The organism is Streptomyces spirodelae, from assembly GCF_017676385.1.
In the GTDB taxonomy this organism is placed as follows: domain Bacteria; phylum Actinomycetota; class Actinomycetes; order Streptomycetales; family Streptomycetaceae; genus Streptomyces; species Streptomyces spirodelae.
Genome location: NZ_JAFFZN010000012.1, coordinates 56,610 through 114,280 on the forward strand (window position 1 = coordinate 56,610; position 57,671 = coordinate 114,280).

Genomic DNA, 57,671 nt, shown 5'->3' on the forward strand with positions numbered 1-57,671 from the left:
CGTACGAGGATCGCCGTATGGTGCGGTCTCGGTGTGCTGGCGCTGGGCGGGGTCGGCTGGGCGCTCGAACCCACGGTCCAGGACAAAATGATCACGGCCGACGCCTGCGACGGCGCGCTGCCCGACGGCAGCCTGGACACGCTGCGCGCCACGTCCGGCGACTCCGACAGGCACCTCGGCGAGTCCGAGTCCGAGACCGACAACGACCTGGGGCGCTACTCCTGCGAGGTGACCGACGAGGAGGGCCACCGCGTCCTCGAAGTCCGCGTCTACAGCCGCCGCGACGACATCGACCGCCTGCTGGTGCGGGAGTTCCAGGACAACGGAAGCCACCCGTGGGCCGCGCTGCCCGGCGGGCTGCCGGGCTTCGAGTCCCGGATGGCGGGTGTGACGCTGATGCCCGAGTGCCCAGGGTTGGGCAAGGACGCGGCAGGCCGCCCCGGCCGGCTCCTGGTGGACGTGCTGGCCGGACACCTCTCCCAGCCGCACCAGTTGGTACGGGCCGGTGCGGCGGTCGCCGGCAAGGCGGCCGAGAAGCTCGGCTGCGACGCGGACCCGCTGCCCGTCCCGCCGAAGGAGATCGAGAAGAAGGCCCCCCGGGGGCTGCCGCCCTCCCGCGCGGCCGGTACGGCCTGCGCGGCGCTCGCCCGCGGTCCCTTCCGTGGTGCGGGCTGGACAGTGGACCTCAGAATCCCGGAGAAGGGCGCCGCCCCGCTGACCAGTTGCGTGGTGCGGCCGTCGGGAACCGACGAGGACGGGGAACCGCACGAACCGGTGGTCCGGCTCTACGGCCTGTACGGGGAAGGGGCGCAGCGGGTGATGTACGGCCGGGCCGGTCGAGTCGGCGCGCGCTCGGAGAGTTCGCGGGTTCAGCCGTGGCTCACCGACAGCAGCGCCTGGGCCATGGCGCGGTGCGGCGGCCGGCCTGCGGGCTTCCAGCTCCAGGTCAGCCGCCCGGACAAGGACTCCGGCGAGTCGGAGGGTGAGGTGCTGGACAGCAAGGAGCTGGACCGGGACGCGATGCGCGCGATGCTCGCCTCCTTCGCCGAGAAGGAGAGCGCCGCACGCGGTTGCACGGCGCTGCGGCTCCCCGCCGCGGACTGACCGGGACCGACCCGGCCGCGGGCTACAGCAGGTTGAGGGCGTTGGCGTACCGCGTGTCCATCTCGGTACGGAGCCCTTCGACCGTTCCCGCGGGTATGTGGCGCTTCCGCGCCCACGTGTCGAACACCGTGAAGAGCTGGACCCTGCCGTCCATCAGCCGTTCGACGGCCCTCTTTCCGCTGCCTGCCGAGGCGTCGGGCCGGCGCTGTGCGAGCGTGGCGTCCGAGGGCCGGGTGCGTACCCGGTGGTCGGCAGGGTGGTAGAGGCCCCGGGTGTGCTTGAGCACAGCGCGGTCGAAGGCCGCCAGTGAGGGCGCGAGCGCGAACCCGTCCTTGACGGCGGCCGTGCGGGCGCCCATGAGCTCGGCGACGAAGGTGGCGCTGCGTTCGAGCTCCGTCTCGGTGGACATCACGCCCTCCTTCGGCTTTTCCCCGGGCTCCTGCGCGTTGTCGGTCAGCCGCTCCAGGTACCAGGCGAAGCGGGCGCGTTCGGCGTCGTACAGCGTGGCGAACGCGCGCGGTGAGGCGGCCACCCGGCGCAGCACCTTCTCCGTCTTGCGGGGCTCGGGGAAGACGGCATGGATGTCGTGCCCGGAGGGGAAGGGCGTGGCCCAGTTGCCGCTGCCGTCCCCGTACTCGGCTTCCTCGTCGGTCGCCGTGGGGTGCTCCCAGTCCGACGGCGCCCCGCCCAGCACCGACCTGCTGGTGTCCTGGATGTACGAGGCGAACATCTGGGCCAGATAAGGGCTCAGGCCCAGCGGGAAGTCCGGCTGGTACTGGTCGCGGCCCCTGCCGAGCACATCCACGACGGCGTACGCGACGAGAGCCTGGCGCTCGGTGTGCGGACGGGCGGGCTCGGCCTGGTCCTCGGCGGTGCGGCCGGTCGTCGCGGCGACCAGTACGCGGCCCGCGAGCCGGGTGCCCTCGGGGCCCTCGCACAGCGGGGCGCCGGTGACGCCCAGCAGCCGCCTGACAGGTTCGGTGCCGGCGTGGGTGACAACCTTCCCCGGATCGAGGGCTTTTGCGGCGCGTTCCGGGTCGCGCGCCAGTGCGCGCGCGGTGGCGGGCGCCTGCCGGCACTCGGTCGAGTCGTCACCGTCCGGCACCAGCAGGGGGACGAGAACGGCGAGCAGTGCGAGAGCGAGGACCCCGCTCAGCACCACCAGAAGCTGGGTGCGCCGCGCGGCGCCACGTATCCGGCCGAGGAAAGACACCGGCTGAGAGTACCCGCTCGCCCTGTCACTTGCTCCGGGCGCGGGGTCCCGGCTCGCCGTCCACTGGATATCCGCGTTGTTGCGTATCCGCTCTCGAATGTAGTACTTCTTATACATGAGCGAGCACGTACACAACAGGCTGGCGGTCGTCCGGGCAGAGCGGAAGGTCTCCCGACAGGCGCTGGCCGAAGCGGTGGGCGCGCACTACCAGACGATCGGCTACATCGAGCGCGGGCAGTACAACCCGAGTCTCGATCTGGCGCTGCGCATCGCGGCCTACTTCCGGCTGCCCGTGGAGGCCCTGTTCTCCCTGGAGCCGTTCCGCCCGCTCACCGACGAGGTGTACGGCACGGGAGGCGCCGGCACCGCACGCACCACGGGGAGGACCACCACATGACCACCAGCACCAGCACCAGCGCCGGCCCCGGCCCCGAGCCCCTCGCGCCCGCCACCCGCTACGACAGGTGGCTGTTCAAGACGATGAACGACGCGCGCACCAAGCGGTACCACGCGACCCGCGCGGCGCGGCGCCGCATCGTGCTGGCGCACATGGCCACCACCGCCGTAGGGCTGGCGGCCATGGTGGGCGCCTTTGTACGGGCCTCCCCCTGGCTGCTGGCGGCGCTGCCGGTGGCGCTCCTGGCCTGGGTCCCGCTCACCGGCTTCCTCAACTCCATGACCCGGGGGCTGCTGGAACTGCGGGTCCGGGTGCTGGATGAGCGGCAGGTGGCCGAGCGCGGCGAGGTGCACGCGCGGGCCCACCGCGCCGTTTCCTGGGTACTGACCGCTGCGCTGCTCGGTTTCTACGTCGCCTGGCTCGCGGGCGCCTCCGTGGCGGACCTGGCCGTTCCGCTCGCCGCCGCCGGGCTGCTCGTCTGGGCGCTGCACCGTCTGCTGCCGCTGTGGATCGCGGCCCTGCGGGTGCGGGACGAGCCGGAGGACGACGAGGTGGAGGCGCTGCCCGCAACCTGATCCGACCTCAGATGGCTGGAATGCACCTCCGTCAGGCGGAAGTGACTGTTCGTATCGCGTAAGCGGTGCGCTGTTCGAGGGGACTCCGGAAGCTGTGTGCGCGTGGCTTCCGGAGTCCTTCTTGTGCCGGTGCTAACCAGAAATCATGCGATCCGATAGTCATATTGTTTCGCGCAGGACTCTGCTGTGCGTCGGTCTCGGTGTCGGTACGGCGACGGTCACGGGCGTCGGCGTGGGTTTCCTCACCCACCAGGGCACCGCCGGCGGCGCGGACCCCGGACTCCCGCACGGGGCCGGTGACGCTCCGGCACCTGCGGCGGGAGGAGCGGCACCCGGGGCGCCCAAGGCAAAAAGGGCGCCCGAGTTGCGCCGAGCGACCCCCGACAGCTACCGGCTGCGCCCTCTCGCGGGCGAGACGTCCATGGGCGAGCCGGCCGCACACCCACCGGTGCGCACCCACGCCGAGAGCCGGCTGTCCTCGCTGCACGGCCGCCACGTCGTGGCCCTGACCTTCGACGACGGACCACATCCCGAACACACGCCCAGACTCCTCGAAGTGCTGCGCCGCCACGGGGTGCAGGCCACGTTCTTCGTCGTCGGCCAGAACGCCGCCGCCTTCCCCGAGCTGCTGCACGCCATCGCCGCCGACGGCCATGTGGTGGGGAACCACTCCTACACCCACCGGCAACTGCCCCGGCTGCCCTCCACCGAAATCCGCAGCGAACTGAGCCGCACCAGCGAACTGATCGACCGCGTCGTCGGAACCCCGCCCCGCTGGTGCCGCGCCCCCTACGGCGACTGGCACCCGCCCTCCCTGAAGATCTGCTCGGAGCTGGGCATGGAGCCCATGAACTGGTCCGTGGACACCCAGGACTGGGCCCGCCCCGGCACGGCCCGCATCGTGCGTGCCGTCCTTGAGAACACCACACCCGGCGCCATCATCCTCCAGCACGACGGCGGCGGCCTCCGCGACCAGACCGTCGCCGCGGTCGACCGCTACCTCCCGCTGCTACAGGAACGCGGCTTCACCTGCGTACGACCCTCCGTATGAAGGGGGTCAGTCGCCCAGCCAGGCTCTGCGCCCCAGCTGGTCCGTCCGATCGCCTGCCGCTGCCCCGCCGCCGTCAGCCGCCGTGTCCTTCTCGACTCGTCGCACACCCGGACAACCGTTGTGCGCCTGCTGGGGCGGAGAGGCTTAAGGGACAGGGGGAGTTGGGGGGGACGAGTGCCGGTCAGGTGGCTGCCGACGGAGTGGTGGCGGCGAGTGCGTTCCGGGCGGCGCGGAAGGCGTGGAGGCCGGTGCCGGGTGGGGTTGCTGGTGCTGCCGCCGCTTGCGCGGCTGCCGAGGTGGTGCGGCATGCGGGGCACCGTTCCTCGTCGCCGACGGGAGTGAACAACAAGGGCTGGACGTGCGGACCCGCGCACTCCCGCATACGTGAGACGCGCGGCGATGACGGGGCGGCTTTGTTCGGTTGCGTGGCGATGGGCTCGGGCAGCGCGTGCTCCAGCCGCCAGCGGAGAGCCCCGAGCGGGGAGCGGGCCTGCTCCAGCCCTGCTGTGAGCGCCGTGCGGATTTCCTCGGTGCCGATTCCGCACTCCAGCCAGCGCGCCGCGAGGGGCGCCCAGCGGCGTGCCTTGCGGGCGGGCATCGCGAGGTAGGGCGCGGAGTGGGAGAGGGAGAGCAGCAGCGCCTCGGCGCGGGCGTGAGCGCGTGCATCGGTTTCGGCGTCGAGTTGGGGTGCGGCTTCGGCCTTGGTGGGAGGGTGGGAGGTGTTCCCTACGGGTGTTTTACGGGGTTGAGGGGCGACGGGCCGACGGGTCGGTGCACCGGCGGCCGGTACGGCGGCTGCCGGTTGGGCGGCGGGCTGGACAGCGGCGCGGGCTTCGTCGGGTGACAGGGGGATGTTGGCGACGAGCTGGACGGTCTGCCACCGCCCGTGCTCGTTCTGGCGGCGCCACTCGAACAGGTAGCGCTCGGCGCGCAGTTGCCGCTTGGCGTGCTGGAAGGCGACCTTGCCGATCCCGGCGCGCTCTGCTGTCTTCCACAGCGGTTCGTCCGTGCCCTCGGGGAGGGAGAGCTGCCAGGCCAGAAGCCGTACGGCGTTCGCGGACAGGCGGGGGTGGCGGATGATGTCGTTCGGCAACTGGGAGAAGAAGCGCGTGGGCGCGCTAACATGCCTGTGCATCCCAGGGTCCCTCCAAGACCTTGGTGGTGAAGGCCCTCGATCGGTGCTGACGACACCGTCGGGGGCCGCCTCATATGCGGCACATGAGGCGAACTGACACGCGGCAGAGTACACCGACTGTCGATAGTTGGCGACGGACGGTTACGGGGCGTAAGACCCTGCGCAGGGCTGCTAGTTGGGGCGGTTGGGTGTTGAGTAGCCACGCATCCAGCACCGCCAGGGCCGGGTGACCAGTTCCCGGTAGGTGTGGTGGGACGGGTTGCGTCCGGAGTGGCGCAGCGCCCAGGCGTGTCCCTCGGTGTAGTCGAGGCTGGCGGCGGACTGCTCCTCGCAGACGGCGCACTGCATCGCGTACGTGATCGGCTCGGCGTCGGGCTCCTGGTCGGGCACGAACACCCAGTTCTCGAACCGGATGACGGAACGGGGTCGACGGGCGCCGCTCACGGGAGCCTGCTCTGCCAGTTGAGATCGGTCACCCGTGCGCGCAGCTCCTCACTGACCCGCGCGGGACGGATCGCGTTGGGCGGCACGTCCCACTCGCAACCAGGTTGTCGTCGACCTTCTTGATGTTCGCGCCGTAGGTCTTCACGAAATCGGGCTGCTGCCGCAGGCGGTCGCGTGCGTCGTTGCAGACGCAGCCGAAGGTGCCTGTGTAGTTCTGGTAGTGCAGGAGTCGCCACAGCTCGAAGCAGGGGTGCGAGTAGGCGATCCCGATCTTCTCCCGCTTGGCATACGCCACGGCTTTCTTGATGTCTTTGTGCTGGTCGCGATCGAAGAGGCACCACACCTGGGGCCAGCGGATGTCGTCTTCGGTGAGCTTGGCCTTCCGTGCTTCTCGCCGCACGCGGTGGGCGAGTGCAACCGCGTCCTCGACCAACGGAAGCGGCTTGCGCTCCTTCGGCGTGCGGAACTCGCACTTCACGGGGAGGTCCGGGTGCTTGCGGACACCATGCTCCAGGACGATCTGTGCGTATTCGTCCTCCGTCACCTCGCCCTCGGCGAAGACGTAGACCTCCCGGTGCCGCTTGGCGCCCTGCTGCTTCCGCTTCCGATGTGCGTTGTCCCCGCCCCGCTGCCTGGCCATCAGGAGTTTCCGGCCTCCATCGCGTCTCGCTCCCTCGCGTCCTGGATGTCCTCCGTCAGCCGCAGGCTGCGCCCGATCTTCCCCGCCGGCAGCCGGGGCACCCCGCCGAACGCCCCGGCAAGGTAGGAGTCGCTGAGGTCTTCCTCCTCGCCCGGGTCGATGTCCGCCAGCGGATACAACTCGGTGCTGCCGTCCCGGTCCTTCTCCGTCAGCCAGATCTGCCCCGGGTCCAGCAGCCGACCGCCTCGGGGAAGGCTCAGCAGGGAAGCGTCGTGCGAGGTGAAGAGAAGCTGTGCCCCGTTGGTGTTGACAGAGGGGGTCTGGAAGAGGCGGACGACCTCGGCCGCGAACTTCGAATGCAGGCTCGAGTCCAACTCGTCGACGAGCAGCACCGCGCCCCGGTCCAGAGCCAGCAGTATCGGCCCGAGCAGCGCGAACCAGGAGCGGGTGCCGAAGGACTCACGATCCCAGTCGATGGCGACCGGTTCGCCGCTGCTGCTGGTGTGGAGGAGGCTGATTTTCGGCTGCTCGCCCGGTTTCCGTTCGACCCGCGCCTCGCTGATGCCCAGGTCGGCGACGCGGAGCAGTTCCTCGATGCGCTCGCGGTCCTCGTCATTCAGCAACCGCTCGGCGGTGTAGGTTTCGCGATGTTTCTTTTCGGTCTCCGGGGTGACGTCCCACAGGTTCTGCTGGAACCAGCGGTGGATCGGCGTGAGCTGAGGGTGGTTGTCATTGGCGGCGCGGGTGAGGAGGAGGGCGTTGGGGCGGGTGGTTTCGGCCAGTCGGGACCGGTCGCGTAGTCGTCCGCCCGGGAAGTCGTACACCTGGTCGCGCGAGGCATCACGGTCGTACCAGACCTGGCGTCGGCCCTTGGGGTAGGCGTGCAGCCACTCCGACTCCACACGGCGGTCGCCGAGTTCGAAGCCGTATGTCCAGCGGACCCGGGTTTCGGGCAGGACGAAGTCCACCTCGAAAAAGGTGCTGTCAGCGCCGGATTTGGGATCGAGGGCGAACGGCTCGCGCGGGATGCGCTCGTGGGCCGTCCAGCCCGCGTACGAGGTGAGGACGGCCTTTTTCATCTCGCGCAGAGCGACGATGACGTTGGACTTGCCGGAGGCGTTGGCACCGAAGAGGCCGAGCACGGGGAAGACGGCCAGATGCTTGCCGTCGGACAGTGAGAGCTCGCGGGTCATTCCGCTGGGCTCGTCGGGCGGTGGGACGAAGGACAGCTCCTGCTCGTCACGCAGCGACCGGAAATTGGCCACGCGGAACTTCAGCAGCATGGGCCCTCCTCTCCGCGCACAGACTAACGGCGCGATCAAGGTCCCGCGAGGCGAACGCCGTCATCCGGGGCCCCTGGCTCGGCCGGACGCTCCGCAAAGTTACCGAAGGGCTCACACCAGTCGGCGCGCCGTCGCCCAGCGGGTCAGTTCGTGGCGGTTGGACAGTTGGAGCTTGCGCAGCACCGCCGAGACGTGGGACTCCACCGTCTTGACGGAGATGAACAGCTGCTTGGCCACTTCCTTGTAGGCGTAGCCGCGCGCGATCAGGCGCAGGACCTCGCGTTCGCGCTGGGTGAGGCGGTCCATGTCCTCGTCGACCGGCGGGGCGTCCGTGGAGGCGAAGGCGTCCAGGACGAAGCCGGCCAGCCGCGGGGAGAAGACCGCGTCGCCGTCCGAGACCCGGAAGATGGCGCCGACCAGGTCGTCGCCGGTGATGGTCTTGGTGACATAGCCCCGCGCGCCGCCCCGGATGACGCCGATGACGTCCTCGGCGGCGTCCGAGACGGACAGTGCCAGGAACCGCACCGGCTGCTCGGCGTCGCCCATCAGCGGGGCGCTGCGGCGCAGCACCTCCACGCCGCCGCCGCCCGGGAGGTGGACGTCCAGCAGTACGACATCGGGGCGGGTCGCCTCGATGACCGTCATGGCTTGGTCGACGTCGCCGGCCTCGCCGACCACGTCCACGCCCGTCTCGTCCGTACGGCCGATCTCCGCCTGTACGCCCGCGCGGAACATACGGTGGTCGTCCACCAGGACCACCCGGACCCGGCGGCGGCCATCGGTGGCGTCACCGCCCTGGGGGGTGACGCCGCTCTGCGGGCCGCTGCCGCCGTCGCCCTGCTGCTCGTTCCCCGTCGCCTCGTTGGTCACGACTCCGCCGCCCTCTCCATCTCCAGCTCGACCTCTGTGCCCTCGCCCGGTGCGGTGCGCAGCCGCGCCGTGCCGCCGTTGCGCCGCATCCGGCCGATGATGGACTCCCGTACGCCCATCCTGTCCTCCGGCACGGCGTCCGGGTCGAAGCCCGGACCGCGGTCCCGTACGGAGATGAAGACGGTACGCCCCTCCACCTCGGCGAAGACCTGCACGGCACCGCCCTCGCCACCGTACTTGGCGGCGTTGACCATCGCCTCGCGCGCGGCCTGAAGCTGGGCGCCCAGCGCCTCGTCGAGCGGACAGTCGCCCACGCAGACCACCTCGACGGGCACCCCGTGGTGGTCCTCGACCTCGGCGGCAGCGGCCCTGACGCCCTCGGCGAGGGTCTTGGGCTCGTCCTCCTCCTCGGCCGCCTTCCCCGCGGCGTCGGCGGGCTTGTACAGCCAGGCGCGCAGCTCCCGCTCCTGGGCACGGGCCAGCCGGGCCACCTCGCGGGGCTTCTCGGCGTTGCGCTGGATCAGGGTGAGGGTGTGCAGCACCGAGTCGTGGACGTGCGCGGCCACTTCGGCCCGCTCCTGCGCGCGAATGCGCATCAGCCGTTCCTCGGACAGGTCCTGCATCATCCGTACGAGATAGGGGCCCGCCATCAGCGCGATGCCGACCAGCACCGCGAGCGCGGCCTGGAGCACCGAGCCCAGATGGCTGACCGAGCCCTGTACGACGACGATGCCCGTCACGCCGACCGCGACCAGCGCGACCCCCGCCGCGCTGCGGGCTATCGGCAGCAGCCGGGTACGGCGGCTGACCTCCGCCCAGTGGGCGCGGCGCGAGTTGTCCGCCTGCCGCCACACCAGCGCTACACCGACGCCGATCAGGACGACGGGCCACAGATAGGTGTTGGCGGCGCCGAACTGGAGGTTGTCCGCCGTGATGAAGATGGCGACGACCAGCGCGAGGACGGCGATGATCTGGCCCTTGTCGGGCTTGCGGAGGAACCGGCGGCGCAGTCCGTCCCGGTCCGTGACCACCTCCGTCAGCCCGGCAGCGCCGGTCCGGTGCCCGGCACCCACCCCGCCCGTACCGAGCGGCACCACGAACCAGAACGCCGCGTACAGCAGCACCCCCAGGCCGTTGGCCAGGCTGAGCGCGATGAGGACGATCCGCACCCAGGAGACGGGCAGCCCCAGGTGCCCCGCGAGCCCGCGCGCCACGCCGCCGAGCATCCGGCCCTCCGCGCTGCGGTACAGCTTGCGCAGAGGCGGTTCTTCCAGGGGCTCCGAGGAGCCGGGACGGGGTCCGGTTCCGTGCGGGGCCGACTCGGGGGCGGGCGAGGCGGGCGCTGTCATGCTCCGATCGTCACACGGCTCAGGCCGCCGGACATCAGGGTTCGGCCCTGAGCCACCCCCGAAGCGGCCTCCGGGCCGCGCGCCGGATCTCAGGGATCGCTCGGGGTAGGCCCCCGATGCCTCGCCGTGCCAGGGGCGCGACCATAGGGGCCATGAGCGAGGAGGAGCAGCACGCGGCGGAGCCCGGCCACGGCCATGGCCGCGATCCCGGTCCCGGTCCCGGCCGCGGTCCCGGCGGCCCGGGCGCGGAAGGCGGCAGCGGTCAGGCTTCCTCCTGGGGCGCGCACAACGCGGTGCCCGGACCCCAGCGGGGCCGGCTGCGGCGGAGCCGCAAGCACAAGGTCGCAGGCGGTGTGTGCGGCGGCCTGGGGCGGTACTTCGACCTCGATCCCGTGCTCTTCCGGGTGCCGCTGGTGGTGCTGTCCGTCGTCGGGGGACTGGGGCTCATCTTCTACGGGTTCGCCTGGCTGCTCATCCCCGCCGAGGGGGAGACACAGAACGAGGGGCGGCTGCTGCTGTCTGGCCGGGTGGAGGGCAGCGCTCTTTCGGCGATCCTGATCGCGCTCGTCGGCTGCGGCCTCTTCCTCGCCTCGCTCGGCAGCCGCAGCGTGCCCTTCTCGGTGGTGCTGATCGGCGCGGTGGCGGGCGCGGCCTACTGGTCGCAGCACCGGCGCCAGGTCGAGGCCGCCGGTGCCGAGGGCGCGCAGATCGACCCGGCGACGGCGCACGCGGTCGCGGACGCGCCCCCCGAGGCGCAGGCGCCGCCCGTTCCGGTACCCGCCTCCTGGTGGCGTGAGCCGCTCACCAAGGACGCCGGGGCCACCAAGGGCAGCGGCGGCCCCGCCTGGGGGCGGCCAGGAGCCGCGACCGGCTACCTGTGGGGCCCCGAGGACGCCCTCCCGTACGCGGCGCCGCCCAGCGCCCACGAGCGCCCCGGAGGGTACGGCCCGCCCAGGGTCCCCGTTCCCGCCGGAGCGCCGGGCGGAGGTCCGCCGGCCCGCGGCGGCGCCGGAGGTTCGCTGGGCGGTCTCACCTTCCTGCTGGCGCTGCTGGCCGGCGGCGTCACCACGGCCGTCTCCTGGAACATCAACCCGCTGGCCACCACCCTCACTCTCGCCCTGGCGGGCATGCTCGCCGTCTTCGGCCTCGGGCTCGCGCTCAGCGCGTTCGTCGGCCGTACGGGGCCGGGCACCATCGTCTGCATCGTTCTGACGGCCGGGCTGCTGGCGGGCGCCGCAGCGCTGCCGAAGGACATCACGACGCACTTCCGCGACACCCGCTGGGTGCCCGCCTCGGTCGGCGAGGTCAAGCCGCGCTACGCGCTCGGCTCCGGCTCCGGAGAACTCGACCTGCGCGGGACGGGACTGAAGGCGGGCCAGACGCTGCGTACCGAGACCCGGGTGGGCGCGGGCGAGATGAAGGTGGTCGTACCCGAGGGCGCGCTGGTCAAGGTGAGCGCCGACGTCGACATGGGGGACATGCGGTTCCCCAAGGCACTGGACGGCGACGGGGAGGTTGTCTTCGACCAGGCCAGCGGACTGGGGACGAAGCGGAAGCTGACCCTGCGGCCGTTCAGCGGCAAGAAGGCGAAGGGCACCGTCGTGGTGAAGCTCAGCGTGGGTGCCGGCCGCACCGAGATCGTACGGGAGCTGCCCTCGGGCGAGCGGTCCGACAATCAGTCGCTGCCGGGCGACGGACCGACGCCGACGCCGAGCCCGACCCCGACCCGGCCTCCGAGTCCGAGTACGGCACCGAGTACGGCACCGTCCACGGAGGAGGGAGGGACCCGATGAGGCACCGTTTCGAACCCTCCAGGCTGCTGCTCGGACTCGCCATGACCGCGGTCGCGGTGGTCTACCTGCTGGACGCTGCGGGCGAGGCGGAGGTTCCGTTCTGGGTGCTGCTGGTGGTGGTACCGGTCTCGCTGGTGCTGGCCGGACTGACGGCACTGGCGACGTTCCTGGTCCGGCGCTCGGTCGCCCGGCGGCGCGAGTTGCGGGGGTGAGGGCGCCGTAACGGTGCCCCCACAGCCGGCCGGTGACGTGCGCACTGTCAGCCGAAGATCTGCTGGCCTCTGCGGCGTTTGCGTACCGCCAGCAGCGCGTCCAGCGAGAACATCGGCGCTCCTGCCATCACCAGAGGAAGCCACGCCATCAGATACGGCAGGTCGTTGCCGTAGTAGTACGGATCGCTGGACCAGCTCACCGTCAGCCACAGACAGAAGGAGAGCAGCGCGCCACCGGCCGCCGCCAGCCGGGCCCACAGTCCGCACAGCGTGCCGAGCCCCACGGCGATCTCGCCGACCGCGATGGCCGCGCCGAACCCCTGCGGGCTCTGCTGCGCCAGTTCGACCATCCATGTGGCCCCTGCCCCGTCATGCACGGCGGCCAGCGTCCCGGCGAAGGAACCCGGCCCTTTCGCGGTGAGGAAGCCCGGGTCGGTGAGCTTGTCGATGCCCGCGTAGAGGAAGGTGATCCCGAGGAAGAGCCGCAGCGGGAGCAGCGCGTAGCGGGACGCCGTACCGCGTATCCCGACGGGTGCCCCGGCGACCGGCCCGGGATAGGCGCTGACGGCTTTGGGTCCGTCGTCGGCACGACCACCCGCCGGCCCTGTCACAGACATCCGTCGCTCCCGCCTTCCGCAAATGCGTTCGGTGTGCGGAGGCGATTCTTCCCCCAGGTCCCACCCGGCTGGCAAGTGCCCATCGGCCCCGTCGGAAACGCCGGTTCCGGCACTGGTATCACGGGCCTGCTCGGTGCTCGGGGAGCCGGACACGTCGGGCGCACGGGCACGTAGGGCGCGCGGGCAGGCACGGCGTGCGGGCAGGTCGCGCGCGGGTGGGCAGGGCGCGCGGGCGCGCGTTCGGACCCTCCCTATTCGACCACGTCGATGGGGTAGCGGTTGGTCTCCACACCCGCGGCGGTGACCACTTGGACCTCCACCCGGCCCGGCTCGACCTCCACCGGCACCGGAACCGTCAGAGCGGTGTCCGAGGGGCTGGTGAAGCCGCCGGGTACGGGGATGAGGGGAGCGTGCACATGGACGGCGCCGATCCGGACGACCATCCGGGCCAGCCGGTCGGGCGCGGTGGCGCCGGGAGGGACGAAACCGGCGCCGCGGATCTCGATGTCGTCGCCGGTACGGATCGGGGAGTGCAGGTCGCCCATCTCGCGCGCACGGACCACCGACAGCACCACGGGGCGGCCGCCCTCGGCGTACTTACCTGCCAGATACGTCGCCGCCGAGACGACGACCAGCAGAGCCAGTCCCCAGGGCAGGTCGGGCAACTGGTCGGGCTGCCGGGCCAGCCGGACCGCGGCGAAGACCACCGCGACCGCGCTGATGAGCACGTACTGCACGTCAGAGAACGCGCCACGGCCCGCGTCGTCCGTCAGCAGATCGGCGGCGTGCGGACGGTCGGCACGCACCTTCTGCAGCCGCCTGCCCTGCACCCGTACGGCGACCGTACGGCGCACCACGACGGCCACCGCACAGGTCAGCGCGAGTACCGTCACCACGCCCGCGCCGCGCGACAGATCCAGCCCCGCCAGCAGCGCCCGGCGCTCGTCGGGACCGGGCGCCGTCGCCAGCTCAACGGCCAGGACCAGTACGGAGAAGACCGACAACAGCACCCACCCGGCGGCCACCGTACGGGAGGTGGACAATCTGTTGTCCTCCCCGATGACGGGTGCCAGGACGCCACCGCGCGCCCGGTGCAGCCAGGCCGCGAGCGACAGCAGTGAGCCCGAGACGAAAGCCGCCACCAGTCCGGCTGTCCGCCCGCTCGACCAGCCGCCGGCGAGTGCGCACAGCAACTGCACCAGCAGCAGCACGCCGACAGCGGCCCATACGGCGAGCAGGGTGCGCCGCCAGAGCCGCGCGACCCACACCTCGCCCTCTTCACGGCTGCGGTCGGCCACAGCCCGCGCAGCCTGGGTCAGCTCATCGGAGACCCACTGGCGCGAGGCACCCGCGGAGTGCGCCAGTCCCACGGGGACACCCTGGCCGGTGGCCAGTTCGTCCCTGCGCCGCACGAACGCGGCCAGCGCCTTGCGGTACCCCTCTCGGGCACTGTTGGGACAGTTCTCGCACTGGCACGGCGACTTGGCGCCGCTGTCGGCGGGAGGGGAGTCACTGCCGATGGGGCGGCCGGTGGGAGAGGGCGGTGTGGGGGAGGGGGAGGACGTCGAGGGTGTGGAGGGCGCGGGGGGCGCGGGGGGTGCGGCGGACGCGCCGGACCGTGCGCCGGGGACTCGGCCCGCGCCCGTGCCGGGGGAGGTGCCTGTGTCGGGGGAGGGGCCCGTTCCGGGAGTGGCGCTCTTCCCAGGGGTGGTGCTCTTGCCGGGAGAGGTGCTCTTCCCAGGGGTGGCACCGGGGGAGGGGATTCTCCCCCGTGCCGAGGGCCTTCCGGGGGCGGTGGACTGCTCCGCGCCGGGGCGCGTCCCCGGGGCAGCGCTCTCACGGGGGGCGGCACCCTTCCCGCCTGCGGCGCCCCGCTTCGGGGCGGCGCCCGGGCCCGAGGTGGTGCCCTGGCCTGCGGGGGAGCCCTCCCCCCCGGCGGAACTCTTCCGGGGGGAGGTGCCCTGGCCCGGCGGGGTGCCCTGTCGAGAGGGGGTGCCCTTCCCCGGTTCGGGGCCCGTGCCGGACGTGCGGCGCGTGCCCTGCGTGCCGTCCGGCCCGTCCTCGTCGCCCGGGCCCCTTGAGCCGTCCTGAGCCGCATCCACGGCCACTGCGCAACCCCGCCTCTCAACTTCCATGGGATGGAAGGGGATTGTGCCTTACGTGAGCAGGTATCAGCTCGACAGGGCGGACTCGTCCCGGGTGATCCTGAGGGAGGGAGGTTGATGTGCGGGCCATGTCGTAGCTGAGCAGCGCCGTACGGCTGTGGAGGAAGGGGGCAACGCTCCGCCGCGCGCTGGGCACTTGTGAGTGAACGGCGAATGCGACTCGGTTGACGCGTCGGTGCCGCGCAAGGGTGCCGCTCTCACGCCGGGCGGACAGCCCCGGCGAAGGGCATCTGGTCGATGGGCGCGACCCGCACAGCGGTGCCGGGCCGGGGAGCGTGGATCATGCGACCGCCTCCGATGTACAGGCCGACGTGGCTGACGCTGTCATAGAAGAAGACGAGGTCGCCCGGAGCGAGGTTGCCACGTGAGACGCGTTTGCCCGCGTGGATCTGGCTGTAGGTGGTGCGCGGTAGTGAGACGCCGGCCGCCTTCCAGGCAGCCTGGGTCAGCCCGGAACAGTCGTACCCGGTAGGACCCGTACCGCCCCACACGTACGGCTTGCCCAGTGCGCTGCGGGCGAAGGCGACCGCACGGGCGGACCGCCCGGTCGCCGGCTGCCCGGCGGCGGGCGCGGCGGGGCCTGTGTTGTGGTCCGCGTGCTTCTGTGACGTATGGCTCCGTGCCGCCTGACCGCGCCGGGGGGCAGCCTCTCGCGCGGTGGCGCGGTCCCGCTCCCCGTTGCGCGACGTGGGGTGGTGTCCGTCGAGGACGGCGGCGCGCTGCTTCGGCGTCAGCCTGTTGAGCAGGTGCTGCGCACGGCCGAGCTTGCTCTGGACAGCGCGCTTGTGGCGGCTTGCCCTCTCCGCCGACTTTTCGAGCTCTGCGGAGACGTCCGCCGCCTCCTTGCGCACCTGTGCGAGCTGTCGGGTCCGTGCGGCGGTACGTTTCACCGCTGCCGCCTGAAGGTCCCCGGCGCGTTCGACAGTGGCGGCGCGGTCCAGGTAGTCCGCAGGGCTGGAGGAGAGTGCGAGCCGTACGGCGGGATCGACGCCACTGCCGTCGCGGTACTGCGCCGCCGCGTAGGACCCGAGTGCGTCCCGGGAGGCGTTGAGCTTCTCCTGGCGGCGTGCCGCCTCGTCGTGGAGCGTCTCCAGCTCGCGCCGGGCCGCCCGCGTTTTCTCCCGGGCGCCGTTGTACGCCTCGGTGGCACGCTCGGCGTCCCGGTGCAGCCGGTCGACCTCGGCTTCCACGGCCGCCGTCCGGTCCGCACTCCTGTCCGCACTCCTGTCCGCTCTCTCGTTCGCTGCCCTGTCCGCCGTTTCCGGTTGCGGGCGAGGCTGTGCGTGGCCGGAGCCCTGGAAGGAGGTGACGCCCGCCGTGCCCGCCAGTACGAGGGTGAAGGCGGCGCGGGCGAAAGGGACGGCGAGAGGGTAGGGCTTGGGCTTGCGGTGCGAGGCCATGGTCGGCCGTCACTCCCTTACTTGCGCTTGCTGATCGGTGCTTGCTGGTCCGATGCGTGCTGATCTGTTGGTGATCTCTACGAGCGCGGTGTTGTGCACATCACACCTGTCCCGGCGGCCGGGGTGGCCGCGCCGACCGGCAGGGCGCGGCCACCTGGCGAGGACGCTAGGCGAAGCGGTGACGGCCGGACGCGGGAATGATCACAAGTGAGCCTTTTCGGCGCGAAGCTGCCCGGGTCGGCGCGCCTGACCGCGCAACGCGGGGGGCATATGCGCGAGCACTGACCGGTACCGCGAGAGCCACCGCCGAGAAGCCGGGGGTGTGCTAAAGGCCCCGAAAAAGCCCGGATACGCTCGCGCTCATGGACGTTCTCATCAATGCTTTCGTCGGCCTGCACATCATCGGGATAGCCGCGCTGCTGGGCGGTTTCCTCACGCAGATGAAGGCGATCGGCAAGGGCGAGGCCCACATCAGTCCCAGCATGCTGCACGGGGCGCTGACCATGCTGGTCACCGGCGTGGCACTGGTCGGGCTCAACCAAGCCGACGACAGCACGGTGAACAACGTCAAGATCGGTCTGAAGCTGGCGCTGCTCGTGGTCGTCCTCGGTATCACCTATGTGAAGCGGGACGAGGAACGGCTGAGCGCCCCCCTCTTCGGCACCGTGGGACTGCTGACGACGGCGAACATCTTCATCGCCGTGCTCTGGGTCTGACCCAGGCTCCCCGCGCTCTCGCCGGTCCGCCGTTCCCCGGAGCCCGCTCCGGCGGACGGCCGGTTTTCCACAGGGCCTCCGGGTGTCGGTGCGGCGGCCTAGACTCGTACGACGATGAGCAGCCTCTTCGACGACAGCTTCCTGGCGGACCTCGACGGTATGGCACCCGAGGCGGACGCGCCCCCGCCGCCCGACCCCGAGGGCTCCGCAGACCCGGGCCCCACGGAGGAGATCCCGGACGACCTGTTTGCGGGCACCTTCGCGGGCGGTGCCGCGGGCACCGGCGGGCGTGACGCGTATCACCGCGACGGCGCCCCCCGCTCCGTCATCGACCCCGCCGCGCTGCTGGAGGGGATGAACGAGCAACAGCGGGACGCCGTCCTGCATGCGGGCTCCCCGCTGCTCATCGTCGCCGGCGCCGGCTCCGGCAAGACGCGGGTGCTCACCCACCGCATCGCCTATCTGCTGGGCGCCCGCAGCGTGCACCCTGGGCAGATCCTCGCCATCACCTTCACCAACAAGGCGGCGGGCGAGATGAAGGAGCGCGTCGCTGAGCTGGTGGGGCCCCGCGCGCAGTCGATGTGGGTCTCCACCTTCCACAGCGCGTGCGTACGCATTCTGCGCCGCGAGAGCAAGAAGCTGGGCTTCACCTCGTCGTTCTCGATCTACGACGCCGCCGACTCCAAGCGCCTGATGGCCCTGGTCTGCCGCGACCTCGACCTGGACCCCAAGCGCTTCCCGCCCAAGTCGTTCAGCGCCAAGGTCTCCAACCTCAAGAACGAGCTCATCGACGAGGAGGACTTCGCGGGGCAGGCGAGCGATGGGTTCGAGAAGACCCTCGCCGAGGCGTACACGATGTACCAGGCGCGGCTGCGCGAGGCCAACGCGCTGGACTTCGACGACCTGATCATGACGACGGTCCATCTGCTCCAGGCGTTCCCCGACGTTGCCGAGCACTACCGCCGCCGCTTCCGGCACGTCCTCGTCGACGAGTACCAGGACACCAACCACGCGCAGTACCAGCTGGTGCGCGAGCTGGTGGGCCCCGCCGAGGACCAGGCCGAGCTGTGCGTCGTCGGCGACGCCGATCAGTCGATCTACGCCTTCCGCGGTGCCACCATCCGCAACATCCTCCAATTCGAGGAGGACTACCCGAACGCGACCACCATCCTGCTGGAGCAGAACTACCGCTCGACGCAGACGATCCTGTCCGCCGCCAACGCCGTCATCGAGCGCAACGCCGACCGGCGTCCCAAGAACCTGTGGACCCAGGCGGGCTCGGGTCCCAGGATCACCGGCTATGTCGCCGACACCGAGCACGACGAGGCGCAGTTCGTCGCCGACGAGATCGACCGCCTCAGCGACGGCGAGCACGCGAAGGGTGAGCTCCAGAAAGGCGAGCACCAGAAGGGTGAGCACCAGAAGGGCGAGGGGGACGAGGGCAGAGTCCGCCCTGGCGACATCGCCGTCTTCTACCGCACCAACGCCCAGTCCCGTGTCTTCGAAGAGGTCTTCATCCGCGTCGGCCTGCCGTACAAGGTCGTCGGCGGGGTGCGCTTCTACGAGCGCCGCGAGGTCCGCGACATCCTGGCCTATCTGCGGGTGCTGGCCAATCCGGAGGACGCGGTGCCGCTTCGCCGTATCCTGAACGTGCCCAAGCGGGGCATCGGCGATCGCGCCGAGGCCATGATCGAGGCGCTCGCCCTCCGCGAGAAGATCACCTTCCCGCAGGCGCTCGCCCGCGTGGATGAGGCGTACGGCATGGCCGCGCGCTCCCTCAACGCCGTCAAGCGGTTCAATGCGCTGATGGAGGAGCTGCGCACCGTCGTGGAGTCCGGCGCGGGGCCCGCCACGGTGCTGGAGGCGGTGCTGGAGCAGACCGGCTATCTGGCCGAGCTGCAGGCATCCACCGACCCGCAGGACGAGACGCGGATCGAGAACCTCCAGGAACTCGCCGCCGTCGCACTGGAGTTCGAGCAGGAGCGCGGCGAGGCCGAGTCTCCCGGCACCCTCGCCGATTTCCTCGAACAGGTCGCCCTGGTCGCCGACTCCGACCAGATCCCCGAGGAGGGCGAGGACGAGGGCGTCGTCACGCTCATGACCCTGCACACCGCCAAGGGCCTCGAGTTCCCCGTGGTCTTCCTGACGGGCATGGAGGACGGCGTCTTCCCGCACATGCGCGCCCTGGGCCAGACCAAGGAGCTGGAGGAGGAGCGACGGCTCGCCTACGTCGGCATCACCCGAGCCCGGGAACGGCTCTACCTCACCCGTGCCGGGATGCGCAGCGCCTGGGGCCAGCCCTCCTACAACCCGCCCTCCCGCTTCCTGGAGGAGATTCCGGCCGAGTACATCGACTGGAAGCGGACGGGCAGCGGTGGCGGCGCCATGGGCGGTGCGGGCTCGTCCGGCACCGGAATCGGTGCGTCCCTCTCCTCGTCCGCGAGCGCCTCGGCCCGGCGCGGGGGGCCGTCGGGCTTCGCGACGCGCCGCGCGGGCGACCGGCCGGTCGTCTCCCTCCAGGTCGGTGACCGCGTCACCCACGACAGCTTCGGGCTCGGCACGGTGCAGGCGGTCAAGGGCAGTGGCGACAACGCCGAGGCGACGATCGACTTCGGCGGCGAGAAGCCCAAGCGGCTGCTGCTGCGCTATGCGCCCGTGGAGAAGCTGTGAGACGGCCGTCCATCCGGTCGGCCGTCCCGCTGTTGTGAGCTTCGGCTGAGCCCCAGCCCCAGCCCCAGCTGAGGCTCAGCTTCAGCTGGGGCTGGGCCTCAGCCGAGGGCGACTCTCAGCTGATGTTGAGGCCCTTGCTCTGCAGCCACGGGATCGGGTTCACGGCCGAGCCGCCGCCCGGGTGCACCTCGAAGTGCAGGTGCGGCCCCGTGGAGTTGCCGGAGTTGCCGGAGTAGGCGATCACATCGCCCGCCTTGACCTCGCCCGAGCGGATCTTGTTGCTGCTCAGGTGGCAGTACCAGGTCTGGGTCCCGTCCTTCGCCGTCACAACGGCCATGTTCCCGTACGACACATCGTGCTTCGTGGTCACCGTGCCGTCGGTGGCCGCCATGACCGGGGTGCCGTAGCTGACGGGGAAGTCGATCCCGGTATGGACCGACATCCAGTTGACGCCGGCCTGGCCGTAGCGCGCGCTGAGAGTGTGGTCCTTGACCGGGATCACGAACTTGGGGCGCATGGCCTCCTTGCGCGCCGCCTCCTTGGCCTTGCGCTCCTTCTCGGCCTGCTGGCGCTGCTTGAGGTCGATGCGCTCCTGGGTGCGGCTGGCGCGGTCGGCGAAGTCGTCGGCGTCGGCGGAGAGGCTCTGGAGCTGGGTGTCCAGCTTGCTGTTGACGCTCGACGGCTTGACGGGCGCGGCGTCGGGGGCGGCGACGGTGGTGGTGTCCTTGTCCTTGCCGTCGTCACCCATCACACTCGCCGCGGCCGCTCCCGCGACGCCCATGACGGCGACGGACGGAACCGCCACGGTCATCAGGGCCCGGCGACGGGGGCGGGGTTTGGGGGAGCGGCGGCGTCCGCGTCCATGCGGGCCGCCGACGGTGCCGAGGGCGGCGGGTGCGCCGGGTTCGTCGGGACCGTCCCACTCACTGTCCGGTGCGGAGACCTCGTGGGGCGCGGGGAGGTCGTGGGGCGCGGGCGCCCCGGCGAAGTCGGCAGCTGCGGGGTCGAAGCCGTGCTCGTCCTGCGTAAGGACGGAGAAGTCCCACTGGGCGGTGGCGTCCTGGTCCTGACCGTGCTCTGGATGCTGGCCGTGCCCGCCCGGATCGCTGTAGCCGTCGTGGCCCTCGTAGCTCTCGTGTCCCTCGTAACCGCCCTGGCTGTCGTAGACACCCTGGCTGTCGTAGGTGCCCTGACCTTCGTAGGCGTGGTCTTCATACGGGGCATAGCCGCCGGAGTCGGGCCGACTGCCGTGCTGCGGGTCGTAACCGTCGTAGGGGGATGCGGCCTGCGCGTGCGCGTCATAGGCGGCGTGTTCGTATGCGCCGTAGCCGTCCTGACGGGCGTAGCCGTCCTGGCTCTCGTAGCCGTACGCCGCGCCCTGGCCGTCCGTCGTCCAGCCGGCCGTCTCCGTCCCGGCTGTCTCCCAGCCGCCGGTGCCCCAGGTGGTCGAGTCCCAGCCGCCGGCCTCCTGCACACCGAACGTCCACTGGCCGGTGCCGTCGTCCGCCGTGGGGAGTCCGGGCCCGTTCTGCGCGGGGATGTGCGGGGCGGCCGCCATGGCGTCGGGCACGTAACTCCCGGTGCCCCAAGCGGTGGTGGCCTCCCAGGACGCAGTCGGGTAGCTGCCGGTGTCGGTGCCGGGGAGCGTCCCGAAGAGGGGATCGTCGTCGCCGTAGGTGGTGTACGGACCATCGGCGTAGGAGCCGCCGGAGGTGTCGTAGGCGCCGATGGGGTACCCGTCGTACGAGCCGGCCTGGTAGGCGTCCTCGCTGTAAGCGCCGTACGCCGACTGCCCGTGGTCCGCGTGGTAGGAGCCGTACGAGAAGCCGGAACCGGGGTCGTCGGGACCGGGGACTCCCGACGGATGACGGTCGTTCACCACCAACTTCTCTTTCGCCTAGGCGACAGGGGCGGAGCAGTGCGGTGACTGTACCCGGCGGTATGCGATGGCGACAATCTTCGGGAGGTTTTAGCGGCGCAGGAAAAGGGCAATCGGCCGCCTTTCGGCGGACTACGGACTGGTAGCAGAGGTTGAGTTCGAAATTAGTTCGAAAGAGTGAGCTTCTCGGACGGAGCTGTCCGCCGTACCGGTGTCCGGCGTGACGCAGCCGGGCTACAAGTGCCGTTCGTCCCCAACTCCGTGCGGACCGGGGCAGAAACGCCGCAGTCCACCGGCAGCGCCATATACGCCGGAACCTCACTCATCCCCATCGGAAACGCACAGGTCGGAACGGTCGCGCGGGTCTGTTCCGCTGTTTCGGGAGGGAAGATCGAGCACCGGAGAAGAAGATCAGGGTTTCTGAGTGGCCGGGGGCGAGGCGGCGGAGCGGGAGCCCTTCCGCTGGGCGGTCCCGCCCTCCCCGCCTCCGACCGTGGCGCGGATGGGCGCGTCCGGCGCGCGGTGGTGTGCGGTGGGGGCGCGTACGGGCGGGCGCCGGGCGCGCACATGAGGCCGGGGCCGCGTGTCGGCGCCAGGGCGCCCCGGGCGAGGGCGGCCCCGCGTGTGATTTCCCCCTCGGTTACCAACACGGAACGGGACGCGTGCGGGATGCTGGCGATAACGTGCGTTCACACCCCGTGGCCCGTCCCGGCCCAGTGGTCGTCCTAGAGGGAGGCAGTGATGGATGTGACCGGTCCGATCCGCGTGGTGGTCGCCAAGCCGGGCCTCGACGGCCATGACCGAGGTGCCAAGGTCATCGCCCGCGCCCTGCGCGACGCCGGCATGGAGGTCATCTACACCGGTCTGCACCAGACCCCGGAGCAGGTCGTGGACACCGCCATCCAGGAGGACGCGCACGCAATCGGCCTCTCCATCCTCTCCGGCGCGCACAACACTCTCTTCGCCCGAGTGCTGGAGCTGCTGCGCGAGCGGGACGCCGCCGACATCAAGGTCTTCGGCGGCGGGATCATCCCTGAGGCGGACATCCCTCTGCTCAAGGAGCAGGGCGTGGCCGAGATCTTCACACCCGGCGCCAGCACCGGCGAGGTCGTCGAGTGGATCCGTACCCATGTGGGCCCGGTGGCGGCCTGAGCCGCCATCCTCCTACGGCCGCCTCCTGCCGCTGTCTTCCCGCACTCTCGTCGTCCCGTGTGGCCGCCTCGCCCGTCGGGTGCGCCGCCGCTGTCGTCCCCTCGGCTCGCGTCACACCTGTCCCGCCTGGGGTTCCCCCTCTCTCCGCTCGCCCCGTAGTTCCGCCAGCATCGAGGAGCGCAGCCGCAAGGTGGCGACCAGCCGCTGGAACGACTCCGCCCAGTAGGCCCCGGCGCCCGGCGACTCCCCCTCCTTCTCGTCGGGCACAGCAGCCAGCGGCGCGAGCCGCTCCGCGTCGGACGGGTCCAGACAGCGCTCGGCGAGCCCCATCACCCCGCTGAAGCTCCACGGGTAGCTGCCCGCGTCCCGTGCGATCTCCAGCGCGTCCACCACAGCCCGCCCCAGCGGCAGCGACCACGGCACGCCGCACACCCCGAGGATGCGGAACGCCTCCGACAGCCCGTGCGCGGCTATGAAGCGCGCGGCCCACTCGCCGCGCTCCTCCTCGGGCAACACCGACAGCAGCTTGGCCGGGTCGCCCGGGCCCTCGGAGAACGGCTCGGTGGGCTCCCCGATGAGGGCGCGCGCCCACTCCACGTCCCGCTGGCGCACGGCCGCACCGCACCACGCCGCGTGCAGATCCTCCCGCCAGCCGTCGGCGACCGGCAGCGCCACGATCCGGGCCGGAGGGAGCCCGTCGAACTGCTCGCTCCACACCCGCAGTGGCGTCGACTCCACCAACTGGACCAGCCACCAAGCCCGTTCCCCGCGCCCCGAGGGCGGCCTGGGCACGACACCGTCGCGCTGCATATCGGCATCGCACTCGTGCGGCGCCTCCACCACGATGATGCCCCGACCGCCCATCCGGTCCGGCCCCACACAAGCACGGGCACGCTTCGCCATCCGGGCGGCCAGCGCCGAGCCTGGCAGCGCCGCCAGCAGCTCGGCCGCGGTCGCCCGTACGGTGCGGCTGCGGTCGGTCAGCGCCCGCTCCAGGAACGGCTCGTCGGCGGGGCCCAGGCCCAGACGCAGCGAGTCCAGGAACATCAGCCTGTCCTCGGCCCGCTCGGTCTGCCAAGTGGAGGACAGCAGCGCCAGCGCCGCCTGCGGGTCCCGCTGCCGCTGGGCCGTCAGCAGCGCCACCCGCTCGGCGAACAACCCCTCCTGCCACAGCTGTTCGGCCTCCTCGGGACGCTCGCCCGGCACCTGTCGGCGGACGCCGTCCCGCAGCGCGAACTTCCAGTCGGTGTTGTACCGCGCCAGCCACAGCGCCCGCGGACCGGCGAACGCCAGCGTCTCGGCCCGCAGGTCGGTACGGGCCCGCGCCGCGTCCAGCAGAGCGGGCAGCAGCGCGGCGGGCGCCCGATAGCCCTGGGAGTTCGCCTCCGCGAGCCACTGCGGCAGCAGCTCTCCCAGGTCCGGACCCGAACCTCGGCGCCCGGCCGCGGCGCCCGACGGACTCGCCCCGCCCAGCGCCCGGTCCGCCAGCAGCGTCGCCAGTCGCCGCTCGGCCGCCGCGGGCAGCGGCTTCCGCCCGTCCTCCGGCGCGGGCTCTGGCCGCTGCCGGGGGACGGCGGGCCGGGCACCGGCGCGCCGTCGGACCGTCTCGGCCGCCGCCGCGTCCAGCAGCGCCGTCACGCTCCCGCCCGGTGGACGCCGCCGCTCGGCTCCCAACAGCGCGGCTGCCACCAACTCCCCCCACGCCCCGCCCTCTCCGGCCCGGCCGCCCCCACCGGTCGCTGCCACCGGTGGCTCGCCGCCGGGTATGCGCTGCTCTGCAACCGTCTCAGCCGTCACATCCGCCCCTTTCAATGCCACCCCGCCGATTCGCCCTCGGTTCGGACCGCCGCTGTCACAGCGGGACGGCCTTGCCCTCGCTCCAAGCCGTGTACGGGCTGAAGCCGCGATGGCCGCATTCGCCGAAGACCGTGACCGGACCGTCTCCGGAGATCGCCAGCAGCCTCCACAGCGCGGCCGTGCCGGTGCCCGGCGCCACCGGAAGGGCGGTCTCCTCGTCCGCTGCCGCGAGCTGCCACCCCTCCCCGCTGCCTCCTCCCGGCCGGCTCGCAGGGCTGCCCCCGGTTCCGCCGCCGGCGCGGCCCCCCACGCCGCGCTGCGGCCCCGCACTGCCGCCGGACGGGCCGGAGTCGGACGGCGGGACGGGTATCACGTCCCGCAGCACGCATGGCCACCCCTCCAGCCACGGGTCGTCGCGGAGCGCCCCCGCATAGACGTCCAGGGCCTGCGGAATGGTGTTGCCCGGCGGCCGGAAACCGGGCAGCGGAGCGCCGTGCCGTTCCCCGAGGGTCGCCCGCAGCGGGCTGGCGCCCGGGTAGTAGGCCAGCTCCGCGTCCAGCGCCGCGCCCACCGGCAGTGCCAGTTCCGGAGGGCGGCCGCCCGCGCCGAACGAGAGCAGCAGCGCCGGACGCCCCGTGGCACGGCCGTGCAGCCAGATGCGGCGGGCCGTCAGACGCCCCTCGTCGGTGTCCGACTGGGCCAGCACCAGCCACTCGTCGCGTATCAACGCCTGCTCGTCCGCAAGCAGTTCTGCTGCTTCCACCGTCAGGCCCACCCGCGATCTGACCGTCTCGGCGAGCGGGGGCGGAAGTTCGTCGGCCCGCGTCCAGCCGCGCGCCAGCAGATGGAGCAGCGCACACTCCTCCAGCAGCCGTTCCGGCCAGCCTGCTCCCGAGCCGGGGACGGCGCCCAGCTCGCGTATCCGGTTGGCCAGCCCGGGGGCCTGCGCGTCGACCATGCGAGCCGCCATCTCCTCCCAGGGTGCGTACCCCGACTGCTCCGCACCCGCGAGACCGCCGCGCAGCAGGTCGGCCAGCCGCTGCTCCAACTCCTCGGCACCCGCCGTGATCCGTGCCGCACGCTGCTCGGCGCGGCGGCGCGCTGCCTCGGCCCTCGACCGGGCATCCCCCTCCTCACCCTCCGCCGCCTCGGCTCCGGCCGCCCCCTCTCCGCCGTCCCGCGCCCCCGTCTCGCCGGCTGCGCGGCCCGAGCTCCTACCGCCCCCGGAAGCGGCTTCTCCGCCCGGCTTCTTGCCCGGCTTCTTCTCCGCGCGCTGCCTGCGGCCGCTCAGCCAGCCCTCCGCCCACTCCGGAGGCTCGCCCTGCTCGGCCACGGCCGCCTCGTCACCGGCCCACAGGAGAAGCAGGCCGAGAGCGTGTTTGCACGGGAACTTTCGGCTCGGGCACGAGCACTTGTAACCGATCCCCTGGCCCCCGTCGAGGTCCACCACCGTCTGGTACGGCTTGCTCCCGCTGCCCTTGCACAGCCCCCAGACCGCGCCGCCGCCCGTCCCCGCCTCCGTCCAGGGGCCGGGTGCCGACAGCTTGCTCCCCGCGCGACGTGACGCCACGTCAGGCGCCAGCGCCATTACCTGCTCCGCTGTCCAGCGGACCGCCTGTCCACCCATGTCGAAAACGGTAGGCGGCGCCACTGACAACCGGCCCTCAACTGCCCATCCGTGCAGGTCAGGGCGATTGTCAGTGGCGGCGTGCAGAGTAGTTCACGGATCGGCCGAGGCGCTGCGGCGCGGGGGTTCCTTCCCTGGCCATCCCCTTGTCTTTTTCCGTACGAGAGAGCCCTGCGTTGAGGGGGAGTTGTGACCGAGAGCCATGTCGCAGACCCGGCCGCCGAGTCCGCCGCCCAGCCGGCGCCAGGCACGGCCGCCGCGGCCGCTCCTGCAACCGCGCTGCGGCCGCACGCCGAGGACGCCTTCGCCGACGAGCTGGCGGCCCTCACCGAGGCCGACGACCGGCCGCGCCCCGCGCGCTGGCGGCTGTCCCCATGGGCGGTTGCGACGTATCTGCTCGGCGGCGAGCTGCCCGGGGGCAAGGTCATCACGCCCAAGTACGTAGGTCCGCGCCGCATCATCGAGGTCGCGGTCAGCACACTGGCCACCGACCGTGCCCTGCTGCTGCTCGGTGTCCCCGGCACGGCCAAGACCTGGGTCTCGGAGCACCTGGCCGCGGCCGTCAGCGGGGATTCGACGCTGCTCGTGCAGGGCACAGCGGGCACAGCGGAGGAGGCGATCCGCTACGGATGGAACTACGCGCAGCTGCTGGCGCAGGGGCCCAGCCGTGCGGCGCTGGTGCCGAGCCCGGTGATGCGCGCGATGGCCGAGGGCATGACGGCCCGGGTCGAGGAACTGACCCGTATCCCGGCCGATGTGCAGGACACGCTGATCACCGTGCTGTCCGAGAAGACCCTCCCGATTCCCGAGCTGGGCGAGGAGGTCCAGGCGGTCAGCGGCTTCAACTTGATCGCGACGGCCAACGACCGGGACCGCGGGGTCAACGAGCTGTCCAGCGCGCTGCGCCGCCGCTTCAACACCGTGGTGCTCCCGCTGCCCGAGACGGCGGAGGCCGAGGTGGAGATCGTGGCCCGCCGGGTGGGCCAGCTCGGCAAGTCCCTCGATCTGCCGCCGGCGCCCGAGGGGTTCGACGAGATCCGCCGGGTGGTCACCGTCTTCCGCGAGCTGCGCGAAGGCGTCACCGACGACGGCCGTACGAAGCTGAAGTCACCCTCCGGCACGCTGTCGACGGCCGAGGCCATCTCCGTCGTCACCGGCGGCCTCGCACTGGCCGCACACTTCGGCGACGGGGTGCTGCGCGCCGGGGATGTGGCGGCGGGCATCCTCGGCGCCGTCGTCCGCGACCCGTCCTCGGACCAGGTGGTGTGGCAGGAGTACCTCGAGGCGGTCGTAAGGGAGCGCGAGGGCTGGAAGGACTTCTACCGCGCCTGCCGAGAGGTGTCCGCATGACGGCTGTCCGAGAGGGCGCGGCAGGCCAGCCGGCGGAAGGGGGTGCCGGGGCCCCACACGTCCGGGAGCGTGCGGCAGGTCCGCTGCTGCTGGGGGTGCGGCACCACGGCCCCGGCTCGGCGCGCGCGGTCGCCGCCGTGCTGGAGGCGTACGAGCCGCGTGTCGTACTGATCGAGGGCCCGCCCGAGGGCGACGCGGTGGCCGAGCTGGCCCGGAGCGAGGAGATGGTGCCGCCGGTGGCGCTGCTGGCGCACGCCGTCAACGAGCCGGGGAAGGCCGCGTTCTGGCCGCTTGCCGAGTTCTCCCCCGAGTGGGTGGCGCTCCGCTGGGCGGTGCGGCGCGGCGTCCCGGTCCGCTTCATCGACCTGCCCGCCACACACACGCTCGCCCTGAGCGACGCGGACGAGCCGGCGTCCGGAGGCGGGGAGGAAAAGCCGGGGGGAGAGGGGGAGGAGACGGTCCCCGGCGGCACCGACGGGGGTGGTGCTGCCGGGGACGCCGATCCAGCCTCCACACACCGGAAGCAAGGGAGCGGGGACGGCGTGCGGCTCGACCCGCTCGCGGCGCTCGCGGAGGCCGCCGGATACGACGATCCGGAGCGCTGGTGGGAGGACGCCGTCGAACACCGGGGCGGTGGCCGGGGCGAGGGCCCGGTGGCCCGCCCCGCCGACCCCTACGAACCGTTCGCGGCACTCGGTGAGGCCATGGCCGAGCTGCGGGCCGTGCACGGGGAGGGCGGCCATGAGCGGGACCTCGTCCGGGAGGCCCATATGCGGCTGCGGCTGCGCGAGGCACGAAAGGAGTTCGGGGACGCGGCGACGGCCGTGGTCTGCGGTGCCTGGCACGTCCCGGCGCTCACCGAGGCGACGACGGTGACAGCGGACCGGCAGGCGCTCAAGGGGCTCCCCAGGGTGAAGACGGAGGTCACCTGGGTCCCCTGGACGCACCGGCGCCTGGCCCGCCGGTCCGGCTACGGCGCCGGAATAGCCTCCCCCGGGTGGTACGGACACCTCTTCGCAGCGCCGGACCGGCCCGTGGAGCGGTGGATGACGAAGGTGGCCGGTCTGCTGCGGGCGCAGGACCACTCCGTCTCCTCGGCACACCTCATCGAAGCGGTCCGGCTGTCCGAGACGCTGGCCGCGATGCGCGGCCGCCCTCTGGCGGGGCTGACCGAGACGACCGACGCCATACGGGCCGTGCTGTGCGAGGGCTCCGATGTGCCGCTGGAGCTGATCCAAGACCAGCTGGTGGTCGGTGACGTGCTGGGGGAGGTGCCCGAGGGGGCTCCCGCGGTCCCGCTCCAGCGCGACCTGGCACGGCAGCAGCGCGCCGTGCGGCTGAAGCCGGCCGCCGCGGAGCGCGAGCTGGATCTGGACCTGCGCAAGGAGACGGACGCGGCGCGCAGCCGCCTGCTGCACCGGCTCCGGTTGCTGGGCATCGGCTGGGGCGAGCCGGCCGGCTCCCGGAGCGGCAGTACCGGCACCTTCCGCGAGAGCTGGCGGCTGCGCTGGGAGCCGGAGCTGTCCGTACGGGTGGCCGAGGCCGGCATCTGGGGCACGACCGTCCATGAGGCAGCCACCGCCAAGGCCCGTGCCCAGGCGACGGAGCAAGGCGGTGGCACCCTCGCCGAGGTGACGGCGCTGGCCGAGCTGTGCCTGCTGGCCCACCTGCCGGAGGCGCTCCCCGTGGTGATGCGGGTGCTGGCCGACCGGGCTGCACTGGAATCGGACGTCGGACACCTGGCGCAGGCCCTGCCCGCGCTGGTGCGCACGCTGCGCTACGGCGATGTGCGGGGCACCGACGCGGGGGCCCTGGCCGAGGTCGCCGGAGGGATGGCCGAGCGGGTCTGCGTCGGACTCCCGCCCGCCTGTGCGGGGCTGGACAACGAGGGCGCCCGCGGGATGCGGCGCCATCTGGACGCGGCACACCAGGCGGTGAACCTGCTCGCACGGGACGACAGGGACGCCCGGGACGACAAGGACGACCAGGCCCACCGGGCCGACAGGGGCGACGGGGACGCCTCCGGCACCGGTGCGGAGGGGCCGCGGCCGGAGCCGGAGGGGCGGCCGTCGGGAGGGCTGTCGAGCAGATGGCGAGGGGTGCTGCGCACACTCGCCGGACGGGACCGGATACCCGGCCTGCTGCGCGGCCGCTGCGCCCGACTGCTGCTGGATGACGGCCAGTTGACGGACGACGAGGCCGAGCGGCTGATGAGCCTCGTACTGTCGCCCGGTACGCCGCCGGGGGAGGCCGCAGCGTGGATCGAGGGCTTCCTCGCGGGTGGCGGGATGCTGCTGGTGCACGACGAACGGCTGCTCGCGCTCGTCGACCGCTGGCTGACGGAGGTCCCCGGCGAGGCGTTCACCGATGTGCTTCCGCTGCTGCGGCGGACGTTCGCGGAGTACGAGGCCGGGGTGCGGCGGACCCTGGGGGAACTGGTGCGGCGCGGTCCCGTGGGCGACGGCGACCGGGGGAGCGGCGCCGGGGACGGGGCGCCCGGATTCGGGGCCGGACTCGACAGGGCACGGGCCGACGCCGTGCTGGAGACGGTGCGTCTGCTGCTCGGCGGGGCGCGGCGAGACGAGAGCGAGGGGGTGCGCGTATGACGGCCCAGGACATGGAAACGGAGGCCGTGGGCACGGAGACCACCGGGGCCGGGGTGGCGGAGGCGGAGCGGCTGCGCCGCTGGCGGCTGGTACTGGGCGGCGGTGCGGCGGATGGTACCGGCTGCGTGCTGGGCGCCGCCGACAGCGGGATGGACCGCACCCTGGAGGCTCTCTACGGGGGCGGCGGGCCCGGCGGCAGGGGCACCGGCGGAGCCCAGGGCGGTGGCGGCAGCAGTGGTGCCGGCGGCGGGCTCGGGGCCTCGGCGCCGCACGTCTCGCGCTGGCTGGGTGACATCCGCACCTACTTCCCCAGCTCCGTCGTGCAGGTGATGCAGCGGGACGCGATCGACCGGCTCGGGCTCTCCACGCTGCTGCTGGAGCCGGAGATGCTGGAGGCGGTCGAGCCGGATGTGCACCTGGTGGGCACCCTGCTCTCGCTCAACAAGGCGATGCCGGAGACCAGCAGGGAGACGGCGCGGGCCGTGGTGCGCAAGGTGGTCGCCGAACTGGAGAAGCGGCTGGCCTCCAGGACCCGCTCGACCCTCACCGGCGCGCTCGACCGCTCCGCGAAGGTCAACCGGCCCCGGCACCGGGACATCGACTGGGACCGGACCATCCGCGCCAACCTCAAGAACTATCTGCCCGAGCACGGCACGATCGTTCCCGAGCGGCTGATCGGATACGGGCGGGCAGCGCAGGCGGTCAAGAAGGACGTCATCCTGTGCATCGACCAGTCCGGCTCGATGGCGTCCTCCGTGGTCTACGCCTCCGTCTTCGGCGCTGTGCTGGCCTCCATGCGCACGCTCGACACCCGGCTCGTCGTCTTCGACACCAGCGTGGTGGATCTGACGGACGACCTGGACGACCCCGTGGACGTGCTCTTCGGCACCCAGCTCGGCGGTGGCACGGACATCAACCGGGCGCTGGCCTACTGCCAGTCCCGGATCAGCCGCCCCGCCGAGACGGTTGTCGTACTGATCAGCGACCTGTACGAGGGCGGGATACGGCAGGAGATGCTCAAGCGGGTCGCCGCGATGAAGGGGGCCGGTGTTCAGTTCGTCACCCTCCTCGCCCTGTCCGACGAAGGCGCGCCCTCCTACGACCGCGACCACGCGGCCGCGCTCGCCGCGCTGGGCGCTCCCGCGTTCGCCTGCACCCCCGACCACTTCCCGGAGGTGATGGCAGCCGCAATCGAAAAGCGCCCCTTGCCGGTCCCGGACTGAGCCGGCCACGCGCCGTGAGGGGCGCGGGCTACCCCGCATCAGAGAATGACCGACCTCGCTGTGACCGTTGTCACCGCGTATGTGTGAGGTGCGATTTAGGCAGCGCACGCACGCAGGGCTAACCTGCAAGGCGGACATGCCGCGCGACCCGTGGACGCCGCGGCCCTGCGGCACGCCCACGCTGACAACGACCGCGAGACCACTGATTAAGGGGACGGACGCGCGTGGACCTGTTCGAGTACCAGGCGAGGGACCTCTTCGCCAAGCATGACGTACCGGTGCTGGCCGGTGAAGTCATCGAGACACCTGAGGCGGCGCGCGAGCTGACCGAGCGGCTCGGCGGCCGGGCTGTCGTCAAGGCGCAGGTCAAGACCGGCGGCCGCGGCAAGGCCGGTGGCGTCAAGCTGGCCTCCGACCCGGCGGACGCGGTCGAGAAGGCCGGCCAGATCCTGGGCATGGACATCAAGGGCCACACGGTCCACAAGGTGATGCTCGCCCAGACCGCGGACATCCAGGAGGAGTACTACGTCTCCTTCCTGCTGGACCGCACCAACCGCACCTTCCTGGCGATGGCCTCCGTCGAGGGCGGCGTGGAGATCGAGGAGGTCGCGGCCACCAAGCCCGAGGCGCTGGCCAAGATCCCGGTCGACGCCATCGAGGGCGTGACCGAGGCGAAGGCCCGCGAGATCGCCGAGGCCGCCAAGTTCCCGGCCGAGCTGATCGACCAGATCAGCAACGTGCTGGTGAAGCTGTGGGACGTCTTCGTCAAGGAGGACGCCCTCCTCGTCGAGGTCAACCCGCTGGTCAAGACGGCCGACGGCAAGGTCATCGCGCTGGACGGCAAGGTGTCGCTGGACGCGAACGCCGACTTCCGCCAGCCCGAGCACGAGGCGCTGGAGGACAAGGCGGCGGCCAACCCGCTGGAGGCGGCGGCCAAGGCCAAGAACCTCAACTACGTCAAGCTGGACGGCCAGGTCGGCATCATCGGCAACGGCGCGGGTCTGGTCATGTCCACCCTCGATGTGGTGGCGTACGCGGGCGAGGCGCACAACAACGTCAAGCCCGCCAACTTCCTCGACATCGGTGGCGGCGCCTCCGCCGAGGTGATGGCCAACGGCCTGGAGATCATCCTCGGGGACCCCGACGTCAAGTCGGTCTTCGTGAACGTCTTCGGCGGCATCACCGCCTGCGACGCGGTCGCCAACGGCATCGTGCAGGCGCTCGAGCTGCTCAAGTCCAAGGGCGAGGACGTCAACAAGCCGCTGGTCGTCCGCCTCGACGGCAACAACGCCGAGCTGGGCCGCAAGATCCTGACCGACGCGGCGCACCCGCTCGTGCAGCAGGTGGACACCATGGACGGCGCGGCCGACAAGGCCGCCGAGCTGGCCGCCAAGTAAGCCCGGACGAGACCGAACGAGGACATCGACACACCATGGCTATCTTCCTCACCAAGGAGAGCAAGGTCATCGTCCAGGGGATGACCGGCTCGGAGGGCCAGAAGCACACCAAGCGGATGCTGGCCTCCGGCACCAACATCGTCGGCGGTGTGAACCCGCGCAAGGCGGGCACGACCGTTGACTTCGACGGCACCGAGGTGCCCGTCTTCGGCGGCGTCAAGGAGGCCATGGAGGCCACCGGCGCCGACGTCACCGTGATTTTCGTCCCGCCGAAGTTCACCAAGGACGCCGTGATCGAGGCGGTCGACGCCGGGATCGGCCTCGCCGTCGTGATCACCGAGGGCATCGCCGTCCACGACACCGCCTACTTCTGGGACTACGCCACCCAGAAGGGCGCTGCGTCTGATGGAAAGCAGGGGACACGGATCGTCGGCCCGAACTGCCCGGGTCTGATCACCCCCGGCCAGTCGAACGCCGGCATCATCCCGTCCGACATCACCAAGCCGGGCCGCATCGGCCTGGTCTCCAAGTCGGGCACGCTGACGTACCAGATGATGTACGAGCTGCGCGACATCGGCTTCTCGACCTGCGTCGGCATCGGCGGTGACCCGGTCATCGGCACCACGCACATCGACGCCCTCAAGGCGTTCGAGGCCGACCCGGACACCGACCTGATCGTCATGATCGGTGAGATCGGTGGTGACGCGGAGGAGCGCGCGGCCGACTTCATCAAGGAGAACGTGACCAAGCCGGTCGTCGGCTACGTCGCGGGCTTCACCGCTCCGGAGGGCAAGACCATGGGCCACGCCGGCGCCATCGTCTCCGGCTCCTCCGGCACCGCGCAGGCGAAGAAGGAGGCCCTGGAGGCCGCGGGCGTGAAGGTCGGCAAGACCCCGTCCGAGACCGCGCGGCTCGCGCGGGAGCGCCTCAGCGCGTGATGCGTGCCCGCACGCCGGCGCCTGGCACCTGACGTCTGGTGGGCCTGGCGTCCGGCGTCCGGCGGGCGTCAGGTGCCTGGTGCCCGGTGCTTGGCGTCTGAGTGAGCGCTCGCGCGTCGGCTGAGCGTCCGATGGGCCCGTACCCTCCGGGGGCGGGCCCGTCAGCCGTTCGGGGCGCGGTACCCGGGCGGCTGGAAGTCGCGCAGGTTGCCGCGCTCGTTGGTGGAGCGGAGCTGGGGCAGGTAGGCGTGGCCTGGACCGCCGGCGGGTTTCCGGTACGTACGTTCGGCCTTGCTCTCGTCACTCGTACGAGTGGTGACGGGGCTCTCGCGCGTTCCCGAGGCCATGCCCGTTCCCGGGGGCGTACCTGTTCGCGGGGGCGTACCCGTTCCCGGGGCCGTGCCTGGGAACAGGACCGCACCGGCGTTCGGTCCGCCCGGCAGCGTGGCGGGTGCGAAGGTGCGTGACGGGGCCCGAACGGGCTTGTCCGCCGGGCCGTCGCCGGTCTCGGCCGTCAGGAGCGCGAGAGTCGTCGCCGTCGCCACCGTCGCCGTCAGACCGATCGAGGCGCGGGTCCACAGCCGCGTCGTACGGAGACTGCTGCGGCGCACCAGCTGTGGCGGCATAGGGCGTACCGGCTGCGCGGCGGCGAGCTCGCGCAGCGCGTGTGCCAGTACCGCACCGCGCTGTCGCCGTGGTGCCCGCGCCAGCCGTGGCCAGCACTCCTCCAGTGCCGCCCGCCCGTGCGTGACCCGGCCTGCCGCCGCCTCGGTGCTGCACTCCACCTCGGCGGCCGTCTCCTGCAATGTCAGTCCCAGCCCGTAGTGCAGCAGCAGCGCGGCGCGGTAGCTGCGCGGCAGCCCCAGGAACGCCTCCAGCACGGCCCGGTGCTCCGGTGCGCCCTGGTACGTCTGCGGCCTGCGGTGCCGAGGGTGGAACTGGTGCCAGGGGGAGAGCGCGTACTCGTACACCGTCGCTCGCACCGTGCGCGTGGGCTCGCGCTCCGCCAGGACCTTCGGCCAGTGCTGCCATGCCTGGTGGAACGCCCAGCGAACGGCTCGTTCGGCCACTCGGCGGTGCCCGCTCAGCACAAGCGCCTGCCGGCTCAGCGCCCGCGCCTGCCACCGGTAGAGCTCGTCGAATGCCTCGACCGGATCGTCGGGCAGCGCCGTGCGCTGCCTGGCCGACCCCACGAAGTCCTCGACCGGACCCGGCACCGTCTCGACGACCTCGACCCACGGCTCCGGCTCACCGCGCGGGGCGGGCGCCGGCACCCGTGGCGCCGAGCCTGACCCCGGCTGCCCTTCGCTGCGCGGGGCAGGCGCGTCCAGCACGTCCACACCCTGCGGCGCGTCAGAGGCATCCGCCGCCTCGGCTCCGTCAGCCGCAGCCGCGTCAGCCTCCTCAGCCGCGTCCGGCGGGGTCTCATCCGGGAGCGTTTCCGAGTCCGCACCCGGTGCGTTTGCCGTTTCCGGTGCCGTTTCCGGTGCCGTTTCCGGTGTCGTTTCCGGTGTCGTTTTTGGTGCTGTTTCCGGTGGTGTATCCGGTGCGGCCGCCATCTCTGGTTCTTCGGGTGCGTCCGGCTCGCTCGACGGCGCGTCCGGTGCCTCTTTCGCCTCTGGAGCGGCCTGGGCGGAAGGGGCGTCAGAGTCTGCGCGAGCACGGCGCTTCGCCGCACTCGCGGTCGCGTCGGCAGAGGCGGAAGAAAGTTGCATAGCCCATAGCTTGTGCGACACAGCGACAAAATGCCTGCTACTAGGGCAAAACGGGTGTTCTTGGCAGCATGGCGCCCGTGAGCCAAGTGACGCACCGCGGTCCGCCGTTGTCCTCGGGCCGTGGCCACCCCCGCCCCCTGCCCCTCACCAGCGGCTGGTTGCTGGGCGGCGCCGTGGCCGCCGGGCTCGGGCTCGGCGCGTTCGCCGTCGTCGTCCTGCTGCTGTGGACCGTCTCGCCGTACCCCGACAGCGGGGCCGGTGGAGCCCTGCGTACGGCGGCGGACCTGTGGTTGCTGGCGCACGGCACGCATCTCGTACGGCACGAGACGCTGTCCGGTGCGGCGGCACCCGTGGGAGTGACGCCGTTGCTGCTGACGGCGGTACCCGTGTGGCTGCTGTGGCGCGCCACGCGCGAGGGGCTGGACGCACGGCTCACCGCGGACGACGACGAGTACGGGCCGCTCGCCGTCGCGGGCTGGGTGTCGGGCGGCTATCTCCTCGTCACCGCGGCGGCGGTCGCCTATGCGTCCGACAGCCCGATCGAGGCCGATCCCGTCAGCACGATGTGGCGACTGCCGCTGTTCGTCGTCGTGATGACCGGGCTGTGCGCGGCCTACGGTGCGCCGAACCGTTCGGGGGCGCCTGCCGCCTGGGCGGCTGCTCTCACCGCTCGGCTGCCGGAGACGGCCAGGGCCGGGCTCAGAGCACTGCGCGGACACCTCACCCGGGACCGTGTCGCCGTCGCCGTCCAGGCGGCCGGTGCGGCGACCGTGGTCCTGTGTACCGGAGGAGCCGCGCTGCTCGCCGGTTCCCTCCTGTGGAACGTGCAGGCGGTGTTCGGTGCCTTCCCGGAGCTCTCGAACAGTGTCTCGGGTCATCTCGGCGTTCTGCTGCTCACGGCCGCGCTGCTGCCCAACGCGGTGCTCTGGGCCACCTCGTACGGCCTTGGGCCAGGCTTCACGCTGGGTGCCGACAGCATCGCCGCTCCGGCCGCAACGACGGCAATGCCGCAGCTGCCCCCGTTCCCGCTGCTGGCCACCGTTCCGGACGAGGGCACCGGCGGCGCTCTCGGATGGTGCCTGGCGGGTGTGGTCCCGCTGCTGGGCGGCCTGATCTGCGGCTGGTGGGTGGGCCGCTCGGAGGCCGCCGTCGGCGCCGGACCGGACACAGCTCACCGCAGGACCGGCAGCCGGCGCGCCGTCGTGGTGTCGGTGCCGCTCGCCGCGGTGCTGTGCGGCGCCGTGCTGGCGCTGCTCACCGCGTCCGCGAGCGGCCCGCTCGGCAACGAGGCGCTCGCGCACCTGGGCCCCCGCTGGTGGCAGACCGGCGCCGCCGCGTGCGGGTGGCTGCTCGTCGTCGGCCTGCCGACCGCCCTGTGGGTCCGCTGGTGGACGCGGCGCAACGCGCACCGGTCGGCACTCCTCGCCGCGCTGATGGCGGCGGTGGCCGCACCAACCGAGGAGGAGAGCGGCCCCGACCCCGCCTGGCACACGGACGAGGCCCGCCGCGAGCGCTGGACCGCGATGAAGGCGGCTTCCGGCGGCCTGATGCCCGCCTTCGAGCCGCCCGACCCGGCGGACGACGGGCCCGAGGCGGATTCCGAGTCCGAGCCCGAGTCCGAGCCCGAGTCCGAGCCCGAGTCCGAGCCCGAGTCCGAGCCCGAGTCCGAGCCCGAGCCGGAGCCCGGGTCCGAGCCCTCGGCCCCATCCGGTTCCGGACCCACCCCGCAAGCCGGCCCTGAACCCGCCCCCGAACCGCGCCCGGAGTCCGGCCCCGACCCCGACCTCAGCCCCGCCCCCGAACCCGACCCCGCGAACGTCAGCGCCTAGACATGCGGCAGGAAGACCCCTGGGAAGGCGGCCCCAGCAGCCCCGACGGCCCCAGCAACTCCAGCGCCCTCAGCGGCCCCGGCCGCAACGTCAGCTCAGCGGTCTTCCAGGAACGGCCGCAGGTCCTTGGGCAGGTGCCGTTTGCAGTCGTCGCGGGAGGACTGGGTCAGCGCGTCGTTCTGGCAGGTGTAGAAGTCGCTGTAGACGAATTGGAGCGCGAACGTCGCCGCCACGATCGTCAGCGTCAGGCCGGCGGTGACCAGCCCGCCGATGGCCGCTGTCCGCTTGGCCTTGTCCGCCTGCGCCGGTGTCACAGCGAGCGGGATCGGGGACCGGCCGCCGCCCGCTCCTTCGCGGGTGTCGGCGGCACCCTCCCCCTCGGCCGCACGGGAGGTGCCCGCGACGTCCTCCGCGGTCGCGGCTGTACCACGGCGTCCGCGCTTGTCGTTGTTGCTCCCCTTCTCCCGCACGGACTTGGGCAGCTTGCCGCGCAGCGCGTTGATGCCCCAGTACAGCGAGAGCGCTCCGAGCAGCAGGGCGACCTGCGGCACGCTCAGCAGGGCGAAGAAAAGGCCCCAGATACCGGCGTGCAGGGAGTAGCGGGCGTGCCGTTGGAGGGGATCGGTGGGGTCCCAGCGCATACCGCGTGTGCCACCGGGTCCTGCCGGTCCGCCAGGCCCACCCGGGCCGCCCTGGCCCCGGCCGCCGCTGCCCTGTCCCGCGCCACCGCCGTTGCCGCCGCCCGCGCGGTCCGGTCCGCCGCCGAAGCCGCCACCGTGCCGCCCAGGCTGTCGGCTGCTCCACTGGCTGCCCCACGCCGACGGCTGCTGCTCACCGTCCGAGGAGCCGGAATCATCGCCTCCGCCGACCCCGGCGCCCTTGCCGTCGCCGCCGTCGCCCCCGCCGTTCCCGCTCCCGTGCGCGTTCCCGTCGTCGCTGCCGCCACCGCTGCCGGACGCCCCGCCCGGCCCTCCCGAACCACTCGACCCCCCGGAGCGGGATGAGCGTGACGAATCAGACGAATCGCGCGAACCGGACGCCCCGAAGACTCGCGGCTCCCACGGCTGGTCCGGCTGCCCCTCCGGCGGTGGCGCGAAGGGGTTGTCCTCGCGGGAGGAGCTGTCGGATGCGGCCGCACGGCGGCGTCGGTCGGTCATCTGGTGTGTGTCTTCCTCATCGCTTCCGCGTCGGTTCCACGGCCCTGCGGCCCCCCAGCCCCCGCAGGAGCCCGAGGAGACCGTGTCCCTGACGCTACCTTCCGCGTGCGCCCCCGTCCCGTGGGGGCGGTTTCGAGTGCCGGTATCGTTGCCGACGGTCGGACGCTTCGTAGAGTTCCCCGGAATCCTCGGGTCCACGTACTTGTACGACCACACAATTCCGTCTCCCCTCGAGAGAGAGCCCCGTCGTGGACGCGCAGTCCTTCCGTCCCGTCGCCCCCGTGCGCCTTGTCGTCCTGGTGTCCGGTTCCGGCACGAACCTCCAGGCGCTGATCGACGCCGCTGCCGACCCGGCACTCGACACCCCGTACGAAATCGTCGCCGTCGGGGCCGACCGGAGCGGTATCGAGGGGCTGGCGCGGGCCGAGCGGGCCGGGATTCCGACGTACGTGTGCCGGGCCAAGGACCACGGCAGCCGCGAGGAGTGGGACGCGGCGCTCGCCGAGGCGACGGCCGCGCACGCGCCGGACCTGGTGGTCTCCGCGGGCTTCATGAAGGTGGTCGGCAGCAGCTTCCTGGCGCGGTTCGGCGGGCGGTTCCTCAACACCCACCCCGCGCTGCTCCCCAGTTTTCCCGGTGCTCACGGCGTACGCGACGCGCTCGCGTACGGCGCGAAGGTGACCGGGTGCACCGTCCACTTCGTCGACGACGGCGTCGACACCGGACCCGTCATCGCGCAGCGCGCCGTCGAGGTCAGGGACGAGGACTACAACGACGAGGGTGTCGCCCTGCACGAGCGGATCAAGGAAGTCGAGCGACGGCTGCTCGTCGAGGTCGTGGTGCGCATCGCACGCCACGGCTACACGCTCGAGGGGCCGAACATGAGAAGGGTACGACTGGGTCATGAGTGAGAGTGCTGCGCTGGGCGCCAAGCGGCCGATCCGCCGCGCGCTGGTCAGTGTGTTCGACAAGACGGGGCTCGAGGAGTTGGCGCGGGGGCTGCACGCCGCCGGTGTGCAGCTCGTCTCGACCGGTTCGACGGCGAAGCGCATTGCGGACGCCGGGGTTCCGGTCACCCCCGTCGAGGAGCTGACCGGCTTCCCCGAGTGCCTGGACGGGCGGGTCAAGACGCTCCACCCGCGCGTGCACGCGGGCATCCTCGCCGACCAGCGGCTCGAGGCACACCGCGAGCAGCTGGGCGAGCTGGGTGTCGAGCCGTTCGAGCTGGTCGTCGTCAACCTGTACCCGTTCGCGGAGACCGTCGCCTCCGGCGCCTCCGACGACGAGTGCGTGGAGCAGATCGACATCGGCGGCCCCTCCATGGTGCGCGCCGCTGCCAAGAACCACCCGTCGGTGGCGGTCGTGGTCAACCCCGACCGTTACGGCGAGGTGCTCAAGGCCGTCGAGAACGGCGGTTTCGACCTGGCGGCCCGTAAGCGGCTGGCGGGCGAGGCATTCCAGCACACTGCCGCCTACGACGTGGCGGTGGCCGGCTGGTTCGCCACGTACGCCGAGGGCGATGCCGAGAGCGGCGCCGAGGCGAACTCGCCGGAGACGGGCGAATCCGCGGCCTCGTCGCAGTTCCCCTCCTTCCTCGGCACCACCTACGAGCGCAAGAACGTGCTGCGGTACGGCGAGAACCCGCACCAGCCCGCCGCGCTCTACACCGCGGGCGGCGGCGGTCTGGCCGAGGCGGAGCAACTGCACGGCAAGGAGATGTCGTACAACAACTACGTCGACACCGACGCCGCGCGCCGTGCCGCCTACGACCACACCGAGCCGTGCGTCGCCGTCATCAAGCACACCAACCCCTGCGGAATCGCGGTCGGCGCCGACGTGGCCGAGGCCCACCGCAAGGCGCACGCCTGCGACCCGCTGTCCGCGTACGGCGGTGTGATCGCCGTCAACCGACCGGTGTCGCTGGCGATGGCCGAGCAGGTCGCGGAGATCTTCACCGAGGTCATCGTCGCTCCCGACTACGAGGACGGCGCGGTCGAGGCACTCTCCCGGAAGAAGAACATCCGCGTGCTGCGCTGCCCCGAGGCGCCCACCGCACCTGCGGAGTTCCGCCCCATCGACGGCGGCGGTCTCGCGCAGGCCAAGGACGCCTTCCAGGCGGCGGGCGACGATCCGGCGAACTGGTCCCTGGCGGCCGGCGAGGCGCTGTCCGACGAGGAACTGGCCGAACTGGCCTTCGCCTGGCGGGCCTGCCGCGCCGTGAAGTCCAACGCGATCCTGCTCGGCAAGGACCGCGCCACCGTCGGCGTCGGCATGGGGCAGGTCAACCGCGTCGACTCGGCCCGGCTCGCCGTCCAGCGGGCCGGTGCGGAGCGGGCACGCGGCTCGTACGCGGCCTCCGACGCGTTCTTCCCCTTCCCCGACGGCCTGGAGGTGCTGGCCGAAGCGGGCGTGCGCGCGGTGGTGCAGCCGGGCGGCTCGGTCCGCGACGAGCAGACCGTCGAGGCCGCCACCAAGGCGGGCGTGACGATGTATCTGACGGGGACGCGGCACTTCTTCCACTGAGCGCTGCGCGACGTCGCTACGGCACACAAGGACGGGCCCCGCACGTGAACCGTGCGGGGCCCGTTCCCGTTCTCGGCAGCGCCGACGGTCAGTACTGCGGCCGGTTGAACCACTGGCCGGCGGCGCTCATCGAGCAGAAGACAATGGTCAGCACCGCGGTTGCCAGCCACAGCAGGCACATGAAGATGGTCCCGGCGACGTCGCTGTCCCCGCTGCCTATCGCGCCGAAGATGGCCACCAGTGGAATCAGCGCATTGAGCGAGCCCGCGATGATGGCGGTGACACGGGTGCCGATACGCCCCTTGCCGAACATGGCGGCCGGCACGATGTGCAGCGCCGCCATGCCGCCGAAGATCAGGAGCCCCACCAGCGCTCCGCCGAGCGCCGCGCTTCCCACGGAGTCCGCGACAGGGATGTCGTCGAGCGCGTCGTTCGCAGCCAGGCCGACCGTGAGCACAATGAAGGCGAGCAGCCCCCAAAGCGCTCCCGCGATGAACAGCAGCACGCGCGCGGTGACGACCACCCCCGGCATGCTGACGGTGGGCCGCATGGGGCCGCCCGGCCCTGCCGGATACCCGGGCATGCCGCCGGGGTAGCCGTAGTTCGGCTGACCGGCGCCCTGCTGCGGGTAGCCGTAGGGGGCGCCCGGGGCACCAGGGGCGCCGGGAGCGCCCTGCTGCGGTGCCGCATACGGGTTGTTCGGTTGCTGGCCGGGGGGCGGCGGGTAGCTCACGGGCTGTTTCCTCCGACGGCGTTGAGGAGCGGATGGGGCCGAGTGACTCCGGAGAATCACGGCCTGCCCTCAGCAATGTCGCTTCCCCCGGTCACGGCGCCGCACCGTCGGCCCTCCCTGCACTGCCCGACGCCGTTCACCCATGTTGATGGTCCGACTGTCGGCCTGTCCAGCCACGTTTCCCGGCTGTGGACAACTCACAACGCTAGGTCAGCCCCTCGCGGAACCGTTTCGGACGGCTCTGAGGTGCGTTTTCAGACCAATTGCCCCGCCAGTACGGTCAGATGCCCTTCCTGTACGAGGTCGAACCGGAGTGCGAACCGCACCAGTGCCTCGCGGACGGTGTCCGGATCGTCCGGGGCGCGCAGCCGCAGCTTCAGCCGCAGGTAGTCGATGTTCCAGGCGACGGCGGCGGGGGAGACGTCGGGCCATACGGGGCGCAGCCGCTCGGTGAGCTCCGCGATGTCGGGCACCTGGGCGGGTGTCGCCTCCCCGGAGCGCAGACTCGCCTCGCACAGTGCCGCCAGAACGAGGAAGTAGTGACAGGTGTGGTCGAGGGGGTAAGGGCGGGGGAACGGGTCGAAGGTCCAGTCCTCCGCGCCGTGCGCCCCCGGGGTGGCCGCACTGTCGCCGCCGACGCCCCCAACTGTGCCTGCACCGATGCCTGCACCGGCGCCCGCGCTCTCGGCGAGCGCCCCGCCGAATGGTGAGCCGCCCGGTGCGAGGTAGTCGTGGCGCGGCGCCAGTACGTCGAAACCGCAGCCGGGTCTGGACTCGCCGGCGCACAGGTGTACGCGCGCGAACTCGAAGGGGACCGGCGCGTCGGCACGGCCGGGCGCGACCCTGATGTGCTCCCCCGCGCCCTCGGGATTCTCGACGATGTAGGTCTGGTCGCTGCTGAAGTTGGTCAGTATCCAGAAGGCACCGGTCGCCGTGATCTCCCCGGCCGCACACGCGACGGCGGGGTGGGAGATGGTCAGGCCGTTGCCTGCCGGTGCCGTGCGGCCGAAGCGCAGCGTATGGCCCGGCTCCAGCCGGTACTGCTCCTCGGGTCCCCGGCACCCGTCCGGGACGATGATCACGCTGAACACGCCCGGCACGCTACTGACTCTCCGTGCCTGTGCACAACGGAGCGTAGGGGGAGCAGAGAGGCACATGAACCGACCTTTGCCGTCCCGTTGCCAACGCGACGCCACGCGGGTGACACGGGCTCGCACAGCAGGCTGAGCGGCTCGCACAGCAGCACCGGTCGCACCGGCCCGCGCCGGTGCGACCACAACAGCGCCCGGCGCAGCCCGGCGCCGCCCCGCGCGGCACCGAACGGCGTGCGGCAGGGACGCTGCGCGACACCCGCCACGCGCTGAACGGTGCCCGAGCCTTGCTCGGTGCCTCTCGGTGCCTCTCGGTGCCTCTTGGCGCCTCCTGGTGCCGCTCGGTGCCCTCGGCGGAGCCCGGGAAGAACCTGCCACCGGCACCTGAGTGGAGAGCAGGGGCCCCGATCCGCGAGGATGGGCGTATGACCGCCCAGATTCTCGATGGCAAGGCCACCGCCGCCGCGATCAAGTCCGATCTCACCACGCGTGTCGAGGCGCTCAAGGCGAAGGGCATCACGCCCGGCCTGGGCACGCTGCTCGTCGGCGAGGACGTCGGCTCCCAGAAGTACGTCGCCGGCAAGCACCGCGACAGTCGGCAGATCGGCATCAACTCCATCCAGCGTGAGCTGCCCGCGACGGCGACGCAGGAGGAGATCGAGGCGGTCGTCCGCGAGCTGAACGAGGACCCGTCCTGCACCGGCTACATCGTCCAGCTCCCGCTCCCCAAGGGCATCGACGTCAACCGGGTGCTGGAGCTGATGGACCCGGCCAAGGACGCCGACGGCCTCCACCCGACCAACCTGGGCCGCCTGGTCCTCAACAAGCCCGCACCGCTGCCGTGCACCCCGCAGGGCATGCTCGTACTGCTGCGCCGGTACGGCGTCGAGTTGAACGGTGCCCACGTGGTGGTCGTCGGACGGGGTGTGACGGCGGGCCGTCCGCTGCCGCTGCTGCTGACCCGGCGCAGTGAGAACGCGACAGTGACGCAGTGCCACACCGGTACCCGCGACCTGCCTGGGATGCTGCGGCAGGCGGACATCGTCGTCGCCGCTGCCGGTGTGCCCCACCTGATCAAGCCGGAGGACGTCCGTCCGGGCGCCGCCGTGCTCGACGTGGGCGTCAGCCGGGACGAGAGCGGCAAGATCGTGGGCGATGTGCACCCGGGTGTCGCCGAGGTGGCCGGCTGGCTCAGCCCCAACCCGGGTGGCGTCGGACCGATGACGAGGGCCCAGCTGCTGGTCAACGTGGTGGAGGCGGCCGAGGCCCAGGCGGCCGAGACGGCCCGCTGAGCGCGGTCAGAGGGAGTGCCGTGAGGGACGAGGGCGACCGCGCCGGGACCGGCCCGGACCGCGACGACGGCAACCGTGATGACGGCGACCGTGACCGTACGGGTGACCCGGGCTGCGAGGCGGGCGGTCCGGAAGAAGGCGCTACGGCCGCTGCCGCAGACGGTGACGTGAAGGGAGACTCCGCGATGGCCACGCAGGAGGCCGTACCACCGCGCAAGGCGTCGCGGCGCTTTCCGGTGCTGACCAGGGACACAGCACGACCCGAGGGCGGGGGCCGCGCGATAGGAGGCGACCGCCCGGCCCCCTACCGGCAGTGGCCGCTCCTGGTGGTGTCCGCCGGAGTGCTGGCCGGACTGCTGGTGACGGTCGCCCAGTTCCGCGCGGGCACCCTCATCGTCGGTCTGTCGCTGCTGAGCGGTGCGGTGCTGCGCTGGGGCAAGCCCTCGGTCGGCATGCTGGCGGTGCGCTCGCGCTTCACCGACATGATCACCTATGGCGTACTGGGCCTCGCCATCGTGCTGTTGGCCATGATGGCGCAGCCGAGCCCGTGGCTCACGATCCCGTTCTTGGACACCGTCGTGCACTTCACAGTGCGCTGACCGAGCGTTCGGGCGGGGCGCGTAACCGTTGGTGTCCGGACGGGCTGGCAGACTAGGGAGCGTTTGCGCGGACGAGCTCCCAAAGGCCGTGGCGCGACACGGGGGAAGGGAACAGTGAGAGCGCACTCGCGGACAAGGGGGAGGCTATGCCTCGTTGGAGGTCGCTACCGGATGATCTGGACCCGCAGATCCGGGAGTTCGCGAGCCAGCTACGTCGGCTTGTCGACCGCAGCGGGCTGAGCGTCGCCACCATCGCGGACCGGACCGGGTACAGCAAATCCTCCTGGGAGCGTTATCTGAACGGCCGTCTGTTGCCCCCGCGTGGCGCCACTCAGGCGCTCGCCGAGGTGACCGGGACGGACGTGCGGCATCTGGGCACCATGTGGGAGCTGGCCGAACGGGCGTGGAGCCGCAGCGAGATGCGGCACGACACCACCCTGGAGGCGATCCAGATCGCCCAGGCGCGCGCCGCGCTGAACGAGGAACCCGAGGAGACCCGCGAAAAGGGACGCAGGCGGCGCAAGGGCAAGAGCACACCCGAAGGCGGCGAACCCCAGGGCGGCGCCCCCGGAGCGGCAGCGTCCCGCAGCGGTGCGCCCGTCGCCGAGGGTGGCAGCCCCACCGTGCCGCACCAGGGCACCCCGGAGGGTCGGACCGTTCCCTCCCAGCGGGCCGACCCGGAACAGGGCGTCCCGGAGGACGGCGATGTGGGCACCGCCATCCTGCGCAAGGACGCCATTCGCGCGGCGGGCGACGCCGCGACCGCGCGCGAGCGGCGCCACCGGTCCGACGCGACCGAATGGGGCACCACGGCACCGGGCCTCGGCAAATCGGGGTCGACCGACCGGCCCGCCGCCACCGGCCACCCCGCCGCCACCGGCCACCCCGCCGCCACCGGCCACCCCGGCACCACCGGCCACTCCGCCCTCGCCGGTTCTTCCCTCGACGGGAGTCGGCCGGGCGTCGGCGCGGGCGGCCCGGACAGCGACCGTACGGGCAGCGGCAAGGGCAAGGGCGGGGGTGGCCGCCGGAAGATGACGGTCCTGCTGGCATCCCTCGTGGCCGTTCTCGTCGTCGCGGCGGGCGCCGTGCTGTTCTTCGACCTCGACGGCGGCAAGGAGGAATCCGCCGAACCGAAACCCAGCCCGACCCGGAAGAGCTCGCCCCTCCCCGCCGGAGTGAAGTGCTCGGGCAAGAGCTGCTCGGGCAAGGACCCGGAAGCCATGGGGTGCGGCGGCAAGCACGTCGGCACCAGCAGCTCCGCCTGGGTGGGCACCAGCTTCGTCGAAGTGCGGTACAGCAAGGTGTGTAAGGCGTCCTGGGGACGGATCACCCGGGCGAGGACCGGTGACGCGCTGCGTATCACCGGACCGGGCGGGCAGACGGAGAGCGACAAGGTGACGACGACGAACGACGCCTACACAAAAATGGTCTCCGTATCGGCCCCGGACGAGGCGCGCGCCTGTGCCACGCTGGCGGCGGGCGGCAAGGGCTGCACCGTCCCCGGCAAGAAGGCGCGGTGAGCGGGCCCGGGGTGACGTGAGCGGACCCGGGGATGAGGCGGGCGCGGTGTCGGATAGCCTGGCCGGTGGGTCTCTTGACGTAGAGAGACTTCCGGCCACCCGCCAGCCACGTCGTCAAGTACTACGGAGAACGCATGACCCGCACTCCCGTGAACGTCACCGTCACCGGCGCCGCAGGCCAGATCGGCTACGCGCTGCTGTTCCGTATCGCCTCCGGCCAGCTGCTGGGCGCCGACGTGCCGGTCAGGCTGCGTCTGCTGGAGATCACCCCGGCTCTGAAGGCGGCCGAGGGCACTGCCATGGAGCTGGACGACTGTGCCTTCCCGCTGCTCCAGGGCATCGAGATCACCGACGACCCGAACGTCGCCTTCGACGGTGCCAACGTGGCGCTGCTCGTCGGCGCCCGGCCCCGTACCAAGGGCATGGAGCGCGGCGACCTGCTGGAGGCCAACGGTGGCATCTTCAAGCCGCAGGGCAAGGCGATCAACGACCACGCCGCTGACGACATCAAGGTCCTGGTCGTGGGCAACCCGGCCAACACCAACGCGCTGATCGCCCAGTCGGCGGCGCCGGACGTTCCGGCCGAGCGGTTCACCGCCATGACCCGCCTCGACCACAACCGCGCGCTCACCCAGCTCGCGAAGAAGACCGGCACCTCCGTCGCCGACATCAAGAAGCTGACGATCTGGGGCAACCACTCCGCCACGCAGTACCCGGACATCTTCCACGCCGAGGTCGGCGGCAAGAACGCCGCCCAGGTCGTCAACGACGAGAAGTGGCTGGCCGACGAGTTCATTCCGACCGTCGCCAAGCGCGGTGCCGCCATCATCGAGGCGCGAGGCGCCTCCTCCGCCGCGTCCGCCGCGAACGCCGCCATCGACCACGTGCACACCTGGGTCAACGGCACCCCCGAGGGCGACTGGACCTCCATGGGCATCCCCTCGGACGGCTCCTACGGCGTACCGGAGGGCATCATCTCGTCCTTCCCGGTGACCACGAAGGACGGCAAGTACGAGATCGTCCAGGGCCTGGAGATCAACGAGTTCTCCCGCACCCGTATCGACGCCTCCGTCAAGGAGCTCACCGACGAGCGTGACGCGGTCCGCGGTCTCGGCCTCGTCTGAGAAACCGACCGCCGGCTCCAGGTCGGCCGTCTCCCGGCCCTGTGAGCCCCTGCGCCCCGTGCGTCCCGAGGGCCCGTACGGATCAGATGATCCGTACGGGCCCTCGGACGTTTCCGGGCAGGTGCGGCCGATCCCGGGCGGCGCGTGCGGTCAGTCCTCGTCACCGCCGTCCTCGTCACCGCCGTCCTCGTCGGCCATCGCGTCCTCGTAGGCGCGCAAGGTGGCGACGATCAGCGCACGCTCGGCGGGCGAGAGCTCGGTCAGCACCTGGCGCCAGGCGCCGGCGCCGCGGGCGAGCCACCGCGAGATGGTGGGGCGGTGGGCCTCGGTGATGCTCACGATGCGACGTCGCCGGTCGTTCTCGTCCTCGTGCCGCTCCAGCACGCCCTTCCGGCTCAGCTCACCCACCAGCAGGCTGACCGTGGTGGGGGCGACCTCCAACCGGGCGGCCAGGTCGTTGACGGTCATCGGGCCGTCGAAGAGAAGGAACGAGAGCAGGGAGAGATGCCGCGGAGCCAGCGCGAGGGCCTGCAGCTCCTCGGGCACCGGGATGCGCTTGACCCGGCCGACGATGCGCGGCATGAGCAGCAGGAGCGCGCGTACGGCGTCGTCCTCGGCGAGCTCACCCTGCCGGGTCGGCTGTGCCTTCGGGTCCGGGACCGGGTGGCCCGGCTGCTCCTGCTGCTCCTGTTGCTCCGGGGGGATCAGCTGCTTCTCCAGTCCCAGTAGCTCCTCCACTCCCTGCTGCTCCCCGTCTCCCTGCTGTCCCTTCTCCTTCCCCCGTCTCTCGCTGTGACCGTCCATTGACATGGCGGCGGGCCTCCCATTAGCTTTGGAACCAAAGATGCTTTGCGTTCAAAGGTGAATCGACCGCAATGTTAGCGATCCGGCTGTTCACCTTGCCGATCGGGAGGTGGCCATGCCGCACTTCGAGGTGCAGATTCATGAGGAAGCCCTGGGTGGGGAGGATTCCGCTGTCAGTGGGCAATTGATCAAAGAACTGACGGAAGCCGCACTGACGGTGTATCCCGAGTCGTTCCGGAAGCTGGTCGGGGTCGAGATCTTCGGTGTACCCAGCGGGAGGTGGGGCGTGGGCGGCGAGATCACGGATGAGCTCGCGCCGATCGTGACCTTGCGCTCACGGGAGGGGCTCTTTCACCACCCCGACCTCGTCGGAGCGCCCGCCCGGCTGATATCCGCGATCACCGACGCCGTCGCCGCTGTCCTCGGAGAGGGTGTGCGGGAGCGGGTGACGGTCCGGCTGGTGGGGGTTCCGGCGGGCCGCTCGGGCGTCGGCGGCGAGCCGGCCTGATCAGTCGGCGCCGGCCGTTCCCGGGGCGCGATCCTGCCGCGCTGCCCCTGGTCGGAGCCCGATGGAGAGGGCCGCGGTCACCGTCAGGGACAGCGCGGCGATCAAGGTCATGGCGGTGGCCGGGGAGGTGAGTTCCGCGACGACGCCCGCAAGTGCGGCACCCACCCCTTGCAGGGCCAGCATCCCCGACGCATGCAGGCCCAGCGCATGGCCGCTGAGCTCCTCCGGAGTCAGTTCCATCAACCGCTCCTGGAGCAGCAGGCTTGCGCCGAAGCCGACGGACGCCAGCATCACCAGCCCCGCCGCCAAGGGCAGTGAGGGGCGCAGTACGAAGAGGAGATAGGGGGAGGCCAGCAGAACAAGCATCGGTACGGCCAGCCGCTTCCGCCAACGGGGTGGCACAAAGCGGCCGACGGCGGTGTCTCCGGCCAGCATGCCCGCCGCTCCGCAGGTGAAGAGGAGCCCGGCCTCTCGCGGGGCGAACGGTACGAAGAGGGACTCGCAACCGACCACCAGGCCGTTGGGCACCCACAGCCCCAGATAGACGAACCGTCGGGAAGGGGACGACCACAGCAGAGCGTTGTTCCGCCAGGTCTGCGCCACCGAGGGCCTGCCCGTGGCCCGGGGCGGGCGCTCTCCGAGACCGAGCCGTGCCACGGCCGCACCCGTCAGATACAGCACGGCACCGATCAGCAAGGTGCCTCGCGCGGAGAGAACAGCGACAAGGACACCACCGAGCGCATAGCCGCAGATCTGCATGACGCCGTTGGACATATTGAGCACCGAACGACCGAGGAGGTATCCGTCCTTGCGAAGGACCTCATTGAGAAGCCCGTAGCGCACCCCGCCCGCCAGCGAGGCGAAAACACCGAGGACGAGCAGCACGGAGAACGACGCAGCGACGGGCAGACCCGGCACGGCCTGCACGGCCGTACCGAGAGCGAACGTCAGAAGCAGCACGCTCATCGCAGCGCGCGGCCGCAGCCGGTCGGCAGCCGACAACAGTGTCGCGGCCCCGAGGAGTTGAGCCAGCGACGGCCCGAACATGGCAAGGGAGGACAGCAGCGGGGACCCGGTAGAGGTGTAGATGAGCGTGCCCAGCGCCAGACCGCTCACCGTCTGCCCTGCCACCTGGAAGGTGCTGGTGAGAAAGAGAGGAGTGAACTCGGGCGCCCGGAAGAGCTCTCGATAGGTGTGCATGGCGGGGAGTCTCGGCCGGAACGAGCCAGCCGGTTACTGTTTCGCCCCAGCACGAAAGGTCGCTGCGGCGCGACGCCGAACGCTGCGTGGGCCTGCTTGGACAGCGGGGTGAGGAGGAGCGCGCAGCGTGGGGTGGTGGCAGGTCAGCGCAGATACCTTGGCGGGCAGCCGATTCGTGGTCTCGCCGCTCGCGGAGACGATCGCCGGTCTCAAGGTGCTGGAACGGGGGAGCGCTGCCCACCCCGGGGAACGCGCCTGGCTCGACGCCCATCGGCCCGCCTACCGCGCCCGCCAGGAGACCAACCCGGTCACCGCGCAGCTGATACGGGCGGCTCTCGGGCCCACCTGGAACGCCGACTTCCTCACGCCCCCGCCGGACCCCGACGCATCCGACTCCGCCGTGCCCTCCTTCGAAGAGGAGGTTGCCCGGGTGCGGTCTGCGCCGCCGGAAGCGGCCCGCGCCGACCTGCTGGTGTCGCTGGGCAGCAAGGGCCCGCTGCCCGCCGCGCTGCGCCGGGACGACCTGCCGCGGCGTATGGCGGACGCCCTGGAGTGGGTGTGGCAGGAGACGGTGCTGCCGTACTGGCCGCGGCGGCGACGGGTCATCGAGGCCGATGTGGTGGCCCGTACGGCGCAGCTGAGCCAGGGTGGCTGGGCGGCCGCCCTCGACGACATGCGGCCGGGTATGCGCTGGCTCGGCGAGAGCAGGCTCCAGATCAACACCCGCACCTACCCGCCTCGCGAACTGGCAGGGGCACGACTGATGTTCGTTCCGGTGACGCCGCATACGGGGTGGGTGTCCTGGGAGTCCGCCGTCGACCGGCCGTCCCGCTATGCCGTGGTGTACCCGTGCGCGGGAACGCTCGCTGGGGCGCTCGGGGAGGCGGAAGGGGTGTCGGTGTCCGAGGCGTTGGGGGCCCTGCTCGGGCGTGCGCGGGCCACCGTGCTGGTGCTCCTCGACTCCCCGAAGAGCACCAGCCAACTTGTCGCGCTGACCGGCCAGGGGCTGGGTTCGGTGGGCCGCCACCTCCGGGTCCTGCGGGAGGCGCGGCTGATACAGCGCCGCCGTGCGGGCCGTTCCGTCCTCTACTACCGCACCCCGGCCGGCGACTGCCTGCTCCGTGCTCAGCGATGACCGGCGGTGGAGCGGGGGTCGGGCCGCAGCCAGGCCACCGTCACCGTGCCGAGCACCGCGAGCACCACTGCCGCGACGCGGAACCCGGCGGCCATGCCCTCGGTGAAGCCGCCGGTGTGGGATGCCATCACGGTGCCCATCGCGGCGACGCCGAGTGCGCTGCCGAATTCCCGTGCTGCACCGTTGAGTCCGGAGCCGAGGCCCGCGCGGTCGGCGGGCAGGGCGCTGAGGACGGACAGGGAGAGCGGCGGCATCGACAGGCCCATGCCGACGGCCATCACCAGCAGGACGGCGGCGTAGGGGAGATAGGGGGTGGAGCCGTCGACCAGTGAGAGCAGGCCCAGTCCGACCGTCAGGGAGGCGAGCCCCGTCGCCACCATCGGGCGGGCGCCGAACCGTCGGGAGAGGCGGGGGCTGAGCCGGGAGAAGACCAGCATTCCGACGGCGACGGGTCCGACGGCGAGCCCGGCGACGGCGGGGGAGTAGCCCTTGGCGTACTGCAGATACTGGGCGTTGACGAAGAACAGCGCGAACAGCCCGAAGAAGGTGGCCCCTATCCCCAGTACCCCGGCCCGCAGCGGGCGGGCAAGGAACAGGCGCGGGTCCACCAGCGGACGCGCCGAGCGCAACCCGTGTCCGACGAACGCGCCCAGCAGGAGGGCGGCCAGTGCGAAGGAGACGAGGACCAGCGGTGAGCCCCAGCCGTGTCCCGGGCCCTCGATGAGGGCGGTGAGCAGGGCGAGCGAGCCGAGCACCAGCAGCGCGGTGCCCAGTGGGTCGGCGGGGCCCGCCGGGGCTCCGGCCGTACGGGGGGTCAGGCGCGCGGTGAGTGCGAGGAGGAGCAGCGCGGCCGGGGCCGTGACCCAGAACAGCCCCTGCCAGGGCAGGTACTGCAGGACGAGGCCGCCGCCGAGATTGCCCAGCAGGCCGGCGGCACCGGTCGCGCCCGTCCAGACGGCCACGGCGTGTGCCCGGCGCTCGGGCGGTGCGGTGCGGACCGCGAGGGAGAGGGACGCGGGCATCACCAGCGCGGCGCCCGCGCCGGCCAGGGCCCGGCCGGCGATGAGTACGGCGACGTTCGGTGCGAGCGCCGCCAGCAGGCAGCCGGCGGCGAAGACGGCGAGACCGGCGAGCAGGGCGCCCTTGGGGCCGCGCCGGTCGCCCAGCGCCCCGGCGGGGATGAGGAGTCCGGCGAAGACGAGGACGTAGGAGTCGACGATCCACAGCAGTTGTGCCGAGGTGGGGTGCAGGTCTCCGGAACTGAGCTTGGGCAGCGCCAGGTTCACGGCGGCCACCAGGGCCACGGCGAGCATGACGCACGCCGACATCAGCCCGAGCACGGTCGCGTGCCGTGGGCCGTGGGAGCTGCGCGGCGTCGCTGTCCCGGGCTGGAGCGCTGTGTCGGACGCGGTATCAGGCATGGGTGTATCCCCCGAGCAATGAACGAAAGACAGGTGAACGAAAGACAGGTAAGTGAAAGACAGGTGAACGAAAGTCGGGCGAGCGAAGGGCGGGCGAGCGAAAGACGAGTGAGCCGCAGAGCAGGTGCGGCGGGGCGGGGTGCGGCGGGGGCGCGGCGGTGGGGCGCGTGCGCTGCCCGTCGGGTGGCCGGGCTCTTTCCGGTCGGGTGAGGAGCCCGGCGGGTGCTTGTACGGTAGGCGGGCCAGCTGGGTTAATTCAATTGCAATCTTCGCAAGGGAAAGTTGCTCTGCATGCAATCGACGTCCTCGTTGGACCTGAATCTGCTGATCGCCCTTGACGCGCTGCTCACCGAGGGCAGCGTCACCGACGCCGCGCAGCGCCTGCACCTGTCCACGCCCGCGATGAGCCGGACCCTGGCCCGTATTCGGCGGGCGCTGGACGATCCGGTGCTGGTCCGCGCGGGGAGGCACATGGTGCCCACACCACGGGCGCTGGAGCTCGCGGGGGAGGTACGGGAGATCGTGGAGCGCGCCACTGCCGTCTTCACCCCGGGAGCGGGTACGGGCGCCGCGTTCGACCCGGCGACGCTGGAGCGCACCTTCACGCTGATCGCCGACGACGCGCTGCTGACCGGTATCGGGATGCGGCTGCTGGAACGGGTGCGGGCGCAGGCGCCGGGCGTCTCACTGCGGCTGCTCCCTGAGGGGCCGGGGGAGCCGACCGCGCTGCGGGAGGGCGTCGCCGATCTGGAGCTGGGCGTGGTGAACGCGCCGGCACCGGAGACGCGGGTCGAGCATGTCTTCACCGACACCAACGTCGGCGTCGTCCGCCGGGGGCATCCACTGCTGGAGGGGGAGATCACTCCGGAGCGGTTCGCTGCGGCGGACCATGTGACGGCGTCGCGTCGGGGCAGGATGCACGGCCCGATCGACGAGCTGCTGGCGGAGCGCGGGCTGCGGCGCCGGGTGGTCGCCTCCGTGCCGACGCTGGCCGCCACGCTGCTGGTGGTGGCGCAGACCGATCTGGTGGGCCGTACCGGGCTGCGGCTGGGCGCCGGACTGGTGGAGCGGCTGGACCTGGTCACCTTCCGGATTCCGCTGGGGCTGCCGGCCCTCCCCATCGCCCAGGCGTGGCACCCCCGCTACGAGAAGGACGCCGCGCACTGTTGGCTGCGCCGCTGTGTGCGGGAGGTCACTCAGGGCCTCGACCTCTGTGACCCTCCGCCCGAGGCCCCCACCTGAGGCGCCGCCTGAGGTCCCCATCTGAGGCAGGACCCGAGGCCCCCACCTGAGGCCCCGGCCGAAGGCCCCAGCTTGGCGGCGCCCCCTACACCGATTCCGACGGCGGCTCGCCCTGGCCCGAGTCCCCGCCCTGTCCGCCGCCCAAGTGGCGCCGGAGCTGCTCGACGGTGACCGTGCGGTCCTTGGGCGGGGTGGCGCGGGAGACGGGGCGGTCGAAGTGGCCGAGATCGATCCGGTCGTGGTTGCTGCCCGCCCTGCGCTCCAGGCGCAGCGGGTAGGGCTTGCCCTCGGCCGAGACGTGCATGGTGACGCGGGCCTTCTTCTGGGCGCGGGTGACGAGGACGGAGCGGTGGCCCTGCACGCTGCTCTCGTGCCCTCGCTTCCAGTGCGGTCCCGGGGTGTCGCGTACTCCGGACGCGGCGCGGAAGGCGTCCAGGTCGCAGGCGGTGGTCAGGCCCTTGCCGCCGAGGTCGTCGTCCTTGGCGCTGCCCTTGATGTAGCGGCCCTTGAACTTCTGGGCGGCCTCCGCGCCCTGCCGGGGGCCGAGCTGGGCTTTCCAGAAGGCGGCATCGGGCTTGAGCCAGACGGTGTCACCGTGTTTGATGAGCCGAACGGACCCTCTGCCCGGTACCGAGATTTTTCCGGAACAGTTCGCCTTTTCGTCCAGCGTGAGATGAATCCTCAGGTCGGGCGCCTTCATTCTGAGCCGGAGGGAGTGTGCGGAATTCAGTTCATCGGACGCTTTCTCCGCTATTTCCTCTCCTGACAACTCTGCGATATCAGGACCGTCACGCTGGGTTGCCGTGGGGGTGGCATGAGCCGGGGCCAGGAGTCCGCCGGAGGCCGTCGCCGCAGCGCATACGGCTACGAGCAGTGAGGTGCGGTGCTGCTTTCGCATCGATGGCTCCGATCCGCCGAGAGGGAAGGCGGGTGGCCGTGTGGCGGCACACCGATCTCCCAAATATGGACAAAGACGTACTCACCGTACGTTCCGTCGGGGGGTGGCGCACTTCGGCCAGTGATGAAGCCCACTTGTCATCGGTTTTTGGACATGAGACCGGGGGAACGGGGCAGGGTTCACGACTGCCATCTGCCCAGGGCTGTGGCAAAAGCCCCCAACGGGGGCACGGGGGCCACCCCGGAGAAAGCAGTAAGTAACGGAAGGCAGTACCGAAGGTGTCCGTTCTGGAGAGCATTCACATTGACGGCGAGTGGCGTACGGCCGCAGCCGGCGGTACGCGGGACGTGCTGGACCCCGCGGACGCCACCACGCTCGCCGTTGTCGCCGAGGGCGACGCAGCGGACACCGACGCGGCTGTCGCCGCAGCGCGTCGCGCGTTCGACGAGGGCCCCTGGCGGCAGACCCCCACCGCCGAGCGGGCCGCGCTGCTGCGCCGGGTAGCCGATCTCCTCCAGCGCGACCGCGAGGAGATCGCACTGACCGAGTCCCGGGACACCGGCAAGACCCTCGAAGAGGGCCGGGTGGACGTGGACGACGTCACCAATGCGTTCCGCTACTTCGCCGACCTGGTGATGAACGAGTCCGGCGGCCGGGTCGTGGACGCGGGCAGCGCCGATGTGCACAGCGTGGTCGTGCACGAGCCCGTCGGTGTCTGCGCCATGATCACGCCCTGGAACTACCCCCTTCTCCAGGCCAGCTGGAAGGTCGCCCCGGCGCTCGCCGCCGGCAACACCTTCGTGATCAAGCCGAGCGAGGTCACCCCGCTGTCCACCGTCCACCTGGTGAAGCTGCTGGTGGAGGCCGGTCTCCCGGCGGGCGTCGCCAACCTCGTCACCGGCGCCGGCGCCCCGGTCGGTGCCCGGCTTTCCGAGCACCCCGACGTCGACCTGGTCTCCTTCACCGGCGGGCTGGTCAGCGGCACCAAGGTCGCACAGGCCGCGGCGCCCACCGTCAAGAAGGTCGCCCTGGAGCTCGGCGGCAAGAACCCCAATGTCGTCTTCGCCGACGCCTGCGCCACCGAGGAGGGCTTCGACACCGCCGTCGACCAGGCCCTGAACGCCGCGTTCATCCACAGCGGCCAGGTGTGCTCGGCCGGTGCCCGGCTGATCATCGAGGAGTCCGTCAAGGACCGCTTCGTGGCCGAGCTGGTCTCCCGCGCCCAGCGCATCAAGCTCGGGCGCGGCACCGAGGAAGGCGTCGAGTGCGGTCCGCTCGTCTCCCAGCAGCAGCTGGAGAAGACGGAAGGCTATGTCGCCTCGGCGCTGGAGGAAGGCGCCCGGCTGCGGTGCGGCGGCGAGCGCCCAGAGCCCTCCGAGGTACGGCCCGAGGGCGGCTACTTCTACGCGCCGACCGTGCTGGACGACTGTCACCGCGGGATGCGGGTCATCCGCGAGGAGACCTTTGGCCCAATCTTGACGGTAGAGAGCTTCAGCACCGAGGACGAAGCTGTAACCCTGGCCAACGACACCGAGTACGGCCTCGCGGGCGCCGTCTTCTCCGGCGACACCGCACGCGCGCGCAGGGTTGCCGCGCGGCTGCGCCACGGCACGGTGTGGATCAACGACTTCCACCCGTACCTGCCGCAGGCCGAGTGGGGAGGCTTCGGCAAGTCCGGCGTGGGCCGGGAGCTGGGCCCCCACGGTCTGGCCGAATACCGCGAGACCAAGCACGTGTACGAGAACCTGCGCCCGGCACCGGTCCGCTGGTTCGGCGGCTGAGCCGACGGAGCGAAGGAGACCGGCAACCGGCCACACCCACCCGCAGACACCCGAACAGAGCGCCACGGCGGTTCGTCCCCGAGCCGTCGGGGCGCACCCGTACCAACCGCCAGCCCCTCCCCGGAAAGTTCCCAAGGAGCAGTACCCCTATGCCCAGCTATGACTACGTGATCGTCGGAGGTGGGACGGCCGGCTCGGTGATCGCCTCCCGGCTCGCCGAGGACCCGGACGTCACCGTCGCCCTGATCGAAGGCGGCCCCTCGGACGTCGACCGGCCCGAGGTGCTCACCCTCCGTAAGTGGCTGGGCCTGCTGGGCGGTGAGCTCGACTACGAGTACACGACCACCGAACAGCCCCGCGGGAACTCGCACATCCTGCACAGCCGCGCCAAGGTGCTCGGCGGCTGCTCGTCGCACAACACCCTCATCTCCTTCAAGCCGCTGCCCTCGGACTGGGACGAGTGGGAGGCGGCCGGGGCCACCGGCTGGGGCGCCGAGGCCATGGAGCCCTACTACGGCAAGCTGCGCAACAACGTCGTCCGCGTCGCCAAGAAGGACCAGAACGCGATCGCGCAGGACTGGATCGACGCGGCCAAGGAAGCCCTCGACGTCCCCGAGGTGGTCGGCTTCAACGACCAGCCCTTCGAGGAGGGCGTCGGCTTCTTCGACCTGTCCTACCACCCGGAGAACAACAAGCGCTCCTCCGCCTCGGTCGCCTACCTGCACCCGCACATGGAGGCCGGCGACCGCCCCAACCTGCACATCCTGCTGGAGACCTGGGCCTTCAAGCTGGAGCTGGGCGGCGAGGACGGCAAGACCGTCACCGGTGTGCACGTACGCGGCAAGGACGGCACCGAGCAGCTGCTGACCGCGGGCCGTGAGGTGCTGGTGTGCGCCGGCGCCGTCGACACGCCGCGGCTGCTGATGCACTCCGGCATCGGCCCGAAGGAGGACCTGGAGGCGCTGGGCATCCCCGTCGTCCACGACCTGCCGGGCGTCGGCGAGAACCTCATCGACCACCCCGAGTCGGTGATCGTGTGGGAGACCAACGGGCCGATCCCCGACAACTCCGCGATGGACTCCGACGCGGGCCTGTTCGTCAAGCGGGACCCGGACCACAAGGGCCCCGACCTGATGTTCCACTTCTACCAGATCCCCTTCACCGACAACCCCGAGCGACTGGGGTACGAACGCCCCGAGCACGGCGTGTCGATGACGCCCAACATCCCCAAGTCCCGCAGCCGCGGTCGGGTCTACCTGACCTCAGCCGACCCCGAGGTCAAGCCGGCGCTGGACTTCAAGTACTTCGAGACCGACGAGAACGGCTTCGACTACGACGGCCAGACCCTGGTGGACGGCATCAAGCTCGCCCGCAAGGTCGCCCAGGCCGAACCGTTCGCCAAGTGGCTCAAGCGGGAGGTCTTCCCCGGTCCCGAGGTGACGGACGACGAGGAGATCAGCGAGCTGGTGCGCAAGGCCGCGCACACCGTCTAC

At 71.7% G+C, this 57,671-nt stretch carries 47 protein-coding genes (2 of these 47 cut by a window edge); 26 read left to right on the forward strand and 21 right to left on the reverse strand.

The features are described 5' to 3' along the window. Window positions 1–1,104, forward strand: partial view of a hypothetical protein gene (locus tag JW592_RS14845; RefSeq protein ID WP_209265537.1) — the 3' portion only. The gene continues 180 nt to the left of window position 1, outside the view; the window shows 1,104 of its 1,284 coding nt (coding positions 181–1,284); its start codon lies beyond the left edge, outside the window; its stop codon occupies window positions 1,102–1,104. Between the two features lie 22 nt (window positions 1,105–1,126). Here the strand turns inward: JW592_RS14845 and JW592_RS14850 are convergent, their stop codons facing one another. Beyond that, window positions 1,127–2,317: a hypothetical protein gene (locus tag JW592_RS14850; protein WP_209265538.1), complete on the reverse strand. Its 1,191-nt coding sequence runs from the start codon at window positions 2,315–2,317 to the stop codon at window positions 1,127–1,129. A 115-nt stretch (window positions 2,318–2,432) separates the two neighbouring features. Here JW592_RS14850 and JW592_RS14855 point away from each other — a divergent pair, with 115 nt between their 5' ends. The 3 genes from JW592_RS14855 (at window position 2,433) to JW592_RS14865 (ending at window position 4,340) form a co-directional block, all read left to right on the forward strand. Continuing rightward, window positions 2,433–2,714 (forward strand): helix-turn-helix transcriptional regulator, encoded by a 282-nt coding sequence (locus JW592_RS14855; protein WP_209265539.1) that lies wholly within the window; start codon window positions 2,433–2,435, stop codon window positions 2,712–2,714. Beyond that, window positions 2,711–3,289 (forward strand): hypothetical protein, encoded by a 579-nt coding sequence (locus tag JW592_RS14860; RefSeq protein WP_209265540.1) that lies wholly within the window; start codon window positions 2,711–2,713, stop codon window positions 3,287–3,289. Before JW592_RS14855 ends, JW592_RS14860 begins: the two co-directional genes overlap by 4 nt. Before the next feature lie 145 nt (window positions 3,290–3,434). Then, entirely contained in the window at window positions 3,435–4,340 is a 906-nt protein-coding gene (locus JW592_RS14865) for a polysaccharide deacetylase family protein (RefSeq protein ID WP_209265541.1), read from the forward strand. 181 nt (window positions 4,341–4,521) lie between these two features. On the opposite strand, the gene JW592_RS14870 is transcribed toward JW592_RS14865, so the two are convergent. From JW592_RS14870 to JW592_RS14895, 6 genes are all read right to left on the reverse strand, one after another. Continuing rightward, entirely contained in the window at window positions 4,522–5,475 is a 954-nt protein-coding gene (locus tag JW592_RS14870; RefSeq protein WP_209265542.1) for a hypothetical protein, read from the reverse strand. A 171-nt stretch (window positions 5,476–5,646) separates the two neighbouring features. Next, the gene (locus JW592_RS14875; protein ID WP_209265543.1) at window positions 5,647–5,919 is read right to left on the reverse strand and encodes a DUF7848 domain-containing protein; all 273 of its coding nucleotides are present in this window, start codon (window positions 5,917–5,919) and stop codon (window positions 5,647–5,649) included. Between the two features lie 28 nt (window positions 5,920–5,947). Beyond that, window positions 5,948–6,559, reverse strand: a complete 612-nt coding sequence (locus JW592_RS14880) for an RloB family protein (protein ID WP_209265544.1) — start codon at window positions 6,557–6,559, stop codon at window positions 5,948–5,950. Continuing rightward, window positions 6,559–7,842 carry an AAA family ATPase gene (locus JW592_RS14885; RefSeq protein ID WP_209265545.1) on the reverse strand — a complete coding sequence of 428 codons (1,284 nt, stop codon included), beginning with the start codon at window positions 7,840–7,842 and terminating at the stop codon, window positions 6,559–6,561. The genes JW592_RS14880 and JW592_RS14885 overlap by 1 nt, the downstream gene beginning before the upstream one ends. 111 nt (window positions 7,843–7,953) lie before the next feature. Next, a complete protein-coding gene (locus tag JW592_RS14890) occupies window positions 7,954–8,601 on the reverse strand; it encodes a LuxR C-terminal-related transcriptional regulator (protein WP_209265644.1) in 648 nt (215 codons plus the stop codon). Between the two features lie 107 nt (window positions 8,602–8,708). Beyond that, the gene (locus JW592_RS14895) at window positions 8,709–10,061 is read right to left on the reverse strand and encodes an ATP-binding protein (RefSeq protein ID WP_209265546.1); all 1,353 of its coding nucleotides are present in this window, start codon (window positions 10,059–10,061) and stop codon (window positions 8,709–8,711) included. Window positions 10,062–10,213: 152 nt separating this feature from the next. On the opposite strand from JW592_RS14895, the gene JW592_RS14900 reads away from it, so the two are divergent. Continuing rightward, window positions 10,214–11,854 carry a PspC domain-containing protein gene (locus JW592_RS14900; protein ID WP_229376050.1) on the forward strand — a complete coding sequence of 547 codons (1,641 nt, stop codon included), beginning with the start codon at window positions 10,214–10,216 and terminating at the stop codon, window positions 11,852–11,854. Then, complete coding sequence (locus JW592_RS14905) at window positions 11,851–12,066, forward strand: hypothetical protein (protein ID WP_209265548.1); 216 nt, start codon at window positions 11,851–11,853, stop codon at window positions 12,064–12,066. Before JW592_RS14900 ends, JW592_RS14905 begins: the two co-directional genes overlap by 4 nt. A 47-nt stretch (window positions 12,067–12,113) precedes the next feature. Here the strand turns inward: JW592_RS14905 and JW592_RS14910 are convergent, their stop codons facing one another. From JW592_RS14910 to JW592_RS14920, 3 genes are all read right to left on the reverse strand, one after another. Further along, a complete protein-coding gene (locus JW592_RS14910; RefSeq protein WP_209265549.1) occupies window positions 12,114–12,683 on the reverse strand; it encodes a DoxX family membrane protein in 570 nt (189 codons plus the stop codon). 251 nt (window positions 12,684–12,934) lie between these two features. Beyond that, window positions 12,935–14,203 (reverse strand): hypothetical protein, encoded by a 1,269-nt coding sequence (locus tag JW592_RS14915; RefSeq protein ID WP_209265645.1) that lies wholly within the window; start codon window positions 14,201–14,203, stop codon window positions 12,935–12,937. A gap of 842 nt (window positions 14,204–15,045) precedes the next feature. Then, window positions 15,046–16,248, reverse strand: coding sequence for a C40 family peptidase (locus tag JW592_RS14920; protein WP_209265550.1), 1,203 nt, complete (start codon window positions 16,246–16,248; stop codon window positions 15,046–15,048). A gap of 362 nt (window positions 16,249–16,610) precedes the next feature. Here JW592_RS14920 and JW592_RS14925 point away from each other — a divergent pair, with 362 nt between their 5' ends. Continuing rightward, window positions 16,611–16,964 carry a hypothetical protein gene (locus JW592_RS14925; RefSeq protein ID WP_209265551.1) on the forward strand — a complete coding sequence of 118 codons (354 nt, stop codon included), beginning with the start codon at window positions 16,611–16,613 and terminating at the stop codon, window positions 16,962–16,964. Window positions 16,965–17,078: 114 nt separating this feature from the next. Then, window positions 17,079–19,634, forward strand: a complete 2,556-nt coding sequence (locus tag JW592_RS14930) for an ATP-dependent DNA helicase (protein ID WP_209265552.1) — start codon at window positions 17,079–17,081, stop codon at window positions 19,632–19,634. Window positions 19,635–19,749: 115 nt separating this feature from the next. Here the strand turns inward: JW592_RS14930 and JW592_RS33370 are convergent, their stop codons facing one another. Continuing rightward, window positions 19,750–21,516, reverse strand: a complete 1,767-nt coding sequence (locus JW592_RS33370) for a M23 family metallopeptidase (RefSeq protein WP_307805421.1) — start codon at window positions 21,514–21,516, stop codon at window positions 19,750–19,752. A 738-nt stretch (window positions 21,517–22,254) separates the two neighbouring features. Here JW592_RS33370 and icmB point away from each other — a divergent pair. Next, entirely contained in the window at window positions 22,255–22,665 is a 411-nt protein-coding gene (gene icmB / locus JW592_RS14940; protein WP_209265554.1) for a coenzyme B12-dependent isobutyryl CoA mutase small subunit, read from the forward strand. Window positions 22,666–22,776: 111 nt separating this feature from the next. On the opposite strand, the gene JW592_RS14945 is transcribed toward icmB, so the two are convergent. Beyond that, entirely contained in the window at window positions 22,777–24,411 is a 1,635-nt protein-coding gene (locus JW592_RS14945; RefSeq protein ID WP_209265646.1) for a DUF5691 domain-containing protein, read from the reverse strand. 106 nt (window positions 24,412–24,517) lie between these two features. After that, a complete protein-coding gene (locus JW592_RS14950; protein WP_209265555.1) occupies window positions 24,518–26,089 on the reverse strand; it encodes an SWIM zinc finger family protein in 1,572 nt (523 codons plus the stop codon). 189 nt (window positions 26,090–26,278) lie between these two features. Here JW592_RS14950 and JW592_RS14955 point away from each other — a divergent pair, with 189 nt between their 5' ends. From JW592_RS14955 to sucD, 5 genes are all read left to right on the forward strand, one after another. Continuing rightward, window positions 26,279–27,439: an ATP-binding protein gene (locus tag JW592_RS14955; protein WP_209265556.1), complete on the forward strand. Its 1,161-nt coding sequence runs from the start codon at window positions 26,279–26,281 to the stop codon at window positions 27,437–27,439. Continuing rightward, a complete protein-coding gene (locus JW592_RS14960; RefSeq protein ID WP_229376051.1) occupies window positions 27,436–30,045 on the forward strand; it encodes a DUF5682 family protein in 2,610 nt (869 codons plus the stop codon). The genes JW592_RS14955 and JW592_RS14960 overlap by 4 nt, the downstream gene beginning before the upstream one ends. 11 nt (window positions 30,046–30,056) lie before the next feature. Further along, the gene (locus tag JW592_RS14965) at window positions 30,057–31,268 is read left to right on the forward strand and encodes a VWA domain-containing protein (RefSeq protein ID WP_209265647.1); all 1,212 of its coding nucleotides are present in this window, start codon (window positions 30,057–30,059) and stop codon (window positions 31,266–31,268) included. A gap of 224 nt (window positions 31,269–31,492) precedes the next feature. Further along, window positions 31,493–32,665 (forward strand): ADP-forming succinate--CoA ligase subunit beta, encoded by a 1,173-nt coding sequence (gene sucC, locus JW592_RS14970; protein WP_209265557.1) that lies wholly within the window; start codon window positions 31,493–31,495, stop codon window positions 32,663–32,665. A gap of 35 nt (window positions 32,666–32,700) precedes the next feature. Further along, window positions 32,701–33,603: a succinate--CoA ligase subunit alpha gene (gene sucD / locus JW592_RS14975; RefSeq protein ID WP_209265558.1), complete on the forward strand. Its 903-nt coding sequence runs from the start codon at window positions 32,701–32,703 to the stop codon at window positions 33,601–33,603. A gap of 161 nt (window positions 33,604–33,764) precedes the next feature. Here the strand turns inward: sucD and JW592_RS14980 are convergent, their stop codons facing one another. Further along, window positions 33,765–34,937 carry a sigma-70 family RNA polymerase sigma factor gene (locus JW592_RS14980; protein WP_209265559.1) on the reverse strand — a complete coding sequence of 391 codons (1,173 nt, stop codon included), beginning with the start codon at window positions 34,935–34,937 and terminating at the stop codon, window positions 33,765–33,767. Window positions 34,938–35,395: 458 nt separating this feature from the next. Between JW592_RS14980 and JW592_RS14985 the strand changes: the two genes are divergently transcribed. Further along, window positions 35,396–37,147, forward strand: a complete 1,752-nt coding sequence (locus JW592_RS14985) for a cell division protein PerM (protein WP_209265560.1) — start codon at window positions 35,396–35,398, stop codon at window positions 37,145–37,147. Between the two features lie 95 nt (window positions 37,148–37,242). Here the strand turns inward: JW592_RS14985 and JW592_RS14990 are convergent, their stop codons facing one another. Further along, window positions 37,243–38,304 (reverse strand): hypothetical protein, encoded by a 1,062-nt coding sequence (locus tag JW592_RS14990; protein WP_209265561.1) that lies wholly within the window; start codon window positions 38,302–38,304, stop codon window positions 37,243–37,245. 248 nt (window positions 38,305–38,552) lie between these two features. Here JW592_RS14990 and purN point away from each other — a divergent pair, with 248 nt between their 5' ends. Beyond that, on the forward strand, window positions 38,553–39,215 hold the full coding sequence (purN, locus tag JW592_RS14995) for a phosphoribosylglycinamide formyltransferase (RefSeq protein ID WP_209265562.1): 663 nt from the start codon (window positions 38,553–38,555) through the stop codon (window positions 39,213–39,215). Next, window positions 39,208–40,827: a bifunctional phosphoribosylaminoimidazolecarboxamide formyltransferase/IMP cyclohydrolase gene (purH, locus tag JW592_RS15000; protein ID WP_209265563.1), complete on the forward strand. Its 1,620-nt coding sequence runs from the start codon at window positions 39,208–39,210 to the stop codon at window positions 40,825–40,827. Before purN ends, purH begins: the two co-directional genes overlap by 8 nt. An 88-nt stretch (window positions 40,828–40,915) precedes the next feature. On the opposite strand, the gene JW592_RS15005 is transcribed toward purH, so the two are convergent. Both JW592_RS15005 and JW592_RS15010 read right to left on the reverse strand, forming a co-directional pair. After that, window positions 40,916–41,560: a hypothetical protein gene (locus JW592_RS15005; protein ID WP_209265564.1), complete on the reverse strand. Its 645-nt coding sequence runs from the start codon at window positions 41,558–41,560 to the stop codon at window positions 40,916–40,918. A gap of 254 nt (window positions 41,561–41,814) precedes the next feature. Continuing rightward, window positions 41,815–42,651 (reverse strand): hypothetical protein, encoded by an 837-nt coding sequence (locus tag JW592_RS15010; RefSeq protein WP_307805422.1) that lies wholly within the window; start codon window positions 42,649–42,651, stop codon window positions 41,815–41,817. 425 nt (window positions 42,652–43,076) lie between these two features. On the opposite strand from JW592_RS15010, the gene JW592_RS15015 reads away from it, so the two are divergent. The 4 genes from JW592_RS15015 (at window position 43,077) to JW592_RS15030 (ending at window position 47,189) form a co-directional block, all read left to right on the forward strand. Continuing rightward, window positions 43,077–43,943, forward strand: coding sequence for a bifunctional methylenetetrahydrofolate dehydrogenase/methenyltetrahydrofolate cyclohydrolase (locus tag JW592_RS15015; protein ID WP_209265566.1), 867 nt, complete (start codon window positions 43,077–43,079; stop codon window positions 43,941–43,943). Between the two features lie 20 nt (window positions 43,944–43,963). Further along, entirely contained in the window at window positions 43,964–44,542 is a 579-nt protein-coding gene (locus JW592_RS15020; RefSeq protein ID WP_307805423.1) for a DUF3017 domain-containing protein, read from the forward strand. Window positions 44,543–44,688: 146 nt separating this feature from the next. Then, window positions 44,689–46,065 (forward strand): helix-turn-helix domain-containing protein, encoded by a 1,377-nt coding sequence (locus tag JW592_RS15025; protein ID WP_209265567.1) that lies wholly within the window; start codon window positions 44,689–44,691, stop codon window positions 46,063–46,065. Window positions 46,066–46,199: 134 nt separating this feature from the next. Then, entirely contained in the window at window positions 46,200–47,189 is a 990-nt protein-coding gene (locus JW592_RS15030; RefSeq protein ID WP_209265568.1) for a malate dehydrogenase, read from the forward strand. 150 nt (window positions 47,190–47,339) lie between these two features. On the opposite strand, the gene JW592_RS15035 is transcribed toward JW592_RS15030, so the two are convergent. Continuing rightward, entirely contained in the window at window positions 47,340–47,771 is a 432-nt protein-coding gene (locus JW592_RS15035; protein ID WP_209265650.1) for a MarR family winged helix-turn-helix transcriptional regulator, read from the reverse strand. 337 nt (window positions 47,772–48,108) lie between these two features. On the opposite strand from JW592_RS15035, the gene JW592_RS15040 reads away from it, so the two are divergent. Further along, window positions 48,109–48,501: a tautomerase family protein gene (locus JW592_RS15040; RefSeq protein ID WP_209265569.1), complete on the forward strand. Its 393-nt coding sequence runs from the start codon at window positions 48,109–48,111 to the stop codon at window positions 48,499–48,501. Here JW592_RS15040 and JW592_RS15045 read toward each other — a convergent pair whose 3' ends face one another. Then, window positions 48,502–49,701, reverse strand: a complete 1,200-nt coding sequence (locus tag JW592_RS15045) for an MFS transporter (RefSeq protein ID WP_209265570.1) — start codon at window positions 49,699–49,701, stop codon at window positions 48,502–48,504. A 127-nt stretch (window positions 49,702–49,828) separates the two neighbouring features. Between JW592_RS15045 and JW592_RS15050 the strand changes: the two genes are divergently transcribed. Continuing rightward, window positions 49,829–50,836, forward strand: a complete 1,008-nt coding sequence (locus JW592_RS15050; RefSeq protein WP_209265571.1) for an ArsR/SmtB family transcription factor — start codon at window positions 49,829–49,831, stop codon at window positions 50,834–50,836. On the opposite strand, the gene JW592_RS15055 is transcribed toward JW592_RS15050, so the two are convergent. Then, entirely contained in the window at window positions 50,827–52,257 is a 1,431-nt protein-coding gene (locus tag JW592_RS15055) for an MFS transporter (protein WP_209265572.1), read from the reverse strand. The two genes, JW592_RS15050 and JW592_RS15055, sit on opposite strands and share 10 nt — an antisense overlap. Before the next feature lie 291 nt (window positions 52,258–52,548). Here JW592_RS15055 and JW592_RS15060 point away from each other — a divergent pair, with 291 nt between their 5' ends. Then, window positions 52,549–53,499, forward strand: a complete 951-nt coding sequence (locus JW592_RS15060; protein ID WP_209265573.1) for a LysR family transcriptional regulator — start codon at window positions 52,549–52,551, stop codon at window positions 53,497–53,499. An 85-nt stretch (window positions 53,500–53,584) separates the two neighbouring features. Here the strand turns inward: JW592_RS15060 and JW592_RS15065 are convergent, their stop codons facing one another. Further along, window positions 53,585–54,199, reverse strand: coding sequence for a hypothetical protein (locus tag JW592_RS15065; RefSeq protein WP_229376054.1), 615 nt, complete (start codon window positions 54,197–54,199; stop codon window positions 53,585–53,587). A 476-nt stretch (window positions 54,200–54,675) separates the two neighbouring features. On the opposite strand from JW592_RS15065, the gene JW592_RS15070 reads away from it, so the two are divergent. Beyond that, a complete protein-coding gene (locus JW592_RS15070) occupies window positions 54,676–56,178 on the forward strand; it encodes an aldehyde dehydrogenase family protein (protein ID WP_209265575.1) in 1,503 nt (500 codons plus the stop codon). A 149-nt stretch (window positions 56,179–56,327) separates the two neighbouring features. Then, window positions 56,328–57,671 carry the 5' portion of a GMC family oxidoreductase gene (locus JW592_RS15075; RefSeq protein WP_209265576.1) on the forward strand. The gene runs 237 nt beyond the window's last position, so only the first 1,344 of its 1,581 coding nucleotides appear in the window; the start codon lies at window positions 56,328–56,330; its stop codon lies beyond the right edge, outside the window.

Bases quoted from the DNA above. Each gene is read 5' to 3' on its own strand.
- JW592_RS14855 (WP_209265539.1), top strand. From the start codon at position 2,433: ATGAGCGAGCACGTACACAACAGGCTGGCGGTCGTCCGGGCAGAGCGG.
- JW592_RS14860 (WP_209265540.1), top strand. From the start codon at position 2,711: ATGACCACCAGCACCAGCACCAGCGCCGGCCCCGGCCCCGAGCCCCTC.
- JW592_RS14865 (WP_209265541.1), top strand. From the start codon at position 3,435: ATGCGATCCGATAGTCATATTGTTTCGCGCAGGACTCTGCTGTGCGTC.
- JW592_RS14870 (WP_209265542.1), bottom strand. From the start codon at position 5,475: ATGCACAGGCATGTTAGCGCGCCCACGCGCTTCTTCTCCCAGTTGCCG.
- JW592_RS14880 (WP_209265544.1), bottom strand. From the start codon at position 6,559: ATGGCCAGGCAGCGGGGCGGGGACAACGCACATCGGAAGCGGAAGCAG.
- JW592_RS14885 (WP_209265545.1), bottom strand. From the start codon at position 7,842: ATGCTGCTGAAGTTCCGCGTGGCCAATTTCCGGTCGCTGCGTGACGAG.
- JW592_RS14895 (WP_209265546.1), bottom strand. From the start codon at position 10,061: ATGACAGCGCCCGCCTCGCCCGCCCCCGAGTCGGCCCCGCACGGAACC.
- JW592_RS14900 (WP_229376050.1), top strand. From the start codon at position 10,214: ATGAGCGAGGAGGAGCAGCACGCGGCGGAGCCCGGCCACGGCCATGGC.
- JW592_RS14905 (WP_209265548.1), top strand. From the start codon at position 11,851: ATGAGGCACCGTTTCGAACCCTCCAGGCTGCTGCTCGGACTCGCCATG.
- JW592_RS14910 (WP_209265549.1), bottom strand. From the start codon at position 12,683: ATGTCTGTGACAGGGCCGGCGGGTGGTCGTGCCGACGACGGACCCAAA.
- JW592_RS14920 (WP_209265550.1), bottom strand. From the start codon at position 16,248: ATGGCCTCGCACCGCAAGCCCAAGCCCTACCCTCTCGCCGTCCCTTTC.
- JW592_RS14925 (WP_209265551.1), top strand. From the start codon at position 16,611: ATGGACGTTCTCATCAATGCTTTCGTCGGCCTGCACATCATCGGGATA.
- JW592_RS14930 (WP_209265552.1), top strand. From the start codon at position 17,079: ATGAGCAGCCTCTTCGACGACAGCTTCCTGGCGGACCTCGACGGTATG.
- icmB (WP_209265554.1), top strand. From the start codon at position 22,255: ATGGATGTGACCGGTCCGATCCGCGTGGTGGTCGCCAAGCCGGGCCTC.
- JW592_RS14950 (WP_209265555.1), bottom strand. From the start codon at position 26,089: ATGGGTGGACAGGCGGTCCGCTGGACAGCGGAGCAGGTAATGGCGCTG.
- JW592_RS14960 (WP_229376051.1), top strand. From the start codon at position 27,436: ATGACGGCTGTCCGAGAGGGCGCGGCAGGCCAGCCGGCGGAAGGGGGT.
- JW592_RS14965 (WP_209265647.1), top strand. From the start codon at position 30,057: ATGGAAACGGAGGCCGTGGGCACGGAGACCACCGGGGCCGGGGTGGCG.
- sucD (WP_209265558.1), top strand. From the start codon at position 32,701: ATGGCTATCTTCCTCACCAAGGAGAGCAAGGTCATCGTCCAGGGGATG.
- JW592_RS14990 (WP_209265561.1), bottom strand. From the start codon at position 38,304: ATGACCGACCGACGCCGCCGTGCGGCCGCATCCGACAGCTCCTCCCGC.
- purH (WP_209265563.1), top strand. From the start codon at position 39,208: ATGAGTGAGAGTGCTGCGCTGGGCGCCAAGCGGCCGATCCGCCGCGCG.
- JW592_RS15015 (WP_209265566.1), top strand. From the start codon at position 43,077: ATGACCGCCCAGATTCTCGATGGCAAGGCCACCGCCGCCGCGATCAAG.
- JW592_RS15025 (WP_209265567.1), top strand. From the start codon at position 44,689: ATGCCTCGTTGGAGGTCGCTACCGGATGATCTGGACCCGCAGATCCGG.
- JW592_RS15030 (WP_209265568.1), top strand. From the start codon at position 46,200: ATGACCCGCACTCCCGTGAACGTCACCGTCACCGGCGCCGCAGGCCAG.
- JW592_RS15035 (WP_209265650.1), bottom strand. From the start codon at position 47,771: ATGCCGCGCATCGTCGGCCGGGTCAAGCGCATCCCGGTGCCCGAGGAG.
- JW592_RS15040 (WP_209265569.1), top strand. From the start codon at position 48,109: ATGCCGCACTTCGAGGTGCAGATTCATGAGGAAGCCCTGGGTGGGGAG.
- JW592_RS15045 (WP_209265570.1), bottom strand. From the start codon at position 49,701: ATGCACACCTATCGAGAGCTCTTCCGGGCGCCCGAGTTCACTCCTCTC.
- JW592_RS15055 (WP_209265572.1), bottom strand. From the start codon at position 52,257: ATGCCTGATACCGCGTCCGACACAGCGCTCCAGCCCGGGACAGCGACG.
- JW592_RS15060 (WP_209265573.1), top strand. From the start codon at position 52,549: ATGCAATCGACGTCCTCGTTGGACCTGAATCTGCTGATCGCCCTTGAC.
- JW592_RS15065 (WP_229376054.1), bottom strand. From the start codon at position 54,199: ATGAAGGCGCCCGACCTGAGGATTCATCTCACGCTGGACGAAAAGGCG.